General features: G+C 74.1%; 51 protein-coding genes, 1 tRNA gene and 1 riboswitch (2 of these 53 only partly in view). Of the genes, 29 read left to right on the forward strand and 23 right to left on the reverse strand.

Annotated elements, in window-relative coordinates; all coding sequences use genetic code 11:
- Positions 1-33: the start of a hypothetical protein gene (locus tag ACFU5J_RS02030; protein ID WP_430573624.1), read on the reverse strand. 954 nt of this gene lie to the left of the window's left edge; only the first 33 of its 987 coding nucleotides appear in the window; the start codon lies at positions 31-33; its stop codon lies off the left edge, out of view.
- 93 nt (positions 34-126) lie between these two features.
- Between ACFU5J_RS02030 and ACFU5J_RS02035 the strand changes: the two genes are divergently transcribed.
- Both ACFU5J_RS02035 and ACFU5J_RS02040 read left to right on the forward strand, forming a co-directional pair.
- Complete coding sequence (locus ACFU5J_RS02035; RefSeq protein WP_430573625.1) at positions 127-666, forward strand: peptidylprolyl isomerase; 540 nt, start codon at positions 127-129, stop codon at positions 664-666.
- A 261-nt stretch (positions 667-927) separates the two neighbouring features.
- The gene (locus ACFU5J_RS02040) at positions 928-1,716 is read left to right on the forward strand and encodes a rhomboid family intramembrane serine protease (RefSeq protein WP_430573626.1); all 789 of its coding nucleotides are present in this window, start codon (positions 928-930) and stop codon (positions 1,714-1,716) included.
- A gap of 55 nt (positions 1,717-1,771) precedes the next feature.
- On the opposite strand, the gene ACFU5J_RS02045 is transcribed toward ACFU5J_RS02040, so the two are convergent.
- Positions 1,772-2,035: a cell division protein CrgA gene (locus ACFU5J_RS02045; protein WP_430573627.1), complete on the reverse strand. Its 264-nt coding sequence runs from the start codon at positions 2,033-2,035 to the stop codon at positions 1,772-1,774.
- A 135-nt stretch (positions 2,036-2,170) separates the two neighbouring features.
- Between ACFU5J_RS02045 and ACFU5J_RS02050 the strand changes: the two genes are divergently transcribed.
- Positions 2,171-2,902 carry a DUF881 domain-containing protein gene (locus ACFU5J_RS02050; protein WP_430573628.1) on the forward strand — a complete coding sequence of 244 codons (732 nt, stop codon included), beginning with the start codon at positions 2,171-2,173 and terminating at the stop codon, positions 2,900-2,902.
- Positions 2,903-2,930: 28 nt separating this feature from the next.
- Positions 2,931-3,605: an aminodeoxychorismate/anthranilate synthase component II gene (locus ACFU5J_RS02055; RefSeq protein WP_430573629.1), complete on the forward strand. Its 675-nt coding sequence runs from the start codon at positions 2,931-2,933 to the stop codon at positions 3,603-3,605.
- A 73-nt stretch (positions 3,606-3,678) separates the two neighbouring features.
- Here ACFU5J_RS02055 and pknB read toward each other — a convergent pair whose 3' ends face one another.
- From pknB to ACFU5J_RS02090, 7 genes are read right to left on the reverse strand one after another with little or no spacing between them, the layout of a single operon-like run.
- Positions 3,679-5,697 (reverse strand): Stk1 family PASTA domain-containing Ser/Thr kinase, encoded by a 2,019-nt coding sequence (gene pknB, locus ACFU5J_RS02060; RefSeq protein WP_430577640.1) that lies wholly within the window; start codon positions 5,695-5,697, stop codon positions 3,679-3,681.
- Positions 5,698-7,314 carry a protein kinase gene (locus ACFU5J_RS02065; protein WP_430577641.1) on the reverse strand — a complete coding sequence of 539 codons (1,617 nt, stop codon included), beginning with the start codon at positions 7,312-7,314 and terminating at the stop codon, positions 5,698-5,700. It lies immediately after the preceding gene.
- A complete protein-coding gene (locus ACFU5J_RS02070) occupies positions 7,311-8,780 on the reverse strand; it encodes a peptidoglycan D,D-transpeptidase FtsI family protein (RefSeq protein WP_430573632.1) in 1,470 nt (489 codons plus the stop codon). The genes ACFU5J_RS02065 and ACFU5J_RS02070 overlap by 4 nt, the downstream gene beginning before the upstream one ends.
- On the reverse strand, positions 8,777-10,336 hold the full coding sequence (locus tag ACFU5J_RS02075; protein WP_430577642.1) for an FtsW/RodA/SpoVE family cell cycle protein: 1,560 nt from the start codon (positions 10,334-10,336) through the stop codon (positions 8,777-8,779). Before ACFU5J_RS02075 ends, ACFU5J_RS02070 begins: the two co-directional genes overlap by 4 nt.
- Positions 10,333-11,715, reverse strand: a complete 1,383-nt coding sequence (locus ACFU5J_RS02080) for a Stp1/IreP family PP2C-type Ser/Thr phosphatase (protein ID WP_430577643.1) — start codon at positions 11,713-11,715, stop codon at positions 10,333-10,335. Before ACFU5J_RS02080 ends, ACFU5J_RS02075 begins: the two co-directional genes overlap by 4 nt.
- 7 nt (positions 11,716-11,722) lie before the next feature.
- Entirely contained in the window at positions 11,723-12,220 is a 498-nt protein-coding gene (locus tag ACFU5J_RS02085; protein WP_430573635.1) for an FHA domain-containing protein, read from the reverse strand.
- A gap of 10 nt (positions 12,221-12,230) precedes the next feature.
- Positions 12,231-12,950, reverse strand: coding sequence for an FhaA domain-containing protein (locus tag ACFU5J_RS02090; protein WP_430573636.1), 720 nt, complete (start codon positions 12,948-12,950; stop codon positions 12,231-12,233).
- Between the two features lie 251 nt (positions 12,951-13,201).
- Here ACFU5J_RS02090 and ACFU5J_RS02095 point away from each other — a divergent pair.
- Positions 13,202-13,285: transfer RNA gene (locus ACFU5J_RS02095), tRNA-Leu, on the forward strand.
- 210 nt (positions 13,286-13,495) lie between these two features.
- Here the strand turns inward: ACFU5J_RS02095 and ACFU5J_RS02100 are convergent.
- Positions 13,496-13,921, reverse strand: a complete 426-nt coding sequence (locus ACFU5J_RS02100; RefSeq protein WP_430577644.1) for a winged helix-turn-helix transcriptional regulator — start codon at positions 13,919-13,921, stop codon at positions 13,496-13,498.
- 132 nt (positions 13,922-14,053) lie between these two features.
- Here ACFU5J_RS02100 and ACFU5J_RS02105 point away from each other — a divergent pair, with 132 nt between their 5' ends.
- The 3 genes from ACFU5J_RS02105 (at position 14,054) to ACFU5J_RS02115 (ending at position 18,752) form a co-directional block, all read left to right on the forward strand.
- Positions 14,054-14,926 (forward strand): oxidoreductase, encoded by an 873-nt coding sequence (locus ACFU5J_RS02105; protein ID WP_430577645.1) that lies wholly within the window; start codon positions 14,054-14,056, stop codon positions 14,924-14,926.
- 58 nt (positions 14,927-14,984) lie between these two features.
- On the forward strand, positions 14,985-15,854 hold the full coding sequence (locus tag ACFU5J_RS02110; protein WP_430573638.1) for a DUF3800 domain-containing protein: 870 nt from the start codon (positions 14,985-14,987) through the stop codon (positions 15,852-15,854).
- 198 nt (positions 15,855-16,052) lie between these two features.
- Positions 16,053-18,752 (forward strand): polysaccharide lyase family 1 protein, encoded by a 2,700-nt coding sequence (locus ACFU5J_RS02115; protein WP_430577646.1) that lies wholly within the window; start codon positions 16,053-16,055, stop codon positions 18,750-18,752.
- 103 nt (positions 18,753-18,855) lie between these two features.
- Here the strand turns inward: ACFU5J_RS02115 and ACFU5J_RS02120 are convergent, their stop codons facing one another.
- From ACFU5J_RS02120 to ACFU5J_RS02130, 3 genes are all read right to left on the reverse strand, one after another.
- Positions 18,856-19,656: an alpha/beta hydrolase gene (locus ACFU5J_RS02120; RefSeq protein WP_430577647.1), complete on the reverse strand. Its 801-nt coding sequence runs from the start codon at positions 19,654-19,656 to the stop codon at positions 18,856-18,858.
- On the reverse strand, positions 19,653-20,555 hold the full coding sequence (locus tag ACFU5J_RS02125; RefSeq protein ID WP_430577648.1) for a GNAT family N-acetyltransferase: 903 nt from the start codon (positions 20,553-20,555) through the stop codon (positions 19,653-19,655). Before ACFU5J_RS02125 ends, ACFU5J_RS02120 begins: the two co-directional genes overlap by 4 nt.
- Positions 20,556-20,621: 66 nt before the next feature.
- The gene (locus ACFU5J_RS02130) at positions 20,622-24,011 is read right to left on the reverse strand and encodes a DUF5979 domain-containing protein (protein WP_430577649.1); all 3,390 of its coding nucleotides are present in this window, start codon (positions 24,009-24,011) and stop codon (positions 20,622-20,624) included.
- Positions 24,012-24,204: 193 nt separating this feature from the next.
- Here ACFU5J_RS02130 and ACFU5J_RS02135 point away from each other — a divergent pair, with 193 nt between their 5' ends.
- The gene (locus ACFU5J_RS02135; protein ID WP_430573643.1) at positions 24,205-25,164 is read left to right on the forward strand and encodes a diguanylate cyclase domain-containing protein; all 960 of its coding nucleotides are present in this window, start codon (positions 24,205-24,207) and stop codon (positions 25,162-25,164) included.
- Positions 25,165-25,519: 355 nt separating this feature from the next.
- Here the strand turns inward: ACFU5J_RS02135 and ACFU5J_RS02140 are convergent, their stop codons facing one another.
- Positions 25,520-26,443, reverse strand: a complete 924-nt coding sequence (locus tag ACFU5J_RS02140; RefSeq protein WP_430577650.1) for an SDR family oxidoreductase — start codon at positions 26,441-26,443, stop codon at positions 25,520-25,522.
- 102 nt (positions 26,444-26,545) lie between these two features.
- Here ACFU5J_RS02140 and ACFU5J_RS02145 point away from each other — a divergent pair, with 102 nt between their 5' ends.
- Positions 26,546-27,052, forward strand: coding sequence for a low molecular weight protein-tyrosine-phosphatase (locus ACFU5J_RS02145; RefSeq protein WP_430577758.1), 507 nt, complete (start codon positions 26,546-26,548; stop codon positions 27,050-27,052).
- A gap of 79 nt (positions 27,053-27,131) precedes the next feature.
- The gene (locus ACFU5J_RS02150; protein ID WP_430577651.1) at positions 27,132-27,674 is read left to right on the forward strand and encodes a GNAT family N-acetyltransferase; all 543 of its coding nucleotides are present in this window, start codon (positions 27,132-27,134) and stop codon (positions 27,672-27,674) included.
- Here the strand turns inward: ACFU5J_RS02150 and ACFU5J_RS02155 are convergent.
- From ACFU5J_RS02155 to ACFU5J_RS02170, 4 genes are read right to left on the reverse strand one after another with little or no spacing between them, the layout of a single operon-like run.
- A complete protein-coding gene (locus ACFU5J_RS02155) occupies positions 27,628-28,797 on the reverse strand; it encodes an alpha/beta hydrolase (RefSeq protein WP_430577652.1) in 1,170 nt (389 codons plus the stop codon). The two genes, ACFU5J_RS02150 and ACFU5J_RS02155, sit on opposite strands and share 47 nt — an antisense overlap.
- Before the next feature lie 58 nt (positions 28,798-28,855).
- Positions 28,856-30,280, reverse strand: a complete 1,425-nt coding sequence (locus ACFU5J_RS02160; RefSeq protein ID WP_430573647.1) for a gluconate:H+ symporter — start codon at positions 30,278-30,280, stop codon at positions 28,856-28,858.
- 41 nt (positions 30,281-30,321) lie between these two features.
- Positions 30,322-31,938, reverse strand: coding sequence for an amidohydrolase family protein (locus ACFU5J_RS02165; protein WP_430577653.1), 1,617 nt, complete (start codon positions 31,936-31,938; stop codon positions 30,322-30,324).
- A 10-nt stretch (positions 31,939-31,948) separates the two neighbouring features.
- Positions 31,949-33,286, reverse strand: a complete 1,338-nt coding sequence (locus ACFU5J_RS02170; RefSeq protein WP_430577654.1) for an amino acid deaminase — start codon at positions 33,284-33,286, stop codon at positions 31,949-31,951.
- Positions 33,287-33,455: 169 nt separating this feature from the next.
- Between ACFU5J_RS02170 and ACFU5J_RS02175 the strand changes: the two genes are divergently transcribed.
- Together ACFU5J_RS02175 and ACFU5J_RS02180 are read left to right on the forward strand one after the other, a co-directional pair.
- On the forward strand, positions 33,456-34,238 hold the full coding sequence (locus ACFU5J_RS02175; RefSeq protein ID WP_430573650.1) for an IclR family transcriptional regulator: 783 nt from the start codon (positions 33,456-33,458) through the stop codon (positions 34,236-34,238).
- The gene (locus ACFU5J_RS02180; protein ID WP_430573651.1) at positions 34,235-34,642 is read left to right on the forward strand and encodes a RidA family protein; all 408 of its coding nucleotides are present in this window, start codon (positions 34,235-34,237) and stop codon (positions 34,640-34,642) included. Before ACFU5J_RS02175 ends, ACFU5J_RS02180 begins: the two co-directional genes overlap by 4 nt.
- 13 nt (positions 34,643-34,655) lie before the next feature.
- On the opposite strand, the gene ACFU5J_RS02185 is transcribed toward ACFU5J_RS02180, so the two are convergent.
- Genes ACFU5J_RS02185 through ACFU5J_RS02195 form a run of 3 tightly spaced genes read right to left on the reverse strand, consistent with a single transcriptional unit; the run spans position 34,656 to position 36,581 of the window.
- On the reverse strand, positions 34,656-35,453 hold the full coding sequence (locus ACFU5J_RS02185; RefSeq protein ID WP_430577655.1) for an HAD-IIA family hydrolase: 798 nt from the start codon (positions 35,451-35,453) through the stop codon (positions 34,656-34,658).
- The gene (locus ACFU5J_RS02190; protein ID WP_430577656.1) at positions 35,450-36,022 is read right to left on the reverse strand and encodes an AAA family ATPase; all 573 of its coding nucleotides are present in this window, start codon (positions 36,020-36,022) and stop codon (positions 35,450-35,452) included. The genes ACFU5J_RS02185 and ACFU5J_RS02190 overlap by 4 nt, the downstream gene beginning before the upstream one ends.
- A 7-nt stretch (positions 36,023-36,029) precedes the next feature.
- On the reverse strand, positions 36,030-36,581 hold the full coding sequence (locus ACFU5J_RS02195) for a DUF1992 domain-containing protein (RefSeq protein WP_430577657.1): 552 nt from the start codon (positions 36,579-36,581) through the stop codon (positions 36,030-36,032).
- A gap of 83 nt (positions 36,582-36,664) precedes the next feature.
- On the opposite strand from ACFU5J_RS02195, the gene ACFU5J_RS02200 reads away from it, so the two are divergent.
- From ACFU5J_RS02200 to ACFU5J_RS02210, 3 genes are all read left to right on the forward strand, one after another.
- On the forward strand, positions 36,665-37,846 hold the full coding sequence (locus ACFU5J_RS02200) for an aminotransferase class I/II-fold pyridoxal phosphate-dependent enzyme (RefSeq protein WP_430577658.1): 1,182 nt from the start codon (positions 36,665-36,667) through the stop codon (positions 37,844-37,846).
- A 150-nt stretch (positions 37,847-37,996) separates the two neighbouring features.
- On the forward strand, positions 37,997-38,782 hold the full coding sequence (locus ACFU5J_RS02205; protein WP_430577659.1) for an endonuclease/exonuclease/phosphatase family protein: 786 nt from the start codon (positions 37,997-37,999) through the stop codon (positions 38,780-38,782).
- Positions 38,779-39,270 (forward strand): DUF6328 family protein, encoded by a 492-nt coding sequence (locus tag ACFU5J_RS02210; RefSeq protein WP_430573657.1) that lies wholly within the window; start codon positions 38,779-38,781, stop codon positions 39,268-39,270. Before ACFU5J_RS02205 ends, ACFU5J_RS02210 begins: the two co-directional genes overlap by 4 nt.
- 97 nt (positions 39,271-39,367) lie before the next feature.
- On the opposite strand, the gene ACFU5J_RS02215 is transcribed toward ACFU5J_RS02210, so the two are convergent.
- Positions 39,368-39,691: a hypothetical protein gene (locus tag ACFU5J_RS02215; protein WP_430573658.1), complete on the reverse strand. Its 324-nt coding sequence runs from the start codon at positions 39,689-39,691 to the stop codon at positions 39,368-39,370.
- Positions 39,692-39,880: 189 nt separating this feature from the next.
- Between ACFU5J_RS02215 and ACFU5J_RS02220 the strand changes: the two genes are divergently transcribed.
- The 12 genes from ACFU5J_RS02220 (at position 39,881) to ACFU5J_RS02275 (ending at position 53,855) form a co-directional block, all read left to right on the forward strand.
- Positions 39,881-40,789 carry a LysR family transcriptional regulator gene (locus ACFU5J_RS02220; protein ID WP_430577660.1) on the forward strand — a complete coding sequence of 303 codons (909 nt, stop codon included), beginning with the start codon at positions 39,881-39,883 and terminating at the stop codon, positions 40,787-40,789.
- Positions 40,790-40,861: 72 nt separating this feature from the next.
- Positions 40,862-41,521 (forward strand): HdeD family acid-resistance protein, encoded by a 660-nt coding sequence (locus tag ACFU5J_RS02225; RefSeq protein WP_430573660.1) that lies wholly within the window; start codon positions 40,862-40,864, stop codon positions 41,519-41,521.
- Between the two features lie 78 nt (positions 41,522-41,599).
- A riboswitch (glycine riboswitch) is annotated at positions 41,600-41,707 on the forward strand.
- Between the two features lie 317 nt (positions 41,708-42,024).
- Positions 42,025-44,937: an aminomethyl-transferring glycine dehydrogenase gene (gene gcvP, locus ACFU5J_RS02230; protein ID WP_430577759.1), complete on the forward strand. Its 2,913-nt coding sequence runs from the start codon at positions 42,025-42,027 to the stop codon at positions 44,935-44,937.
- Between the two features lie 43 nt (positions 44,938-44,980).
- A complete protein-coding gene (gene gcvT / locus ACFU5J_RS02235; RefSeq protein WP_430573661.1) occupies positions 44,981-46,147 on the forward strand; it encodes a glycine cleavage system aminomethyltransferase GcvT in 1,167 nt (388 codons plus the stop codon).
- A 59-nt stretch (positions 46,148-46,206) separates the two neighbouring features.
- Positions 46,207-46,575, forward strand: a complete 369-nt coding sequence (gcvH, locus tag ACFU5J_RS02240; protein ID WP_430573662.1) for a glycine cleavage system protein GcvH — start codon at positions 46,207-46,209, stop codon at positions 46,573-46,575.
- Between the two features lie 249 nt (positions 46,576-46,824).
- Positions 46,825-47,058: a LuxR C-terminal-related transcriptional regulator gene (locus ACFU5J_RS02245; protein WP_430573663.1), complete on the forward strand. Its 234-nt coding sequence runs from the start codon at positions 46,825-46,827 to the stop codon at positions 47,056-47,058.
- Between the two features lie 89 nt (positions 47,059-47,147).
- Positions 47,148-47,582, forward strand: coding sequence for an NUDIX domain-containing protein (locus ACFU5J_RS02250; RefSeq protein WP_430577661.1), 435 nt, complete (start codon positions 47,148-47,150; stop codon positions 47,580-47,582).
- A gap of 63 nt (positions 47,583-47,645) precedes the next feature.
- A complete protein-coding gene (locus ACFU5J_RS02255; protein ID WP_430577662.1) occupies positions 47,646-48,848 on the forward strand; it encodes a serine hydrolase domain-containing protein in 1,203 nt (400 codons plus the stop codon).
- Positions 48,845-51,766, forward strand: a complete 2,922-nt coding sequence (locus ACFU5J_RS02260; protein ID WP_430577663.1) for an FAD-binding and (Fe-S)-binding domain-containing protein — start codon at positions 48,845-48,847, stop codon at positions 51,764-51,766. The genes ACFU5J_RS02255 and ACFU5J_RS02260 overlap by 4 nt, the downstream gene beginning before the upstream one ends.
- 5 nt (positions 51,767-51,771) lie before the next feature.
- Positions 51,772-52,413, forward strand: coding sequence for an HAD family hydrolase (locus ACFU5J_RS02265; protein WP_430577664.1), 642 nt, complete (start codon positions 51,772-51,774; stop codon positions 52,411-52,413).
- A 115-nt stretch (positions 52,414-52,528) separates the two neighbouring features.
- A complete protein-coding gene (locus ACFU5J_RS02270; protein WP_430577665.1) occupies positions 52,529-53,530 on the forward strand; it encodes a GNAT family N-acetyltransferase in 1,002 nt (333 codons plus the stop codon).
- A 31-nt stretch (positions 53,531-53,561) separates the two neighbouring features.
- Entirely contained in the window at positions 53,562-53,855 is a 294-nt protein-coding gene (locus ACFU5J_RS02275) for a hypothetical protein (RefSeq protein ID WP_430573669.1), read from the forward strand.
- 42 nt (positions 53,856-53,897) lie between these two features.
- Here the strand turns inward: ACFU5J_RS02275 and ggt are convergent, their stop codons facing one another.
- Positions 53,898-55,757, reverse strand: a complete 1,860-nt coding sequence (gene ggt, locus ACFU5J_RS02280; RefSeq protein ID WP_430577666.1) for a gamma-glutamyltransferase — start codon at positions 55,755-55,757, stop codon at positions 53,898-53,900.
- A 151-nt stretch (positions 55,758-55,908) separates the two neighbouring features.
- Between ggt and ACFU5J_RS02285 the strand changes: the two genes are divergently transcribed.
- Positions 55,909-56,240: the beginning of a LacI family DNA-binding transcriptional regulator gene (locus ACFU5J_RS02285; protein WP_430577667.1), read on the forward strand. The gene runs 703 nt beyond the window's last position; 332 of the gene's 1,035 nt are visible here — the first part of the coding sequence; it begins with the start codon at positions 55,909-55,911; its stop codon lies beyond the right edge, outside the window.

Consider the following 56,240-nt stretch of genomic DNA (forward strand, 5'->3'; position numbering starts at 1 on the left):
CTTGACGCTGTCGCCCACGTTCTTTCGCACCATGGACCCACTGTGCCACCAGGTGCCCTGGCCTGCAGCGCTACGCGCGCGCCGCGTCGTGAGAGTCCGGGAGAGGGAGAGTGAGAGGATGAGGGCATGTTCGCAACCCTCCACACCTCCGCCGGTGACATCCGCATCGAGCTGCTGCCGAACCACGCGCCCAAGACCGTCGCGAACTTCGTCGGGCTGGCCAAGGGCACCACGACGTGGACGGACCCGGCCACGGGCGCCGAGCGCAACGACCCCCTGTACGACGGCGTGATCTTCCACCGCGTCATCGACAACTTCATGATCCAGGGCGGTGACCCGCTGGGCACCGGCACCGGTGGCCCCGGCTACACGTTCGAGGACGAGATCCACCCCGAGCTCGTGTTCGACGGCAAGTACATCCTCGCGATGGCGAACGCGGGCAAGCGTCGCAACCCCGTCACGGGCGCCGTCGAGGGCACCAACGGCTCGCAGTTCTTCATCACCACCGGGGCGACGCCCTGGCTCACCGGCAAGCACACCATCTTCGGCAAGGTGGCCGACGACGAGTCGCGCGCCGTCGTCGACGCCATCGGCAGCACCCCGACGCGTCCCGGCGACCGCCCCGTCAACGACATCGTCATCAACAGCGTCACCGTCGAGGACTGAGCAGGCCTCACCGACGCCTGACCGACGCCTGGTCGCCTGGTCACACGGTCGGGGTCGAGAACCTCGTCGCAGTCGCGTTCACGCGCCCCAGGGGCGCTCCACGTCGGGAAAGATACGACTGCGACGAGGTTCTCGACCCCGACCTCTCCCTATCGCCGTTCGGAGGGCCGACCCATCTCCACGACACCCCCCGCCCCGCAGTCCGGGCAGCCCGCCGGGGCGCCGCCTGTGTGCCCGCGGCACCCGGACCGGGTCTCGTACGTGCGCTGCCAGCGCTGCGGCCGGCCCACGTGCCCCGAGTGCCAGCGCCCGGCGGCCGTCGGGATCCAGTGCGTCGACTGCGTCAACCAGGCCGCGCGCGCGGTGCCCAGCACCCGCACGATGTTCGGCGGCACGGTGCGCGGCGGGAAGCCCGTCGTCACGCTCACGATCGTCGGGATCTGCGTGGTGAGCTGGATCCTGCAGCTCGTCACGGGTGGCGAGTGGACCCAGCGGTGGGCGTTCGCCCCGTCGATCGGGCTCTACGAGCCCTGGCGCTTCCTCACGGCCGCGTTCCTGCACTCCACGAGCCCGCTGCACATCCTGTTCAACATGTACGCGCTGTGGCTCGTCGGCCCGTTCCTCGAGCAGGCGTTCGGCCGTGCGCGCTTCGTCACGCTCTACGTGCTGTCCGCGGTCGGTGGATCGGTGGGCTACCTGCTCCTCGCTGCTCCTGTGGAGGGCGGTGGCTGGAACACCGCCGTCGTCGGGGCCTCGGGGGCCGTCTTCGGCCTCTTCGGCGCGATCATCCCCGTGCTGCGTCGCACCGGGCGCAGCGCCGGACAGATCGTCGCCCTCATCGCCATCAACATGGCGATCCCGTTCTTCGTCGGCGGCATCGCGTGGCAGGCCCACCTGGGCGGCCTCGCCGTCGGACTCGCGCTGGGTGCGGGGTTCGCCTTCGCGCCGCGCGAGCGGCAGGCGCTCGTGGCATGGCTGCTCCCCGCCGGCGTGGCCGTCGTCCTCGTCGCCGCGACCCTGTGGAAGTACTCCTCGGTGGGCTGGCTCTAGCGTTCGCCCACAGGGTTATCCACAGGTGTGGAACGAACTACACCCGTGGAAGACGTCAGCGCCAGCGCGTGGTGAGCCCGAAGCCGCCGATGATCAGCACGAAGCCGACCGCGAGGTTCCATCCCTTGAGCGCCGGGATCGGCAGCCCCAGCCCCGGAGCGGTCAGGTAGTACAGGACGATCCACGCGAGGCCGACGATCATCAGGCCGAGCATCGTGGGCACGAGCCAGGGCGGGTTGCCCTGCGCCTTCGCCTTCGCGGGGGTCGCGGCCTGCTCGGCCGGGGCGCTCTTCTTCTTGCGGGACTTCGACTCGGGCACGGGGTGGGCTCCTGTCCGGACGGGCGGGTGCGGCGGTCGGAGGCCGGATGCCTGACACCGCCGGTGATTCTGTCGACTAGCGTAGTCGTCAGCAGGCTCGAGAAGGACAGCCGGGGACTGAAGGTGTGTGCCGCGATGAACCGTCGACTGCGCGCGAGCGCGACCGTCGCGTGCGTCCTTGCCGCGTCCGGGCTCCTCTTCACGGCCAGCGCCCAGCTCGCGGACACCAAGGACGGGCGCGACCCGCAGGACCTGGCCGAGCTCGTCACGACGGAGTCGGACCGGGTCACCGACCTCACGGACCGGATGAACGAGCTCGAGGCGGAGATCGACGACCTCGGGAAGAAGGCGGGCGCCGACCTGCCCACCCGCAGCCTCTCCCTCGTCGCCGACGAGTCCGTGGTGACGGGTGCGCTGCCCGTCTCCGGCTCCGGGGTCCGGGTGTCGCTCGACGACGCGCCGGCCTCCAGCCAGTCCATCGCGGGCGCCAGGCCCGACGACCTCGTGGTGCACCAGCAGGACGTGCAGCACGTCATCAACGCCCTGTGGGCGGGCGGCGCCGAGGCCATGACGCTGCAGGGCGAGCGGGTCACGGCGACGTCGGCGTTCCGCTGCTCCGGCAACATCCTGCTGCTGCACGGCAAGGTGTTCTCGCCGCCGTACGTCATCGAGGCCGTCGGCGACCCGAAGGCGCTCCGGGAGTCCCTCGACAAGGACCCGGGCGTGGCGATCTACCAGCAGTACGTCGACTGGGTCGCCCTCGGGTGGTCGGTCAAGGAGGCCGGCTCGCTGGACCTGCCCGCGTACACCGGCAGCTCCGAGATGAAGTACGCCTCGGTCCCCGAGGGCACGGACGTGTTCTCGTGACCATCCCGACCCGCACGAGGAGCCCCCGTTGAAGAGCACCCCCGCCGCGCCGCGCATCCTCGTGGTCGACAACTACGACTCGTTCGTCTACACGATCGTCGGCTACCTCGACCAGCTCGGGGCGCGCACCGTCGTCGTGCGCAACGACGCCGTCCCCGAGCCCGACGCCGACGGCGTCTTCCACGACGAGGACGGCACGCCGTTCGACGGCGTGCTCGTCTCCCCCGGACCGGGCACCCCCAAGGAGGCCGGGGCGTCGGAGGACGTCATCCGCGCCTGTGCGCGCTCGCGCACCCCGATGCTCGGGGTCTGCCTGGGGCACCAGGCCCTCGCCGAGGTCTACGGCGCCACGGTCGCCCACGCGCCGGAGCTCATGCACGGCAAGACCAGCCTGGTGGAGCACGACGGGGAGGGCGTCCTGGACGGCCTCGCCTCGCCGTTCACGGCCACGCGCTACCACTCGCTCGCGGTGCTGCCCGAGACGGTGCCCGCCGAGCTCGAGGTGACCGGCGCGACCGCGAGCGGCGTCGTCATGGGCCTGCAGCACCGCGACCTGCCGCTGCACGGCGTGCAGTTCCACCCCGAGTCCGTGCTGACCGAGGGCGGCCACCGCCTGCTCGCCAACTGGCTCGCCGTGTGCGGCGACGCCGGCGCGGTCGAGCGCTCCCGCGGCATGGCGCCGCTGGTCCACACCGCCGGCTGACGCGAACGCCGGTCGCGACCCGAAGGTCACGACCGGCGTCCGTCACGGACTGCCGAGCCGGGAGACGGCGAGGTCAGTCGTTCCCGCCCAGGAGGTCGCCCAGACCGCCGTCTTCGCCGTCGGTCGGGGTGTCCGTGGGCGTGGGCTCGTCGGTGCCGCCCGCCTCGGGGCCGGTCGACACGACGATCCCCACGTGGGAGTCGACGTCCAGCTCCGTGCCCGCGGGCTTCTCCTGGGAGATCACGAAGCCGACGGGCACGTCTGCCGACGGGGCGAACGTCGTGTCGGGCTGGAGCTGCGAGTCGCCCATGAGGTTCTGGGCCTCCTCGGCGCTCTTGCCCACGACGTCGGGCACCGTGGTCTTCTCCGGCGCCTTCTCCTTGGCGATCACGATCGCGACCGTGCTGCGCTGCTGGACAGAACCCGGGTTCGGGGTCTGGCTGATGACCGTCCCCGGGGTCTTGTCGCTCTCCTCGGTACTGCTCTGCGAGCTGAGGTTGAGCTTCGAGAGCGCGTCCTTGGCTTCCTTCTCGGTCTTGCCGATGAGGTTCGGCACGTCGACCTGACCCGTGGAGGTCACGATGTCGACGGTGTCGCCCTCGCTGACCGCCTGGCCCTTGCCCGGCTTGGAGCTGATGACGAGGTCCTTCTCCACCGTCGCGCTGTTGCTCTGGCTCACGTCACCGAGCACGAGCTTGAGCTCGGTGAGCTTCGCCTCGGCCTCGGACTCAGTGAGGCCGGCGAGCTCGGGCACGGCCACCGTGTCCGGCCCCGCGGAGAACGTCACCGTGACGACGGTGTCGCGCTCCACCGAGGTGCCGCCATCCGGGTCCTGACCGAGGAAGGTGTTCTCCGGCTCGGTGGACTCGGTGTCCATCTCCTGCGCGTACTTCAGGCCCGCCTGGGTGATCTGCTGCTCCGCCTCGGCCGGCGTGATCGTGTCCGACAGGGGCGGCACGGTGACCATGTCCTTGCCGGCGGAGTTGATGACGATGAGCGTGATGATCGTGGCCAGCGCGATCGCGCCGATCGCGATCAGCGTCCACATGAGCCCCTTGCGGCTCTTCTTCTCCTCCTCGGGGGGCTCGCCGCCCGCCGCGGTCTGCACGGCGGTGGCGCCCCACGGCGTGGACCCGGCCGGGTCCATCACCTGGGTGGCGCCGCCCTGGCCCAGCACCTGCGTGGCGGCGGCCCCGGCGGCGGCCGCGCCGATCAGCGGCGCGGTGACGTCGCCGCCGCGCAGCGCGGTCTCGAGGTCCGAGCGGAACTCCGCGGCCGTCGAGTAGCGGGCGTCGCGGTCCTTGGCCAGGGACTTGAGGACGATGCGGTCCAGCACCTCGGGCACGTCGGACGCGAGCTCGCTGGGGCGCTGCGGCGCCTGCCCGACGTGCTGGTACGCCACGGCCACCGGGGAGTCGCCCATGAACGGCGGGCGGCCGGTGAGCAGCTCGAAGAGGAGGCAGCCCGTGGAGTAGATGTCGCTCCGGGCGTCCACGGTCTCGCCGCGGGCCTGCTCGGGCGACAGGTACTGCGCCGTGCCGATGACGGCGTGGGTCTGCGTCATCGTCGCCGCGGAGTCCGCCATCGCGCGCGCGATGCCGAAGTCCATCACCTTGACCGCGCCCGTGGGCGTGATCATCACGTTGGCGGGCTTGATGTCGCGGTGCACGATCCCGGCCTGGTGCGAGTACTCGAGCGCGCTGAGCACGCCCGCCGTGATCTCGATAGCCTCCTCGATCGGCACGGCTGCGCCGTCCTGGAGGATGTCGCGGACCGTGTGGCCCTCGACGTACTCCATGACGATGAAGGGTATGGGCACCGTGGCACCCTGCGGGTCCGTGAAGGCGTCCTCGCCCGTGTCGTACACGGCCACGATGGCGGGGTGGTTCAGCGCCGCCGCGGACTGCGCCTCGCGGCGGAAACGGGCCAGGAACGACGGGTCGCGCGCGAGATCGGACCGCAGCACCTTGATCGCGACGGTGCGGCCGAGGCGCGTGTCGTGCCCGATGTGCACCTCGGCCATGCCGCCGCGGCCGATGAGCTCACCGACCTCGTACCGGCCCGCGAGTACCCGGGGCGTGTTGTCCACCACTCAGTCGTCCTTTTTGGTCATGGCCGCACGCGCGGCGCGCGGCGTGTCTCGGAGCATCATCCCAGAGTCGGGACGGACGCCCGCGCGAACGGTCGTCGGGCACGGCGACGTGTCGCCGGCGGTGCCCGATGTCGTGCCCGGCGCGTCGCGCAGCGCCGCGCGTCGAGCCTCAGGGCGGGTCGAGAGGGGCGCCGGCCGGCCGCCGGTCAGCGCGAGGGCGGGGCCGAGGAGCACCGCCGCGGCCTGGCCGTCCGCACCCGCCGCCATCGCCTGGACCATGGTGGCGATCAGCAGCACCACCAGCAGACCGAGCAGCGCGAGCAGCGGCCACGACAGCCGCCCGAGCGGGCCGAACCGCTGGCCCGTGGACGTCGACGTGCGGCGCGCCTCCCGCTCCGGCGGGGACGCGGGGCGGGCCGCTCCCGAGCGGCTTCGGGTCGCGGCGGGAGCCGACGGGGTGCTGCGGACCGCGGGGCGGCGTGCGTCGTGCGTCCCGGCGCGCACGTCGCGGCGCGAGGGAAAGGCGCGCACGACGTCGTCCGCGCTCGGGGTCACGGGAGCGGGCTCCGGCCGGTGCTCGGGCGCCGTGGCGCGGTCCGCCGTCGCGTGCGCGTCGTCGGACGGCGTCACCGACGCCCACGAGACGGGCAGGGCGGTGGACGGAGGAGTGGCGGGGGTGCTGGGCCGCGGCGCGGGTGCCGCGTGCGCGGGGACGGACCGGGCGGGTCGCGCCCCCTGGCGGGAGGCCGCGGCGACACGGCGGGCCGACCGGGAACGCGCTCCCAGCGGGTCCTCCGCGATCTCCCGGGCGAGGGCCTCGAGCTCTCCCGCGAGGGCGGCTGCGGACTCCGGCCGGCGCGACGGGTCCTTCTCGAGCATGCGGCCGATGACGTCCGTGAGCCCGGGGTGCACGTGCGTGGGCAGCGCGGGCACGGGCGCGTTGACGTGCGCGACCGCGATGTCGACCGGCGTCGACCCCGTGAAGGGTCGCTTGCCCGCGGTGGCCTCGTACGCGACGACACCGAGGGCGTACAGGTCGGAGGCCGCCGTCGCCGGCTGCCCCACCGCCTGCTCGGGCGACAGGTACTGGGCGGTGCCCATGACCATGCCCGTGGCCGTCATCGGCGCCTGGTTGGCCGCCAGGGACACACCGAAGTCGGTGATCTTCACGCTGCCGCCGTGCTCCAGCAGGATGTTGCCGGGCTTGACGTCGCGGTGCACGACCTTCGCCAGGTGCGCGTGGTGCAGTCCCCGCGCCGTCGCGGCGAGGATCGGCAGCAGCTTGCGGGGCGCGACGACCGGCTCGCGCTCCAGCAGGTCGGCCAGCGGCTCCCCGAGCACGAGCTCCATGACGAGGTAGCCTGCGCCGTCCTGCTCGCCGTAGTCGTACATCTGGGCGATGTTGGGGTGCGACAGGGCGGCGCTGTTACGCGCCTCCGTGCGCAGGCGGCGCAGGAAGTCCTCGTTGCCCGTGTACTCCTCGCGGAGCACCTTCACCGCGACCTCGCGGCCCAGGTAGCCGTCGTCGGCCACCCAGACCTCGCCCATGCCGCCCACGGCGATCTGGCGCGTCAGCCGGTACCGCTCGCCCAGCGCGAGCCCGGTGCTCGGCCTCATCCGTTCAGCACCGCCTCGATGACGGCCTTGGCGATCGGCGCCGCCACACGACCACCGGTGGCCTCCGAGCCCATGGAACCGCCGTTCTCCACGATCACGGCCACCGCGACCTTCGGGTCGTCGGCGGGCGCGAACCCGGTGAACCACGCGTGCGGCTTCGTCTTCGTCGTGTCGCCGTGCTGGGCGGTGCCGGTCTTGCCGGCCACCTTGACGCCGGAGATCTGGGCGGCGGTGCCGGAGCCGCTGTCGACGACGCCCACCATCATGTCCGTGAGCTGGTCGGCGGTGGACTTCGAGACGGACTGCTCCAGCTTGTGCGGCGACGTCTGCTGCACGACCTCGAGCTGCGGGTCGCGGATGGTGTCCACGGAGTACGGCTGCATCATCGTGCCGCCGTTGGCGATCGTGGCAGAGATCATCGCGACCTGCAGCGGCGTGGCCACGTTGCTCCACTGCCCGATGGCGCTGTACGCCTCGAACGGAGGCGCCCAGGCCGGGTCGTCCGGGGCAGGGAAGACGCTCTTCGCGGTGTCGAACGGGATCTCGAACGGCGAGTTGTAGCCGAACTGGTTGGCCTGGTCGTACATCGCCTCGTTGCCCAGCTTGACGCCGAGCTCCGCGAAGGCCGTGTTGCAGGAGATCCGGAGGGCGTCCGCGAGGGACATCTTTCCGGTGGGCGAGCAGGCCTCGCCGCCGTAGTTCGGGATCGCCTTCTCGGTGCCGGGCGGGGTGTAGGTCACCGGCGCGTCGATCTGGGTGTCCTTCGTGTAGTCGCCGGACTCCAGGGCGGTGGCGGCCGTCACCAGCTTGAACGTGGACCCCGGCGGGTACGCCTCGGCCGTGGCGCGGCTCAGCAGCGGCTTGTCCTCGGCGCTGGCGAGCTCCTCGTACGCGTCGTTGGCCTTCTTCGTGTCGTGCGTCGCGAGGTCGTTCGGGTCGAACGACGGCTTGGACACCAGGGCGAGGATCTTGCCCGTGGACGGCTCGACGGCCACCACGGCGCCGCGCTGGTCACCGAGGGCGTCCCATGCGGCCTTCTGAGCCTTCGCGTCGATCGTGAGCTCGACGGACGAGCCCTCGGGGTCGCGGCCGGTGAGCAGGTTCTGCAGCCGGTCCATCCACAGGGCGTCGGCCTGCCCGTTGAGGAAGTCGTTCTCCGTGGACTCGATCTTCGACTTGCCGCTGACCAGGGAGAAGTAGCCCGTCAGAGGGGAGTACAGCGGTCCGTTCGCGTACTTGCGCTGGTAGCCGTACGGGTCGTCGATCGGGGTCGACGAGGCGATGGCGTCGCCGTCGACGACGATCGGGCCGCGCGCGTTGCCGTACTCGGCGTAGATGGCACGCACGTTGCGCGGGTCGTTGTTGAGCTCGTCCGCGTGGAAGAACTGGATCCACGTGGTCGACACCATGAGCGCCAGGAACATGACCATGACGACGCCCGCCAGCCGACGCAGGGTCGTGTTCACTGCTGCTCACCTCCTCGGGTGTCGCGGTACGGATCGATGGTCTGGGTCGCGTCCGCCGGGGTCGACCCGCGCGACGGCGCGTCGGAGGCCGACCGCCGGACCGGGGTGCCCGCGGCGGGGGTGCCGGTGCCGGACCGGGCGTCGTCGAACGCGCCGACGACGATCGGGTCGTGCATCGCGCCGCCCTGCGAGACCGTGCCTCGCATCGGCAGGGCGGACGGGCGCCGGGCGTTGTCGGAGATACGCAGGAGCAGGGCGATGACGATCCAGTTGGCCAGCAGCGACGACCCGCCCTGCGCCATGAACGGCAGCGTCAGGCCGGTCAGCGGGATGATGCGCGTGATGCCGCCGACGACGACGAACAGCTGCAGCGCCATGACGAACGCGAGGCCGCCGGCGAGCAGCTTGCCGAAACCGTCGCGGACGGCGACCGCCGTCCTCAGGCCGCGCTGCACGATGAGCAGGTACGCCATGAGGATCGCGAGCAGGCCCGTGAGGCCCAGCTCCTCGCCCAGGGACGAGTAGATGAAGTCGGAGAACGCGTACGGCACCTTGTAGGGGTACCCCTCGCCCCAACCGGTGCCGAACAGGCCGCCGGCCGCCATCGCGAACGTGCCCTGCACGATCTGGTACGACGACCCCGACGCGTAGAGATCGGCGTCGAACGGGTGCAGCCACACGTCCATGCGGGCCGCGACGTGCGAGAACATGCTCGTCGCGAGCACCGCGCCCGCCGCGAACAGCACGAGGCCGATGAGCACCCAGCTGAAGCGCTCGGTGGCGAGGTACAGCATCGCGACGAACAGGCCGAAGAAGAGCAGGGACGTGCCGAGGTCGCGCTCGAAGACGAGCACGCCGAGCGAGGCCGCCCACACGATGATGATCGGGCCGAGGTCGCGGATGCGCGGCAGCTGGAGCCCGAGCACCTTCTTGCCCGCGAGGGCCAGGGTGTCGCGGTTGGCGACCAGGTAGCCGGCGAAGAAGATGGCGAACGCGATCTTCGCGAACTCGGCGGGCTGCACGGAGAAGCCGATGTTGATCCAGATCCGCGCGCCGTTGATCTCGCGGCCGATGCCCGGGACCAGCGGAAGCACGACCAGCACCAGGCCGACCAGCATGGCCGTGTACGTGAGCCGCCGCATCCAGCGGTGGTCGCGCAGGAACCAGACGATGAGGATCGCGATGACCGCGCCCAGCGCGGTGTACATCATCTGCGCCCAGGCGTTCGCGCCCTTCATGCCCGCGAGCTCGAGGCGCAGGATCATCGCGAGACCCAGCCCGTTGAGCAGCACGACCGCGGGCAGGATCACCTGGTCGGCCCACGGCGCGCGGACGCGCAGGACGACGTGCGCGGCGAGCGCGACGGCGACGAACAGGATGCTGACCGGCCAGAACTCGGTGGGCAGCGAGCCCGTGACGCTGCGGCCGACCATGGCGAACGCCGCGATCCCGGCGGTGAGCGCGAGGATCAGCAGGAACAGCTCGGCCAGGCGTGCCGGCCGTCGCTCCGTGGACTCGACGGTGCGCGCGGAGGATGTGTCGACGGCGGCGCTCACCCCTTCGACCCCCCGTCGGCCTTGGTGTCCTTCGCCTTCGTCGGGGTGGTGCTGGGGGTCGGCGTGCTCTTCGGCGTCGTCGACGGGGTGGGGGTGGGGGTAGGCGTGGGCTCGGGGGCGGCCTCGGCGATGAGCCGGTCCGCACGCTCGCGCGCCTCGGCCTCCGACGACGCCCGGATGGACCCGTCGAGGCGTTCGGCCCAGTAGTCGGGCAGGTCGGAGACCGGCGTGCCGGTGAGCTCCACGGGCGTCGACAGGGTGATGGGGCCGGCGCTGGCCGGGATGCCCTGGAAGACGGCGACCTCGCCGTCGGCCACCCCGACGTAGTACTGCTGCTGCGTCCAGCCGTACGCCCACCACAGGCCGTACCCGACACCGCCGAGGACGACCAGCAGCACGAGGACCGTGATCCAGGGGCGCGGCTTCCGCCGCGGGCGCGCGTCGGCGTCGTCCGCCTCGTCGTCCGGGTCCTCGTCGTCGGGGTCGATCGCGTCCGTGGGGGCAGGGTCCTCCGCGGGGGCCTCCGCCGGGGTCGCGAGGACCTCGGGAAGCTCGCCGGTGGCGGCGGCGCCCACGACTTGCGGCACGGTGCTGGCCGCGGGCGGCGCGGTGGTCGCGCCGGCGGCGCTCTCCTCCGGCTCCGGGGCGGCCTCGTCGTCGACGACGTCCGCGACGATGACGGTGATGTTGTCGGTGCTCCCCGCCGTCATGGACAGCGTGATGAGCAGGTCGGCGGCCTCGTCGGGCGAGGGGGTCTCGGTGAGGACCTCGGCCATCTGGTCGGGCGTGACGAAGCCGGACAGGCCGTCGGAGCAGAGCAGCCACCGGTCGCCGGCGCGCGCCTCACGGACGGACATGTCGGGGGTCAGGTCGACGTCGAAGTCGCCCAGCACCCGCATGACGACGTTGCGCTGCGGGTGGTGCTCCGCCTCCTCCGGCGAGATACGGCCGGTGTCGACGAGGTGCTGCACGAACGTGTGGTCCACAGTGACCTGCGTGAAGCGGCCCTCGCGCAGCAGGTACGCGCGCGAGTCGCCGAGGTGGGCCATGACCAGCGTGGTGCCGGTGTGCAGCAGGGCCGTGACGGTGGTGCCCATGCCGACCAGCTCGGGGTCGGCGTCGCTGGCGCGCACCAGGTCCTGCCGGGCGCGCTCCACGGTGTGCTCGAGGTCGGTGAGCGCCTCCTCGGGGCCGTGCTCGGTGCGGTCGAGCGGAGCGAGCGCGGCGATCGCGAGGCGCGACGCGACGTCGCCGCCCGCGTGGCCGCCCATGCCGTCGGCCACGACCAGCAGGTGCGGCCCGGCGTAGGCGGAGTCCTGGTTGTTGGACCGCACGAGCCCGACGTCGGACCGCGCGGCGTAGCGCAGGGTGAGGGTCACGTAGCGGTCACCCCTGGAGCTCGACGACGGACTGGCCGATCCGGACACCGACACCCGGCGCCAGCGGCTGCGGTCCCGACACCTGGGCGTCCCCGATGAAGGTGCCGTTCGTCGACCCGAGGTCCTCCACGTACCACTGGTCGCCCTGCGGGAAGATGCGGGCGTGCCGCGACGACGAGTAGTCGTCGTCGAGCACGAGGGTGCAGCCCGGCGACCGGCCGATGAGGATCGACGCGGACGTCAGCGGGAGCGTGGTGCCCGTCAGGGGCCCGGTCGTGACGACGAGGCGCGTGGGGCCGGAACGACGGGGAGGGGCTGGGGCCGCGGCGGCGCCGGCCGGCGTGGCGGCGGGCGCCGCGTCGGTCCGGCGGCGCTCCGCCCGCGAGGCCCGGGGGGCGCCACGGGGGGCCAGGTCGCGGCGCAGGACCGCGATCGCGGAGAGCACGAACACCCAGAGCAGCACCAGGTAGCCCAGCCGCAGCAGGGTGATCGTCAGTTCGCTCATCCTGGGGGGATCACCAGCCTTCGGTCTGCTGGCCGGAGGCGCTGCCGGTCCAGAACATGATGCGGGTACGGCCGATCGTCAGGGTGTTGCCGTCCAGCAGGGTGGCCGCGGGCACCTGGTGGCCCTCGACGAACAGGCCGTTCGTGGAGCCGAGGTCGGTCGCGACGACGCCGTCCGGCGTCACGCGGATCTCCAGGTGGCGGCGCGAGACGCCCGGGTCGTCCACGACGATGTCGGCCTCGGCGTCACGGCCGATGACGGTGACCGGTCCGGTGAGGAGGTAGCGCTGCCCGTCGATGTCGATGAGCGGGTGGCGGGTGGACGGCGCCGCCGAGGTCGCCGGCGCGACGTTCCCGCGCACGGTGGCGGAGCGGAGCTCGAAGCGGCCCGCGGGAATGTCCTCGTGCTCCTCGAACGACACGCTGACCGGGCCCACGAAGGCATAGTGCTGCGACGCCGCGTACTCGGTGAGGTTCGTCGCGAGCTCGTCGGCCATCGTCTCGGCACCCCAGGCGTCGATCTGGGAGAAGTCCGCCGTGGACAGCTCGATGGTGAACTCGTTCGGCACGACCGTCCGGTCGCGCCCGACGACGGCGGCGCGGTCGTCCACCTCGCGCCGCAGACGGCTCGCCAGCTCGACCGGCTTGATCTCGCTGTTGCGTCCTACCTTCGCGAAGGCGTTGTTCATCACGCGCTCCACGCTCTTCTCGAAGCGCTCCAGGGCGCCCATGCCACCTCCTCCCGTCGGCCCGACTCGTTCGCGGGCAGACTATCTAGATCGTAGGCAGGGCCGCAGCACCACTCCTCCGCGCGGTGTGGATTTCCTGCGAACGCTCGGCGCAGAAGCGGGACCTTCCGGTCACGACCAGGTGACGGCGGGTGCTCGCGACCTGGGTCGGGACCGGGCCGGTCGGGGTCGCCCGGGGCCGCCAGCAGGCGATTGGGAGGCACCCCCCGCACCGTGTTAATGTTCTGCGGCACGCGCGAGTGGCGGAATAGGCAGACGCGCACGGTTCAGGTCCGTGTGCCCGAAAGGGCGTGGGGGTTCAACTCCCCCCTCGCGCACGTGAGGAGTGATTCGGCTTCAGGGCCGGAACACCTTCGGAAAGTCCCGGTCAGGTTCTCCTGGCCGGGACTTTCGTCGTTCAGGACCGGGCCGCTCGTGGGCGCTGTCCATGCCGCCCCATGAGCGATGCAGCACCGGGTCGTCGAGCTCACGGTCAGCGCCGGTCGATCTCCTCCGGCATCCGACCCTCGGGGCGCTTCGTCGCCGGGTCAGCTCCGGGTGTCGTAGAGGTCGCGGCTGGCTTGGACGCTGTCCATGTGGCCCTCCGCCCATGCCCGGAGCTGACGGGTGGTCCGATAGAGCGAGAGCCCCAGGTCAGTCAGCGCGTATTCGACGGTGACCGGGACGGTCGGGGTGACGGTACGAGTGAGCAGTCCGTCGCGTTCCAGAGAGCGCAGAGTCTGGGTGAGCATCTTCTGGCTGACGCCGGCAACGAGGCGGGAGAGCTCGGAATACCGCATCGATGCCGGCGCGCCCGTGCCACCGGTGCCGTCACCTCCGAGCGCGCACAGGATGAGCACGGCCCACTTGTCGGCGAGCCGGTCCAAAAGCTGGCGACTCGGGCACGTCGCCAGGAACGCGTTATAGGCATCCCGGGCTGCGTCTCGTTCCTCGGCTGCGGTTGTCGTCGCCATCACACCCGACCTTCCGTCCAGGGCGTAACGCACTCTGAAGTGCGTTCTTCCTCCGAGAGAGTTGCTCCCCAATAGTGGTTCGGGACGCCGCGCGACGCCAGCTCTGATCCGAACGAAGGAAGGTACGGCACCATGACCACAGCTCGGACGACCCTCCCTGGCGGTACCTGGAACCTCGGCGACCGGACCGTCACCCGCTTCGGCTACGGGGCCATGCAGCTCGCCGGACCCGGGGCCATGGGGCCCCCGGCCGACCGTGACGGTGCGATCGCCGTGCTGCGTGACGCCCTCGCTCAGGGCATCACGCACATCGACACCAGCGACGCCTACGGTCCGCGCGTCACCAACGAGCTGATTCGCGAGGCACTGCGTCCGTATCCAGGGTCGGCGGTGATCGCGACCAAGGTCGGCGCGAACCGCGACGCCGAAGGCGGGTGGCCCACCGCACGAACCCCTGACGACCTGCGCCAGCAGGTCCACGCCAACCTCGACTCCCTGGGCGTCGAGCGCCTCGACCTGGTCACCATGCGGATGGGAGACGCCACCGGGCCTCGGCCGGGTTCCATCACCGAGGCCATGGAGACTCTCGCGGACCTCAAGCAGGAGGGTTTGATCGCCCAGCTCGGGCTCAGCAACGTCACCGCCGAGCAGGTCGCCGAGGCACGCGCAGTGGCACCGATCGTGTGCGTACAGAACATGTACAACCTCGCCAACCGATGGGACGACCGACTGATCGACGACCTGGCAGCCGACGGCATCGCCTACGTCCCCTTCTTCCCCCTCGGCGGGTTCGCACCCCTTCAGGCCGAGGCGCTCACCAGCGTGGCGACCCGACGGGAGGCGACCCCGATGGCGGTAGCCCTGGCCTGGCTTCTCCAGCGCTCCGAGAACATCCTTCTGATCCCCGGCACCTCGAAGGTCGCGCACCTGCGCGAGAACATCGCCGGCACGGCGCTCACCCTGACCGACCAGGACATCGCGGAGCTCGACAGCATCCACTCCTGACGGGCTCAGAGCGGCAATGTGGTGGTGCCGCGCCCACAGGCCAGCCCAGGATGACCTCATGACCGCGCCCGCCGGAGAGCCTGCCGTCGTGGAGATCGCCTGCGACGAGTCGGGGTTCTCCGGCACGAACCTGCTGGACCCGGGGTCGCCGGTGATCGTGCACGCGGGCGTCGACGTCACGGAGGCGGAGGCGTCGGCGTTGCTCGACACGCTGCGGTCCCGGTTCAACCACCGGCGGGCCGAGGAGCACAAGGCCCACCTGCTGCTGCGGCCCGGGCAGCCGGAGGCGGTGGCGTGGTTCCGCGCCGCGCTCGACGGGCGGTCGACGGTGCACGTCGTGGACAAGCGCGACCACCTCGCCGGCCGGGTGCTGGACCTGCTGGCGGGCACGCCGTCGTACCTCGACGGCACGCCCCTCGGCCGCGACCACGGCGCCGTGGCCGCGACCCTGCGGGAGCGCACCGACCTGCTCGCGGCGTTCGTCGCGATGACGCGGCTCAAGCACCGGCGCCGGGTGGACCGCGCCGCCGTCGACCGCTTCCTCGCGCTGGTCCCGCGCGACCTGCCCGAGCTGGCCGCGCTCACCCGGGACGGCGTCGTCGGGGTGCTCGAGCGCCTGCTCGACGGCGACCCCGCCGTCCCGCCGCCGCTCGAGCCGCTGGTCCCGGCGCTCGCGGGGACGGCGCTGCGGTGGAGCGACGGCCGCCGGTCGGTCGCCGTGGTGCACGACGAGCAGAGCGCCCTCACCCCGCAGCGCACCGCCCTCCTGGCGGCGAGCCTCGCCGCCGCCGTGTCCCCCGCCCCGCCGCCGCTGCTGGGCGTGCGGCAGGTGGACTCGCGGCGCGACCCGCGCGTGCAGGTCGCGGACCTCCTGGCCGGGCTCGCGCGCCGGGACGCCCTGCGCGCGGCCGTCGACCTCGAGCGCTGACGCTCCGCCGGGCGTGCGCCCGCGCCAGATCGTGGACCAGGGGTTGCGTAGCGGGAAACCGGTCTCTACGGTCAGGAAACCGGTTGCTGTGATCTCTTCGTGACCAATGAGGGTCGCGGACGACGGGATCGCCCCCGCGAGGGCGTCCCGCGGCACCGGTGAAAGTCCCGCGTTCGACGACGAAGGTGAGGCAACGAGATGAACCGACAAGCTGCGCGACGACTCCTCGCGGCGGGGGTGACGACATCCCTGGCCGCCGCGATCGGAGTGACCGCCCTGACGCTCCCCGGCGCCCAGGCCGCGACAGGCGGCGTGACCGGGTTCGCCACCCAGAACGGCGGCACGACGGGCGGCGCGGGAGGCGCCGTCGTCAAGGCCACCACCGGCACCCAGATCCACCAGGCGCTCTGCAGCCGCGCCGCCGACGACACGCCGATCACGATCCAGGTCGAGGGCACGATCAACCATGGCAACACCAGCAAGGTCTCCGGGGGCAGCTGCAACACCGCGGACGGCGTCATCGAGCTGAAGCAGATCAGCAACGTCACGCTCGTGGGGGTGGGAGCCGGGGCCACGTTCGACCAGCTCGGCATCCACATCCGCGAGTCGAGCAACATCGTCATCCAGAACGTCACGGTGAAGAACGTCAAGAAGTCCGGCTCCCCCACCTCCAACGGCGGCGACGCGATCGGCATGGAGTCCGGGGTGTCGAACGTGTGGGTGGACCACGTGACGCTCGAGGCGTCCGGCGGCGAGTCCGAGGGCTACGACGGGCTCTTCGACATGAAGGCCGACACGCGGTACGTGACCCTCTCCTACAGCGTCCTGCGCGGCTCCGGCCGCGGCGGGCTCGTCGGGTCGGGCGACGGCGACCTGGAGAACGGGCCGGTCACCTACCACCACAACCTCTACGAGAACATCGACTCGCGCCTCCCCCTGCTGCGCGGGGCGACGGCCCACATCTACAACAACCACTACGTGGACATCCACGAGTCCGGCATCAACGCGCGCGCCGGGGGCAAGGCCAAGGTCGACAACAACTACTTCGAGGACTCGAAGGACGTGCTCGGCACGTTCTACACCGACCTGCCCGGCTACTGGCAGGTCTCCGGGAACACGTTCGACAACGTGACCTGGTCCGCGCCGGGCACCGACACCAACCCGGCCGGCCCGAACCCGACGTCGACGACGACGGTCTCGATCCCCTACGCGTACGCGCTCGACGACGCGAGCTGCGTGCCCGACGTCGTCGCGGCCACCGCCGGCGCGAACACGGGGCTCCAGGTCTCGGACGGCTCGTGCCGGCCCCAGTCGCCCGAGCCGACGCCGGACCCGACGGACGAGCCGACGCCGGACCCGACCGACCCGCCGACCGACCCGCCCACCGGCACCAACCTCAGCCTCGGCGCGGGCGCGGACGGGTCGAGCAAGGGCTCCGGCACCAGCTACGGCAGCGTCGTCGACGGCGACCGGAGCACGTTCTGGTCGCCGTCGGGCGCCACGGGCCGCGTGTCGGTCAAGTGGGCCTCCCCGCAGACGGTGTCGCAGGTGAACGTGGTCGAGGCGGCGGGCTCCGAGGGCACGATCACCGGGTTCCGGATCGTGAACCACGACACCGGGGCCGCGCTCGCCACGGGCGGCCGCGCGGGCGTCGTCGCCCTGCCGACGACCACCCTGAGCAAGCTCGACCTCGAGATCACCGGAGCCTCCGGCACGCCGAAGGTGGCGGAGCTCGAGACCTACGCCGGCCAGGGCTCGACGGATCCGACCGACCCGACGGATCCCACGGACCCGACGGATCCGACCGACCCGACCGACCCGCCGACGGGCGCGCCGACCCCTGGGGCGGGCGCGATCTTCGCCGCCCCGGACGGTTCGGCCGGCGCGGCGGGCACCCAGGCCGACCCGACCACCGTCGCGGCGGCCGTCGCCGCCGTCGAGCCGGGCGGGCAGATCTTCCTGCGCGGCGGTCGCTACGACCTCTCCCAGACGCTGACGATCGAGCCGGGCGACGACGGCACGTCGTCGGCACGCACCGTGCTGGCCGCGTACCCGGGCGAGACGCCGGTGCTCGACTTCTCGGCGCAGGCGGAGGACCCCTCGAACCGCGGCCTCGCCATGGGCGGCGACTACTGGCACGTCTACGGCATCGTCGTGCAGAACGCCGGGGACAACGGCATCCTGCTCGGCGGTGACGACAACGTGGTCGAGCGGGTCGTCACGCGCGGCAACGCGGACACGGGCCTGCAGATCGCCCGCCTGGTCGCGGGGGCACCGAAGGCGGAGTGGCCCGCGGACAACCTGGTGCTGACCTCGGAGTCGTACGACAACGCCGACTCCGACGGCGAGGACGCGGACGGGTTCGCGGCCAAGCTGACCGTCGGGGAGGGCAACGTGTTCCGCGACTGCGTCTCCCACAACAACATCGACGACGGCTGGGACCTGTACGCCAAGACCGACACCGGCGCGATCGGCGTCGTGACGATCGAGCACTCGCTGGCGTACGAGAACGGGACGCTCTCCGACGGCTCCCAGGCCGGCAGCGGCGACCGGAACGGCTTCAAGCTGGGCGGCTCCGGCATCGCGGTCGACCACGTGATCAGGGACTCGATCGCGTACCGCAACGGGCACCACGGGTTCACGTACAACAGCAACCCCGGCTCGATCACGGTCACCGACAACGTGGGCATCGGCAACGAGGAGCGGAACTTCGCGTTCGACGAGGGATCCCACGTGTTCCGCGGCAACGTCTCCTGCGGCGGCGGCTCGAACGACAAGCTGTCCGGCTCGGACGACGGCTCCAACGCCTGGAACGGCACCGGCGACTGCGGCGCCTACGCCGGCGACCTGGACTGGACGTTCGCGTCCGACGGGACCCTGGAGGTGACGTTCGGGTGAGCTGACCCGCCCCACGTCGTCGCCCCGCGCGGCGTCCCCCGGACCCGGCCGGCCCGCCGTCCCCCTGCGACGGGCCGGCCGGCCCGTGCGCGGACGGTCGCGGTCAGCCCAGGCCGAGGAAGGCGCCCGCCGCGGCGAGCACCTCGCCCGCGACGGCGGTGCCGACGAAACCGTGCTCCGCGCCGGGCAGCTCCAGCAGGCGGCACGGCACGCCGTCGCGGCGGCACGCCGCGGCCAGCTGCCGCGCCTCGGGCAGCAGCGAGTCCAGCTCGCCGACGGCGAGGAACGTCGCCGGAAGCCCGCGCGCCGACCGGTGCAGGCGCGGCGCGGACCCCGGGGCGACGCCCGTCCACGCGCGCATCGCGTACTCCGAGAGCTCGCGGCCCGGGCCGCCCGGCAGGGTGTCGTCGTAGGTCTCCAGCGACAGGTCGAGGCTGGGGTTCGTGAGCAGCAGCCCGGCGAGCGGGTGCGGGCTGCGCGCCGCGGCGAGGGTCGCGACGGCGCCGCCGGCGGAGTCGCCGTCCAGGTATAGCCGGTCGAAGCCGTCGCGGGCGAGGAGCTCGACCGCGGCGAGCGCGTCGGCGACCGCGTCGTCCAGCGTCCACCCCGGCGCGAGCCGGTAGTCCACCGACAGCACGACGACGCCCAGGGCCGCCGCCGCGCGGCGGCACCAGCCGTCCTGCAGCTCGAGGTCGCCGAACAGGCCGTACCCGCCGTGCAGGAAGACGACGGCCGCCCCGGTACCCCGGACCTCCGGCGAGTAGCGGCGCAGCGCGACGCCGTCGTGCACCACGTCCTCCACCACGCCCGCGAACGGGAGCCGTGGCCGGGCCAGGGCGCGCTCGCGAGCGGCGCGCCGCAGCCCGGCCACGTCAGGGGCGCCGGGGACGCCGCCCGAGGTCACGACGCGATCCGCAGCTCGCCCATGTCGACCACCGGCTCGAACCCGAGCCGCTGGTAGAGGGCGTTCGACACGGGGTTCTCCAGGTCGGTGAACAGGCAGACGCGGTGCCCGCCGTCCCGCAGCAGCGCCGACACGTGCGTGACCAGGGCGCCCGCGTACCCGCGGCCGCGGTGCGGGGCGGGGGTGAACACCGGGCCGATGCGGGCCACGCCGAGCGCGGGGCCCATGAAGCCGACGAGCGACACGGGCTCGCCGTCGACCTCCCACCACCAGAGCTTCTCGTCCGCCACGCGCCGCTCCACCGTGTCGCGCGGTGGCAGGGCGACCGTCGTGCCCGGCTCGCGCCCGGCCTGCGCGTCCGCGGCGGCGACGAAGCCCCCGAACCAGCCGTGGGCGGCGTCCACCTCGTCCGCCGTGACGGGGCGCGGTCCGCCCGCGGGCGTGCGCGACGGCGGGACCAGCGTGCCCAGCTCGAACAGGCGGGTGGGGCGCGCGAGCCCCACCTCGCCGCCCACCTGCTCGCGGACGCGCTCGAGGAACGCGCGGGCCGGCGCCTGGGCGCCGTTCGCGGCGTGCACCTCCTCCCCCCGGGCCAGGAGCAGGTCCGCCAGCGACGTCGCGAGCCGCGGGTCCATCGGCATGAGGTGGGCCTGGTGGGGCGGCATGGTCGCCGTCCGCATCGCCGCGCCGGCGACCTCGCCGTCCGCGGTCCGGGCGACGGCGAACCAGTGCGGGTGGTCGGGTGCCGGCTCCCCACGGGCGGCCCGGGCAGCCAACCGCTGCGCCGTCGTCGCGACGATCGTCGCCCGCACCGGGTCGGTGGCGAGCACGCCCGCCACGACGTCGAGGAAGGCCTGCGGGTCCTCGGTGAGCTGCCACGCGGCGGTCGGGTGGTCCATGCGCGCACGCTAGCGGGGTGCCGGTGCCCCACGCACCGGGAATCGTCGCCCGGGCGCGCGGGGCCCTCAGCCGCGGACCACGCGGGCCAACCGGCGCACGACGAGCCCGAGGAGCACGAGGCCCGCGGCCAGCAGGGTCAGCGGGCCGCCGCCGAAGCCCGTCTGCGGCAGCTCCGGCGAGACGGGCTGCTCGGGCGTCGGCGTCACCGGTGCGGCCGTGTTGGTGAGCGTGACCGCGTTGAGCCGCTCGTCCTCGGCGTGGATCACGACCCAGCCGTCGTCGTCGGGCTCCAGGGCCTGGCCGCCGATCTCCCACCGTTCGGCGCGCCACGTGACGCCGTCGACGCCGGGCGGGTCGGCCTCGCGGAGCGTCACCGTGGTCCCCAGCGGGACGTCGTCGGCCACGAACGGGTCGCCGAGCACCAGGTCGCCCTGCTGCACCGGACCGTCGTCCACGCGGTACTCGACCGGGAACCGCGTGCCGTCCGGCACGTCGGCTCCGGTGACGACCTTCTCCACCCGCACGGTGGCGACCGGGACGGCGGAGTTGGTCACGATGAGCGCCGTGGTCCCCGTGCCCTCGTCGATCGTGACGCTGCTGCCGGGCGACCAGGTCGGCACGCCCCACGTCCACCCGTCGGGCAGGACGCCGTCGGACGGCGGGTCCTCGGTGACGTGCACGGTGGTGCCGACCGGGAAGTCGCGGTCGGGGGCGGCGGCGGAGCCGTTCGCCGGCACGCGGAGCACGCCGTCGTCGGTGCTGCCGTCGGGTAGCGTCGCCGTCCACGGGACGGCGAACGTGTCGGTGCCGAGGTCGCTCACGTCCGCGCCGAGGATGTCCTTGCTCACCTCGAAGGTGCCGTGCTCCACGGTCGCGGTGTTGGTGACCTCGACGGCCGCCGTCTCCCCGTCGCCCACGGTGATCTCCGACGGCGTGATCGTCGGGGTGCCCCAGTCCCAGCCGGGCAGGTCGGGCAGGTCGGCCTCGTCGAACGTCACGGTGGTGCCCGCCGGGAAGTCGAGCGGGTCGCCGGCCGCGTCGGTCGGGGCGACGGGCTCGCCGTCCGGCGCCAGCGTCGTGGAGCCGGACGCGGTGGTGCCGTCCACGTACGTCGCGGTCCAGCCCACCGTGAACTCGAGGCCGTCCGGGACGTCCTCGGCGTCGGGCCCGTCGAGGGCCTTGGCCAGCGTGAACCCGCCGGTGGCGACGTGCCCGACGTTCGACACCTCGAGCGTGACCTGCGGCCCGCCGTCGAGCTCCAGGGGGTAGTACCCGTCCTCGTCCGGGTCGGTGAGCGGAACGCCGCCCACCGACAGCACCGGGTCCTCCCAGGTGATGCCGTCGTCGAAGATCGGGTCGTGCTCGCGCACCCACACGGTGGTCCCCGCCGGGATGTCGCTGCCGTCCAGCAGCGACAGCACCGTCACCGGGTCGCCGACCGCGATCTCCCGCGTGCGGCCCTCGCGCGGACCCCCCGGCGGGTCGAACGTGTAGTCCACCGAGAACTGCAGGTCCGGGTCCACCGGGCCGTCGACGTCGAGCACCTTCACCACGCTGAACCGTGCGGTGGCGGGCACCGTCTGGTCCTCGGCGAGGATGTTCGTGACGTCGTCCTCGACCACCTGGCCCTCGCGGTCGATCGTGAACGTCGTGCCCGGGCTCCACGACACGCCGGACCAGACGGAGCCCTCGGGCGGGGTGCCGGGGTCGGTCTCGGCCAGGGTGACCTCGGTCCCGACGGGGAACGTCACCGCCTCCCCCGCGTCGTCGACCGGGCCCTGCGGGTCGAACGTGCCGTCGGCGCCCGCGACCAGATCGATGGTGCCGGCGCTCTCGTTGCCGTCCGGGTCCACGGCGGTCCACTCCACGACGACCGTGGTGCCCTCGTCCACCGCGACCGGTTCGTCGGTGGCGGCGTGCACGGACTTCACCACCTCGAAGGTGCCGCGCGTGCGCTCCGCCGTGTTCGTCAGCGCCGCGGTCGCGACGGCGTCGCCGTCGTCGGTGATGGTCAGCGAGGACGGCGACACGGACGCGCCCGTCCACTCCCAGCCCGGGGCGTCCGGGGGCTGCTGCTCCTCGAACGTCACGACCGTGCCGACCGGGAACGTGCTGAGCGTGCCGTCCACGTCCTGGGGGCGCACCGGGCTGCCGTCGGCGGGCAGGTCGAGCGTGCCGGAGCCGAGCACCTCACCGTCGGGCGAGGTGGCCGTCCAGTCGACCGGGAACGTGGTGCCGTCGGGCAGGTCGCCCGCGCTGACGCCGTCGAGCTCCTTGGAGACCTCGAACGTGCCGTGCGGGGACCCGCAGGGCACGGTCCCGGCGAACATGAACGAGTGCACCTCGCCGCCTCGCAGGATGACGTCCCTGCCGATCACCTGGCCGTCGAGGGGCGCCGCGTCCACGGTGACGTCGGCGAACGGCGCGTAGATCGACCCGTCGATGCGCTCGCCCGTGTGCTCGACGGTGACCGCGCCGGTCACGGCCGAGAGGTCCCACAGGATGTACGGCGAGTACTGGCCCTGCGGGTCCACCCGCAGGCCGTGCACGTCGGTGGTGCCGGCGGGCACCCGGATGATCAGCGGGTTGTCCTTGCCCGGCACGGCGCTCCCCGCCGAGAACTGCAGCAGGTCGGCGCCCGCGACGAGCTCGTACGGCACCACGTTGGGCCGGTCCGAGGCGAGCGGCGAGAGGACCTTGCGGTTGCCCGCGTCCTCGGCGACCGTCACGTGGTTCACGTCGTGGCCGTCCGGGTCGCTGATCGTCGCGAGGCACTCGGCGCTGTCCTGCATCGTCGCGTCCTGGGCCGCCTGCACGTACCCGGCGACGACGTCCTGGGTGTCGCCGGTCCGCGCGGTGAAGATCGAGTTGTTGCTGCCCGTGGGCGGCTGCGCGTCCTGCGGGAACGTCTGCGCGGTGGCGTCGATGAGGGGCGGGCTGGAACCCTGCGCGGACTCCCGCACCCAGCCCTCACCCCGGGCCGCCGTCCCGAACGGGCCCAGGTCGCGGTCCACCGTCTTGAGCGCACCGATGTTCTCCGGCGAGGTCGCCCCGCGGCTCGTGATGTTGACCTGGCCGACGTTCCGGGACTCGTCCGGGTCGAAGCGCCCGATGAGCAGTCGCGTGGGGTCGCCGTCCACGGTGGGGATCGTGTAGTCGGCCGTGCCGGCGGCGACGTGGATGACCGCCCACTGCGCCCCGGTCGTGTCCGTGAGGTTCCGCCCGGCCGCGAGCGATCCCTCCAGCTCCTGGTCGGCGACGACGGCGTCACGCTGCGCGTACACGGTGAAGCCGCCGGCCGACGTGAACGGGTTGACGTTCCCCTCCGCCGCCGCAGCGGCCCGCGGTGCGGTCGCGGTCTGCGCCCCCAGGCCCACCAGCCCGCCCAGCGCGAGGGCTGCCGCGAGCAGCCCGCTCGTCGTCCTGCGTCCGGTCGTCGAGCCAGTCCCGCGCATCTACCGCTACCCCCTGCAGCGTCGTGGTGTCCCGCGCCACTCTAGGGACGGTCGGGCGGCACCGCCGGGTGGTTGCGCTCCCACCGTGCGGGGCGCCCAGGGCGGGGCGGTGGTGCTGAACGGCGGACGAACGCTCGGCGAACATCGCGCCCGACCCCCTGACGGCGGACCGGGGCGCGACCATACTTCCGCTGTGCACGACGAGATCGCCCGACTGGCCCGCCACGTCGCCCCGCGCGGTGCGACCCGCGCCGGCACCGTCGCGGAGCTGACGCAGCCCGTGCTCGTGGTGGGCTCCACCATGCCGGTCGGTGAGCTCGAGGTGATGTTCCGGCGGCCCGAGGTGGGCTCCGTCGCGGTGCAGGACGACGCCGACACGTCCCGGACCGGGATCGTCACCCGCGCCGGCCTGGCCGCGGCGCTCACCGGCCGGCTCGGGTACGGGCGCGCCGTCCTGGAGCGCCGCCCCACGGGCGCGGTGGCCGACTGGTCGCCGCTCGTCGTCGGGCCCGGGACGCCGGTCGCGGACGTCGCCGGGCTCGCGATGTCCCGGACCGCGGAGCGCCGCTACGACGACGTCCTCGTCCCGGGCCCGACGTCGTGGGGTGCCGCGAGCACGGCCGACGTGATGCGCGCGGTCGTCGCGGAGCTGGCGGACCGGTCCACGCACGACCCGCTCACGCGCCTGCCCGGCCGGCCCGCCACCTGGTACGCGCTGACCCGCCGCTGCGCGCTGGTACGCGGCGGCGCGACGCGCGTGGTGCTGGTGCTGCTCGACGTGCGCGCCCTCGCGGCGCTCAACGCCGAGCGCGGCCAGGACGCCGGCGACGCGGTGCTCGTCGAGCTGGCGGCGCGCCTCGAGGCGGCTCTTCCCGCCGGGTGCGAGGCCGGGCGGGTGGACGGCGACGGGTTCGCGGTCCTCGCGACGCTGCCGGCGATGGACGACATCCAGGCCGCGGCGTCGGCCGAGGCGCTGCGGCAGCACCTGCTGGCGCACCTGGCGGAGCCGTCGGGCGGCATCGACCCGGTCGCCTGGCCCGCGCTGCACTCGGCGGCCGCGTGGTCGGTGGCCGGGGCCGCCGACGCGGACGAGCTGGTCGCCCAGGCGGAGCGGCGCCTGCTGCGCGAGCGTCGCGCGGCGGTGCTGGTCTGAGGGTCCGGACCGCCGGGTCCCGGGCAACGTTCCGGGCAACAAAGAGCCCGCGGGCTGGAGGTCGAACCTCCTGCCGTGCTGGACGAGGGCACGGCACCCGCGGGATCCGGTGGTCGCGAGGAACTCGCTACCCGTCCCGTGCGCCGTCGGCCTGGACGAGCTGGTCGTCAGGGGGACAGCGCGAAACGCTCAAGGGCGCACGCGACTAGCGCGCGACCACCTCATGGGTCCGAAGAGTCTTCACTACTCCGATCACCTCCTTTCTCATGTGCGGACGACGCTACGCCCGCCCCGGCGGGGAGGCCAAGGGTTTTCCCCAGGGTGAACGCGGGCCGTGCCGCCCGTCGTGCGGCCGTCAGGCGCGGCGGAGGTGCGCCCACTCGCCGGGGTAGTCGTCGAGCCACTGCGCGAGGGAGCGGGCGGGCCGGCCCACGAGGCGGCCGACGTCGCCGGAGACGTGCGCCAGCTCGCCGGCGGCGATCGCCGTGTACGACGTCACCCACCCCTCCACCTCGAACGGCTCGGCGCCGTAGCCGGCGCGAGAGGCGTACGCCTCCTCCTCGGTCTCCGGGTGGTAGGTGATGTCGCGGCCGGCGGCCCGGCCGAGGACGGTCGCGACCTCGTCGAGGGTGAGCGCCTCCGGCCCCGTGACCTCGTAGACCGCGCCGTCGTGCCGCGCGGGCCGCTCGTCGAGGATGACGGCGGTCGCGACGTCGGCGACGTCGTCGTGCGAGACGGCCGCGACGCGACCGTCCGCCGCCGGGCCGCGGATCACGCCGTCGCGCCCCACGAAGGTGCTGAGCGCGTGCAGATAGAGGTTGTCGCGCAGCACGGTCCAGCGCAGACCGGTGCGTGCCGCGACCTCCGCGAGGTGCTGCTCGGTGTGCCAGTGGTCGCGGGCGAACGTGAACACCGCGTCCGGTGCGGCGCCGGCGAACGACGTGTACACGACCCGCTCGACGCCGGCCGCCGCGGCCGCGTCGATCGTCGCCGTGTGCTGCGCGACCCGGTCCGGCGCCTCGCGGGCGCTCACCAGGAAGACGGTGCGCACGCCCTCGAACGCCGCCCGCATCGCGGCGGCGTCCTGGTACCCGTCCGCGACCGCGACCTCCGTGACCGGCAGCGGCCGGCCGTCGCCGAGGCGCGGCGCCCGCGCCCGGTCACGCACGACCAGGCGCTGCCGCGCGCCTTCCGCCGCCAGCCGGAACGCCAGCCGCGACCCCAGGCGACCGCTCGCCCCGGTCACGGCGATCAGCCCGTCCGCCGCCCATCTCGCCATGACCCACGGTAGGCACGACCTCGTCCGCCGGGCCCGTCGAGCGGCGGACCCGGTCGTGACCCGGGCGAGAATGGGCCGGTGACTGCCACCACCTACCGCGTCATGACCGTCTGCACCGGCAACATCTGCCGCAGCCCGATGGCCGAGATCGTGCTCCGCGACCGGCTGGAGGCCGCCGGCCTGGGCGACCGGGTCGAGGTCCGCTCGTCCGGCGTCAGCGACGAGGAGCACGGCCACCCCGTGGACCGGCGCGCCCGCCGCACCCTGGTGGCGCACGGCTACCCCGCCGGCGACGGCCACCGCGCGCGCCAGGTGACCCGCGACGACCTCGCCTCCTTCGACCTGCTCCTGCCCATGACCGCCCAGCACGCTCGCCGCCTGCGGCGGCTGGTGGACGGGGCACCCGCCGAGGGCCTCGCCGAGATCCGGATGTACCGGTCGTTCGACCCCGACGCGCCCGTCGTCGAGCCCGGCGGCGACGAGCAGCGGCTCGACGTCGACGACCCCTGGTACGGGGACGAGGCCGGCTTCGAGGACTGCCTGGCCGAGATCGAGGCCGCCGCCGACGGCGTCGTCGCGCACGTGCGCGCCCGGCTGGACGGGCGCTGACCCGGGGGATGCCCGGGTCGGGGGCGTCGTCGTCGAGACCGCGCGGCGACCGGCACCCTCGGGATGGAAGGATCGCCGCATGACGACCTCCCCGCCCCTCACCGTCCGCCGTGCCCGCGCCGAGGAGTGGCGCGAGACCCGGGCGCTGCGCCTCGCGGCGCTGCTGGACCCGGCGGCACCGGTCGCGTTCCTCGAGACGCACGAGGTGGCCGAGGCCAAGCCGGACGTGTTCTGGGAGCACCGCGCGCGCACGGCCGCCACGAGCGACGCGGTGGCGGCGTTCGTGGCCGTCGACGACGCCGGCCGCTGGGTGGCCACGACCACCGGGCTGGTCGAGGAGCCCGGCGCGACGGAGGTGCTGGGCGGCCCGGTCGAGCAGCGCCAGGTGCACCTGGTGGGCGTGTTCGTGCGGCCGGAGTTCCGCGGCGCCGGCCTGCTCGGGCGGCTGTTCGACGGAGCGCAGGAGTGGGCCCGCGCGCAGGGCGTGGAGCGGGCGCGGCTGTGCGTGCACGTCGACAACCCGCGTGCGCAGGCCGCCTACCGCAAGCTGGGCTTCACGCCGTCGGGCGTGCGGTTCACCCTCGACCAGGGGGAGGAGCTGGAGATGGTGCGGGCGCTGTGACCGCGCCCGGGCCGGGGTCGGCGGAGCCCGCCCGGGCCCGGTCCGCGCGGCCCCGCCGCCGGAACGCCCGCCGCCACCACGACCCCGCCCGCGACGGCTCCTCGGGCTCGGGCTCGGGGCGCGGCGGGACGTAGGCGGCGAACCAGCGGGCGGTCTCGCGCCACACCACGTCCCGCACGTCGGGGGCCGAGAGGGTCACGTCGTGCACGGCGCCGTCGAGGCGCACCAGCGTGACGAGGCTGCCCAGCGCCGGCACGCGCCGGGCGACGCCGCCGACCTCCAGCACCGAGTCGGTGCGCATCATCTCGGGGGTCCACCGCACCGGGGCGGTCGAACGCGCGGACAGCAGCACCAGCACCGGCACGTCGATGCCGAGCCCCCGCGACACCCGGTCCTGCCCCTGGAAGATCGCCGTCAGCCACGCCGGGGTGGTGCGCCAGCCGTTGTCGGGGCGCCAGGCGGGGTCGATCTCCCAGGCCCCGTCGTACCGGTTGGACACGCTGCGCACGTAGTACCCGAGATCGACGTTCACCAGGTGGCTGCGTGGCGCGAGCGCGGCCTGCGCGCGCAGGCCCGGCTCCAGCATCCAGCGGCCCACGCTGCGGGTCTGGAACTCGAGCCACGGGCTGTTGAGCACGAGCGCGACCGCGCGGCCCGGCTTGTACGCCGCCCACAGGCTGAGCACCAGGCCGCCCGTGGAGTGCCCCATGAGCACCAGCCGGCGGTCCGACGACGGCTCCGGCCCGTGCCCGATGGCGGCCAGCGCGGCCTCCACGTCCTCGTCGTACGTCAGCAGCGCCGTCACGAAGCCGGGCGTCTGGTGCTCGCGCAGGCTGCGGCCGTACTTGCGCAGGTCGAGGGCGTAGAACCGGGCGCCCTGGCGCTCCCAGAACGCGGCGAGGTGGGTCTGGAAGAAGTAGTCGGTCCAGCCGTGCACGTACAGCACGTCGATCCCCGCGTCCGGCGCGCCGTCGGCCTCCCCGGGCGCCCGCCGCACCAGCGTGGCGACGACCTCGCCCTCGAAGTCCGGCGCCAGGGGCAGCGTGCGCTGCTCGAAGCCGGGCAGCACGTCGGGCCGCCACCCGTCGGGCTGCGCGGTGCTCTCGGTGCCGGGGTCCTCCACGCCCCGAAGGTAAGGAACCTCGTGCGCGCGCGCGACCGGACCGCGCCGGACCGGACCGCTAGACGACGACCCAGAGGATGCTGGTGAACAGCAGGCCGAGGACGGCGATGAGCGTCTCCATCACCGTCCAGGTCTTCAACGTCTGGCCGACGGTCATGCCGAAGTACTCCTTGACCAGCCAGAACCCGGCGTCGTTGACGTGCGACAGGATGAGCGACCCGGCGCCGACCGCCAGCACCACGAGCGCGAGGTGCGTCGGGGACAGGCCGGCGGCGAGCGGCGCGACGATGCCGGACGCGGTGATGGTCGCGACCGTGGCCGAGCCGGTGGCGATGCGCACCAGGGCGGCGATCATCCAGCCCAGCAGCAGCACGGACAGGCTGAGCGCGACCGCCGCCTTGCCGATCGCGATGCCGGTGCCGCCGTCGACCAGGACCTGCTTGAACCCGCCGCCGGCACCGACGATCATCGTGGCGCTCGCGATGGGCTTGAGGCTGTCGGTCATCTTCGACGCGATGCCCGACAGCGAGAAGCCGACGCTGGTGCCGAAGGTGAGCATGGCGAGCAGGACGGCGATGAGCAGCGCGATCATCGGCTCGCCGATGAACACGAGGAAGCCGTAGTAGCCCGCGGACGGGTCGCCCCACACCTCGACGGCGGCGCGCAGCAGCATGAGGACCACCGGGCTCAGGATCGTGGTGAGCGTGAGCGCGAAGGTGGGGCGCCGGGTGCGGACGGTGCCGGGCTCGCCCGAGCCCTCGTCCTCGGCGACGATGCCGCCGCCGGAGCCCTGGGCGCCGATGGGCACGAGCCGCGCCGCGAACCGGCCCCACACGGGGCCGGCGAGGACGACCACCGGGATCGAGATGAGCAGGCCGAGCGCCATCGTGAGGCCGACGTCGGCGCCCAGGTTGGCGATGGCGGCGAGCGGGCCGGGGTGCGGCGGGATGAAGCCGTGCAGCGCGGACAGGCCGGCGAGGGCGGGCATCGCGAGCAGCATCGCGGGCAGGCCGGAGCGGCGCACCGCGAGCATGATCACCGGGATCAGCAGGACGAGCCCGACCTCGAAGAACATCGGGATGCCGATGATGAACGCGATGAGCGCCATGCGCCACGGCAGGCTGCCCTTCCCGCCGTGCAGGATCTTCGCCACGATCTCGTCGGCTCCCCCGGAGTCGGCGAGGAGCTTGCCGAGCATCGCGCCGAGCACGATGAGGACGCCGACCCCTCCGAGCACGGCGCCCACGCCTTCCTCGATCGTCTTCGCGACGTCGGTGAGCGGGATGCCGGAGCCGACCCCCACGAACACCGACCCGAGGATCAGGGCGAGGAAGCCGTGCATCTTGAACGCGACGATGAGCACCACGACCAGCGCGATGCCGATCGCCGTGACCACCAGCACCTGCGTGTCGTGACCGGTCCACGGCTGGTTGATCAGCTCGAGGGTGTCGTCGTCGCCTGCTGCCTGCAGCAGTGATCGCATCGGAGGGGTCTCCTGTCTGTGTGTCCGCGTCGGTGTGGACGTCAGCGGGTGCCGTTCCCGGTGCGCCGGAGGGCGCGGCCCGGGAGGGCGTCGGTGCGGGCGCCGTCGTCGATGACGGGGGCGCCGTCGACCAGGACCAGGTCGATGCCCGACGCCTGGCGGCGCGGGTCCTCGAACGTCGCGTTGTCCTGGACGGTGTCGGGGTCGAGCAGCACGAGGTCCGCGGCGTAGCCGGGGCGGACCAGGCCGCGGTCGGTCAGCTTCAGCCGGGCCGCGGGGCGGCCCGTGAGGTGGTGCACGCAGTCCTCGAGGGTGAGGACGCCCAGCTCGCGCACGTACCGCGCGAGGTAGCGGGGGAACGTGCCCCAGGCGCGCGGGTGCGGGCGGCCGCCGACGAGGATCGCGTCCGAGCCGCCGCAGTGCACGCGGTGGCGCATGATCGCGCGCACGTTCTCCTCGTGCCCCACGTGCTGCAGGATCGTGGTGCCCAGCCGGTCCGCCAGGAGCTGCTCCACGAACACGTCGCCGGGCGCGCGGCCCTCGGCGCGGGCGATCGCCTCGACCGTGCGGCCCACGCGTCCCTCGAGGGCGGGGTTCTGCACCCCGCTGATCTCGATGGTGTCCCACTCGGCGACGCAGCCGTGGCAGCCGTCGGTGCCGACGTGCTCCACCTCGTGCAGGATCCGGGCGCGGTCCGCCGGGTCGGCGAGCCGCGCCAGCAGCGCGTCCGGGCCGCCGGAGAACGACCAGCTCGGCAGGACGGCGCTGAGCGTCGTGGAGCCCGGCAGGTACGGGTACGTGTCCAGCGTGACGTCCACGCCGTCGTCCAGCGCCCGGTCGACGAGGGCGAGGAAGTCGCCCGCGCGGCCCTTGTTGGGCGCGAAGTTCATGGTGGCGTGCGTGAGGTGCAGCGCGCAGCCCGTGGCCCGCGCGAGGTCGACCATCTCCGCGTACGCCTCGAGCGCGCCCTTGCCGTACGACCGGGTGTGCGGGCTGTAGTAGCCGCCGTGCGCGGCGACGACGCGCAGCAGCGCGGCGAGCTCGGCGTCGTCCGCGTACATGCCGGGCGTGTAGGTGAGCCCGCTGCTCATCCCCAGCGCACCCTCGCGCAGCCCCTGCGCCAGCAGCTCGCCCATCCGCGCCACCTCGGCGTCCGTGGCTGGCCGCTCGTCCGGCCCGACGACGAGGTGACGGAGCGTGCCCTGCGGCACCAGGTAGGCGGCGTGGCACGCGATCCCGCGGTCCAGCCGGTCCAGGTAGCCGGCCACGGACTCCCAGTCCCAGGAGAAGTCCGGCGGGTCGTCGTTCCAGCCCGCGATCTGCGCACGGATCGCCGTGCGGGTGCGCTCGTCCACCGGGGCGAACGACAGGCCGTCCTGACCCAGCACCTCGAGCGTGACGCCCTGGCTCACCTTCGCGGTGTGGTCCGGGTGGGCCAGGATCTGCACGTCCGAGTGCGCGTGCATGTCGATGAAGCCCGGCGTCAGGGCGCGGCCGTCCGCGTCCACCGTGCGGCGCGCGCCGGCGGCACGGGCGTCGGAACGGCCCTCGTCGACGGCGGTGATGCGCGCCGCCTCGACGGAGACGTCGGCGACGACCCCGGGCGCGCCCGTGCCGTCCAGCACGAGGGCGTCCCGGATCAGCAGGTCGGCGGTCATCGGGCCGCCCTCAGAACCACGTGCGCACGAGGTCGACGACGACCGGGTCGGCCGCGTCGGCGTCGTCCACCACCGGCACGAGCGACCACTTGTCCATCGCCGTGCAGGGGTGCGACAGGCCGAGCCGCAGCTCGTCGCCGATGACGACCGGCGCGTCCCCCTCCCAGCGCAGGAAGCCGTGCTGGTCGTTCAGGGCCGTGACCTGCACGCCCGTGACGGGCGCCGGGTCCTCCCCCGCCACGCGGGGGCGGCGGAGCTGCGCCTCGGGCAGCCCCTCGTCGAAGGGCAGGTCGCGCTTGCCGGCGTCGAAGAGCGCGAGGCCGGGCTCGGGCTGCGAGGTGACGCGCACCCAGCCGTGCATGGCGCTGCGGAACCCGGGGCCGCCGGTGCGCGGGTCCTCGCCGAGCGGCGAGATGTGGCGGTAGAAACCGTCGTCGTGCACGACGTACGCGCCGCTGCGCAGGACGACCCGCGCGCCCGTCGAGGTCAGCGGGGACAGGACCTCGTCGACGAGGTCGAAGTAGGCGCTGCCGCCCGCGGACACCACGGGCACGTCGACCTCGTAGCGGCCGGCGTCGGCGAGGCGCTGGTGCACCTCGACCATGTCGTCCAGGTAGGAGCGCACCACGTCGCGGCTGCGGGCGTCCGAGTCGTGGGCGAGCGCGCCCTCGTACCCGGCGACGCCGGCCAGGCGCAGGTGCGGGGAGGCGACGACGCGCTCGGCGACCGCCAGCGCGGTGTCCAGGTCGCGGGCGCCCGTGCGTCCGCCGGCGCCGCCGCGCTCGACGAGCACGTCGATCGGCGGGCGCGACCCGGCGGAGGCGACGTGCGCCGCCAGCGCCTCGTGCATGAGGTCGACCGTGGCCGGCGAGTCCGCCCAGACCAGCACGCGCAGGTCGCGGTCGGCGGCCAGCTCGTCGGCGATCCAGCGCAGCGCGAGCGGCGAGATCACGCTGTTCGCCACCATCACGCGGCCGACGCCGAACTCGAGCGCGACGCCGAGCTGGAACGGGTTGGCGACCGTGATCGCCCACGCGCCGGCGTCGACCTGCTCCGCCCAGAGCTGGGGCGCCATCGTCGTCTTGCCGTGGGGCGCGAGGTCGAGCCCGCGCTGCGCGCACCAGTCGGCCATGACGCGCAGGTTGGTGTCCAGCGCCGCGCGCGAGAGCGTGAGCAGCGGCGTCGGCAGCTCCGACAGGCGGGGCCGGCGCTCGCGGACCTCCGCGACGGTCAGGCCCCAGAGCTCCGGCGGCAGGGCCTTGTGGCGCCAGCCCACCTGCTCGGCGTCGCGCTGCGCGACCTTCTCACGGTCGATCCGACAGGCGTCGTCGGCTCCGGTGCGGTCCATCGGCAGACCCTCCTTGCTCCCCGCTGCGTTGCACATAGCGCAACGTTCGTTGCGCATGATGACGCACCTTGCTAACATCGCGCCGGTCGTGCCGTCAATCCGGCACGAGTCCGAGCATGTGCCCGGCGGCGGGTGACCGCGAGCCGGGCCGCAGGTCAGGGAGGGTCCGTTGAGCCAGAGCGTGGGGCGCGCGCTGCGGATCGTCGGCCTCCTCGGTCAGGGCCCCCGCACCCTCGACGACCTCGCCCAGGAGCTCGGCGTCCACAAGACCACCGTGCTGCGGCTGCTGCGCGCGCTCGAGGACGAGCGCTTCGTACGCCGCGACGACCGGCACCGCTACTCGCTCGGCTCGCGCCTGTTCGAGCTCGGCCGCCAGGCCCTCGAGGGGCACGGCGTGCGCGACGTCGCGCTCCCCCACCTGGAGCGCCTCGGGCGCGACACCGGCGGGCAGGCCGTGCACCTCGCCGTCCTGGAGGGCACGCGGCCCGTGTACGTCGCGAAGGTCGAGAGCACCAGCTCCGTGCGGATGTACTCCGAGCTCGGCCTGCCCGCCCCGCTGCACGCCACCGCCGTCGGGAAGGTGCTCGCCTCCGAGCTCCCCGAGGGCCGGCTCGCCCAGCTGCTCGACGCCACCGACTTCCACGCCTACACGCCCCGCACCCTCACCGACGCCGACGCCTACCGCGCCGAGCTGGCGCGCGTGCGCGAGCAGGGCTGGGCGCAGGACGCCGCCGAGCACGAGCCGTTCGTCAACTGCGTCGGCGCGCCCGTCCGCGACACGTCCGGCACGATCGTGGCGGCGGTGTCCGTCTCCGTGCCCGACGTGATCCTCGACCTGGACGGGGTCCGCGACCTCGTCCCCCTCCTGACGGCGACCGCCGCCGCCGTCGAGGCCGACTGGGCGGGGCACGACGCGCCCCGCACGCCATCCACCGAAAGGACCCCGGCATGACCACCAAGACCGCGATCTCCACCGACCAGGCCCCGGCCCCCGCGCACACGTTCCACCAGGGCGTCCGGGTCGGGAACCTGCTGCAGGTCTCCGGACAGGGCCCCGTCGACCCCGCCACCAACGAGTACCTCTACCCGGGCGACGTCGCCGCGCAGACGACGCGCACGCTGCAGAACGTCGAGGCGATCGTGACGGCCGGCGGCGGCACGATGGCGGACGTCGTCATGCTGCGCGTCTACCTCACCACCCGCGACGACTTCGCCGCGATGAACGACGCCTACGGCGCCTTCCTCACCGAGCGCCTCGGCGCCGACGCCGTGCTGCCGTCGCGCACCACGGTGATGGTCGGGCTGCCGCGCGAGGAGATGCTCGTCGAGATCGACGCGCTGGCCTTCGTCGAGTGAGGTAGCCCCTCGATCAGCCTGCGGCGCCCTCCGCGCCCGCGAGCAGTACCGGCAGCTCCGTGACGTCGGCGACCACGTGCTCCGGGCGCGGCAGGGCGCCGTCGTGCTCCTGCCGCGCGAACTTGCCCGTGCGCACCAGCACCGTGCGGACGCCGGCGGCGCGGCCCATCGCGACGTCCGACGACCGGTCGTCGCCCACGACCCACGTGCGCCCCGGGCCCGGCGCGGGGCTGATCGTGCCCAGCGCGAGCCGCAGGAACTCCGTGCTCGGCTTGCCGAGCGTGCGCGCCGTGATCTCCGCGCCGTGCTCGATCGCCGCCACCACCGACCCCGTGTCCAGGGCGGGGCGCCCGCCGCGCAGGAACCAGCGCCCGTGCTGCAGCGCGAGCAGCTCCGCGCCGTCGAGCACCGCGCGGAACGCCGCGTCGAGGGCCGGGTAGTCGAGCACGTCGTGCACGTCGCCCACCAGCACGTGCGTCGGGTCCTCGTCCGCGCCGACGACGTCGAGCCTCGCGGCGAGCTGGTCGCGCACCGCGCCCGTAGCGAGCACGTGCACGCGCGCGCCCCGCGGCGCGAGGTCGGCGACCGCCGCGTCCACCGGGGTGAACAGCTCCGCCGCGTCCAGGACCAGGCCCATCCCCCGCAGCCTGTCGACGATCGACGGCGAGTCCTGCGAGTCCGTGTTCGTCACGAACCGGACCGCGTGGCCCGCGTCGCGCAGCGCCGCCACCGCGCCGTCCGCGCCGGGCACCAGCCCGTCGCCCTCGTACACCGTGCCCTGCAGGTCCAGCAGCACCGCGTGCCCGGTCATCCCCGCACCTCCCCCTCGACCCGGAGCGCCGGCACCCGCAGCGCGCCCGCGGCCACCTGGTCGTGGATCTCGCGCGCGACCTCCCGCGGCGACGCGTCCGTGGTGCTCCAGACCGCCTGCTCCGGCGCGGCCACCGCCTCGGCCGCGAAGGCGGCGTGCATCGCCCGTGTGGCGGCGGGGTCGTCGAAGCCGTGCCCGGTGCGGGCGGCCACGCGGCGCAGGCAGGCGTCCACCGGCGGGAGCAGGACCGCCCGGTGCACGACGGCGCCGGCGTCACGGGCCGCCAGCGTCGCGAGCTCGCGGGCGTCGTCCGCGTGCAGCACGCCGTCGTAGACCACGAGGGCGCCCGTGCGGGCGAACTCCACGGTCGCGGCGCGCGCGGCGCGGCCCGCCACGGCGGTCTGGGGCGCGGCCTCCGGCAGCCACGGGTCCGTCCCCCCGCGCCGCCAGCGGCCGAAGAACCAGTCGGCCTCCAGGAGCAGCGACCGTCCGGCCAGGTCGGCGAGCTCGGAGGCCACGGAGGACTTGCCCGCGCCCGGCGGCCCGGTCACGACGACGACGTCTCCCACGGCGGGCTCAGTAGATCCCGCGGGCGCGCCGGCGGTCGCGCCACCGCTGCACCTCGCGCTCGACGTCGCGCGTGGGCGTCACGACGGGCGGGCCGCCCATGAGCTGGCGGCGCGCGTCCACGACGCGCGCGTTGAACTCCTCGACGATCGTGCGCACCCGCGCCTCCTCGGGCTCGCGGTCGAGGGTCTCGTCGAGCTCGGCGTCGTCGCGGCGCAGCTGCCCGGCTGGCAGGACGCCGGTGATCTGCTCGCGCTCCACGAGGTTCTTGAGCCACCAGTCCGGGTCGTGCGTGCCGCGCAGGCCGGGGATGGGCTTGCCCTCCAGCGGCAGGTCGTCGAACTCGCCGCGCCGGATCGCCTGGTCGACCACGGTGTCCACCCACAGGGCGCGGTCGTCCATGCGGCGCCGGGTGCGGCCCGTGCCCGCGGCCGCCTCGTCGGGTGCGCCCTCGCCGACCTCCTCCGCGGCCGCGGCCTCGGCGGCCGCCTCCCGGTCCACCTGGTAGTGCGCGGCCCGGCGCGCCGGGTCCGTGTCCTTGTCGCGGCGTCGTCGGAACATCGGCATCCCCCTCGGGTCGGCTGCTCCCAGCCTAGGGGCGGACCGGCCGCCGCCGCGGGGACCGGACCCGGCATGATGGCCGTATGAAGGTCTCGCGCCGCAGCCACGTGCCGCCGTTCGCCGTCATGCAGGTGCTGGCCACCGCCAACGAGCGGCGTGCCGCCGGCAACGACGTGCTGAACCTGTGCGCGGGCGAGCCGTCGACCGGTGCCTCCGACGTCGTCCGCGAGAAGGCCGCCGACCTGCTGCGCCACGCGGACCTCGGGTACACCGAGGCGATGGGCGTGCCCGCCCTGCGCCAGGAGATCGCCGGGCACTACCGGCGCTGGTACGACGTCGAGGTGGACCCGGCGCGGATCGCCGTGACGACGGGCTCGAGCGGCGGGTTCCTGCTCGCCTTCCTCGCGGCGTTCGACGTCGGCGACCGCGTGGCCCTCGCCCGCCCCGGCTACCCGGCGTACAAGAACATCCTCGCGGCGCTCGGGTGCGAGGTGGTGGAGCTCGACTGCGGCCCCGCCACCCGGTACCAGCCCACGGTCTCCCAGCTCATGGAGGCGTACTACGACGGCGGCCTCGACGGCCTGGTCGTGGCGTCCCCCGCGAACCCGACCGGCACGATGCTCCCGCCCGCGGAGCTGGCCGCGCTCGCGCGCTGGTGCGAGGAGCACGACGTCCGCCTGATCAGCGACGAGATCTACCACGGCATCGCCTACTCGCCCGATGTACAGCAGGCCACGGCAGCGATGTACACGGACGCCGGGGCCGTCGTCGTGAACTCGTTCTCCAAGTACTGGGCGATGACGGGCTGGCGCCTGGGCTGGCTCGTGCTGCCCGACGAGCTGGTCGGCCCCGTCGACGCCCTCGCCGGCAACGTCGCCCTCTCTCCGCCGGCGCTGGCGCAGCACGCGGGCGTCGCGGCCTTCTCCCCCGCCGGGTACGCCGCCGCGGCCGACAACGTGGCGCGGTACGCGGCGTCGCGCGAGGCCCTGCTCGACCGGGTCGACGAGCTCGGCTGGCGCCCCGTCGCCCCCGCGGACGGCGCGTTCTACCTGTACGGCAACGTCGCCGGCTTCCGCGACGCCGTCGGCGGCGACTCCGTCACCTACTGCCGGCGGCTGCTCGCCGAGGCCGACGTCGCGATCACCCCCGGCGCCGACTTCGACACCGTGCACGGCGGCGACTGGGTGCGCCTCTCCTTCGCCGCGGCGCCGGACGTCGTGACCCGCGCGGTCGACCGCATCGTCGCCTGGCACCGCACCCTCTGACGCCGAGGTGGTCCGGGCCGGCCCGGTCGTGGGTGCGAGATCGGACGTCGTGCGGGAGGCTCGCACTACCTCGCGGGGTTCCAGCGACCCCGCCGAGACCTGGACTGGCTCGCGGGGTGTCGGACCGCCCCGGCGGACGGAGGCGCGCGGATGATCCGGCTGGTGACGGCGAACGTCCAGCACGGGGTGGTGGACGGGCGCCGGGTGGACGTGGAGCGGCTGGGGGCCGCGCTCGCGGCGCTGGACGCGGACGTCGTGGCGCTGCAGGAGGTGGACCACGGGCAGACCCGGTCCGGCGGCGAGGCGCAGACGTTCCGCCTCGCGGAGGCGCTGGGGATGCGGGAGCACCGGTTCGTCCCCGCGCTCAGCGGGCCGCTGGACGGGCGGCGGCGCCGGGCCCGGGCGGTCGCGCTGGCCGACGACGGCCGCTCCCCCGCGCTCGACGGCTACGGCGTCGCCCTCCTCAGCCGTCACCCCGTGCGCGCGTGGCGCCCGATGCGGCTGCCCGGGCTCAACGTGCCGGGGCTGCCGCCCACCGGCGTGGACGAGCCGCGCGTGGCGGTGGCGGCCGCCGTCGCGACGCCCGAGGGGCTGCTGACCGTCGTCGCGACGCACCTGTCCCGGGCGGACCCGTGGAAGCGGCTGCAGCTCCGCCGGCTGCGGCGCCGGCTGCGGCACGCGCCGCGCCCGCTGGTGCTGCTCGGCGACCTCAACACCCGGGGTGACCTGCCGTCCCGGCGCACGGGCTGGCGCGAGCTGGTGCACGTGCCGACCTACCCGCGCGTGCGACCGCGGCTCCGCATCGACCACGTGCTGGCCGACGGGGCGGTGACCGCCCTCGGCGCCGCCCGCGCGGTCGACCTCGGCGTCAGCGACCACCGCGCCGTCGTCGTCGACGTGACGCTGGACGCCGCCGAGGGCGAGGAGTCGACGTGACCGAGGAGCCGATCGGCACGGCCGGCCGGGCGGACCGGCGTCCGGAGACGCCTGAGCAGCGCTCGGACCGCAACTGGAACGAGCTGCTGCAGGAGCTGCGCGTCATGCAGACGGGCGTGCAGATCCTCACCGGCTTCCTGCTGATCCTGCCGTTCCAGGCGCGGTTCGGTGACCTCGACGACTACCAGCGCGCGGTGTACCTGGTGCTGGTGCTGGTGTGCGTCGCGACGACGGGCCTGCTGGTCGCGCCCGTGGCGCTGCACCGCGCGCTGTTCCGCAAGCACCTCAAGCGCTCGGTGGTCACCGGCGGCGACCTGATGGCGCGCGCCGGGCTGGTGCTGCTCGCGGTCGCGCTGTCCGGGACGGCGCTGCTGATCTTCGACGTCGTCGTGGGCCGGGCGGCCGGGCTCGTGGTGGGCGGCGCCGCGGCCGTCGTGCTCCTCAGCCTGTGGGCCGTGGTGCCCGCCGTCGTACGACGGCGGTCGTGACCGGTGGACCTGGCGGGAGCATCGAGCGTGCTGAACCGATCCTCAAACGGCTCGGACGAGGATCATTCCAGCACGCTCGATGCGGCGGCCCGGAGGTTCAGGCGGCGAGGTCGACCTGGGCGGGCGACTCGACGCGCGCGGCGTCCTGCTCCTCCAGGCGGGCCGCGGCGCGGGCCTTGCGCACGGTCACGAGGGTCTGGGTGCCGATGACGATCCAGGCGACGTTGGCGGCGGCCGACGGCCACACGCCGTTGACGCCCGCGACGACGGTCATGACGACGGCGCCGGCCATGTTCGTGACCTGGAACGCGAAGGAGTTCGCGGTCCACCGGCCCTTGCTCACCATCCCGTAGGCGACGAGCCCGGCGAGGGCGCCTCCCCACCCGAGGGCAGTAATCACGGTCAGCAGGGAGATCGTCATGACGGGCACCTCCGGGTAGGTCGGCGAGGCACACGTGTGCCACGGCAGAAGGAAGATCTGAGGGATGTGGACGCCGGTCCGCCGAGCGGGGCCGGGGCGAGGCACCGGCGTGGCGTCGAAACGATTCTGCGACACGAACCGCGTTCAGCACAATCAAATCCTTCTCCGAGAGGCAGTTAGTATTCCTACATGGCTACCGACCCACGGAGACTTGCCTTCCTCCTTGCCGTGCACCGGGCCGGGGGCGTGCTCGCGGCAGCAGATCTTCTGCATGTCACCCCGTCCGCGGTGTCCCAGCAGATCGCCCGGCTGGAGGCCGAGGAGGGCTTCGCCGTCCTCGACCGCGGGCCGCGCGGCGTCACCCTCACCCCGGCGGGCCGCGTGCTGGCCGAGGCGGGCGAGCGCATCGAGGCCGAGCTGCTGGAGGCCCGGCAGGCCATCGCGGCGCTCGGCGAGGGCGTGAGCGGCCGCGTCGTCCTGGGCGCGTTCCAGACGGCGATCCGCGCCGTCGTCGCGCCCATGCTCCTCGACCTGGCCGAGCGCTACCCCGGCGTCGAGGTCGACGTGCGCGAGCACGAGCCCGCCGAGGCGATCCGCATGCTGCGCGCGGGCGACCTCGACGTGATCCTCCTCGAGCGCGACGCCGACATGGACGCCCCGGCCCCCCGCGGCGTGCACGACGTGCCCCTGCTGGACGAGCCGTGGTGCGTCGTCGTGCCCGCCAGCCAGCCCATGCCGGAGCGCCTCGACGACCTGGCGTCGCTGCAGTGGATCGGCGCCGAGCACGACACGGCGTCGGACCGCGCGCTGCGCCGGCTGGCGCGCACGCTGGGCACGACCGTCAACCAGCGGCACCGGTTCTTCGACTTCGACACGGCGCTCGCGCTCGTCGCCGCGGACCAGGGCGTGGCGATGCTCCCCGCGCTGGCGCTGCAGGGCGGCGACGTGCCGGAGGGGCTCGAGATCGCCCGGCTCGCCGGCCTCGGCACCCGGCGCATCGCCGCGCGGCACCGGGCCACGCGGCACGAGCCGGGCCCTGCCGTGCGCGCGGTCGTCGACGCGATGGTCGAGGTGACGCGCGACCTCGAGCTCGGCTGAGCGGAGGCCCTCGGCGGTGACGCCGCAGGTCCCGGCGCGCGACCTGACGGCAGCGCTCCTAGCATCGCGAGCATGAGCGACACGACGCCGGGGTCGGCCGGAGCGTCGGACGCGGGGGCCGCTCCCCTGTCCGACCGCACGTTCGGCGTCGCGCGACGCCTCTGGGGGCTCGTCTACCTGCGGGCGCTGATGTACCTCGCGGCGGGGATCGTGCTGTTCGCGAACCCGGACCGCGGTCTCGTGTGGGTGCGGTGGCTCGTCGGTGCGCTGATCGTCGTGCAGGGCGTGCTGCTCACCGTCGAGGGGGCGCCGACCAAGCGCTCGGGCCGTCCTCAGGGCGCCGGCGACGAGATCAGCTGGCGCCTCATCGCCGGCGTCGTGAGCCTGCTCGCGGGTGTCCTCATCATCGTGTGGCCGTCGATGACCGGCCCCGTGATGTACCTGGTCGTGGCGGTGTGGGCGTGCGCCGCGGGCGTCGTCGGGGTCATCGGGGCGCTGCGCGGGCGGGCGCTGCGGACGGCGTCGTGGGACTGGCAGCTCGTCAACGCGGTGCTGTGGATCGTGCTCGGCCTCGTCATGCTGCTGCGGCCCGGCGCGGACGTCTCGACCTCGGCGCAGCTGCTGGCGCTGTACCTGGTGCTCGCCGGCGCGGTGCTGGTCGTGGGCGCGTTCGCGACGGGGACCCGGGCGCGCGACGCGCGCAAGGCCCGGCCGGGCGGCGCGGCCGGGTAGGATCGGCGGCGTCACACGGCAGCCCCGGCTGCCACCACAACGCGGCGGCCCTCCGGGCGCTGCCGCCACATAGCCGCTCGAACCGCGACGGGAGAGCTCGCGCCGCGCCCCCGATGGAGGCCGGCCGGCGCCGAAGGAGCAACCCTCCCCGGGAATCTCTCAGGCACCCCGTACCGTCGCGGCGAGGCAACTCTGGAAAGCGGCCCGGCATCGCCCTCGCGGCGGTACGGGCCCACCGACGGTGCAAGTCGGCGCGCCCCGTCGACGTCGCAGGCCACGCCTGCGACGACGCCATGGCGGACCGGCAAAACTCTCAGGTCGACGTGTGCGCGTCGGATGACAGAGCGGGGAGGACCTGCCCGTCCCCCGCCTGCCCCGGCCCGACCTTCGGAGCGTCCGACGTGACCACCACCCCGCACGACTCACCCTCGCAGGGCACCGGCGTCGACCCGGACGTCTTCGCCGACCGGCACATCGGCCCGCGGGGCCGCGAGGTCGCCGCGATGCTGGAGCAGCTCGGCCACGCCGACCTCGACGCGCTCGTCGACGCCGCCGTCCCGAAGTCGATCCGCGCGGACCGCCCGCTCGACCTGCCCGCCGCCCGCTCCGAGGCCGAGGTGCTGGCGCACCTGCGCGACCTCGCGGGCAAGAACCAGGTCAAGCGCCAGATGATCGGCCTCGGCTACTACGGCACCACCACTCCCCCGGTGATCCGCCGCAACGTGCTCGAGGCGCCCGCCTGGTACACGGCGTACACGCCGTACCAGCCGGAGATCTCGCAGGGCCGGCTCGAGGCGCTCCTCAATTTCCAGCAGGCCGTCGAGGACCTCACGGGCCTGGGGATCGCGGGGGCTTCCCTGCTCGACGAGGCGACCGCCGTCGCCGAGGCCGTCGCCCTCATGTGGCGCGCCTCGCGCGCGAAGAGCGGGTACGTGGTGCTCGACGCCGACCTGTTCCCGCAGAGCCTGGCCGTGACCCGCGGGCGCGCGGAGGCCATCGGGCTGCCCGTCGTCGTGGCGGGCCTCGACGGCGGCCTCGCGGCGGGCCTCGACGCGGTCGTCGCGGCGGGCGGCACCCTGCCCGAGGGCGACCTGGTCGGCGTGGTCGTGCAGCAGGCCGGCGCGTCGGGGCGCGTGCTGGACGCGCGCGACCTGGTCGCGGAGGCCAAGGAGCGCGGCGCGCTGGTCACCGTGGCCGCCGACCTGCTGGCCCTGACGCTGCTGACCTCCCCCGGCGAGCTGGGCGCGGACGTCGCGGTCGGCTCGGCGCAGCGCTTCGGCGTCCCCCTCTTCTACGGCGGTCCGCACGCGGCGTTCATGGCCGTCCGCCGGGGCCTCGAGCGGCAGCTCCCGGGCCGCCTGGTCGGCGTCTCGACCGACGCCGACGGCGCCGTGGGCCTGCGCCTCGCGCTGGCCACCCGCGAGCAGCACATCCGCCGCGAGAAGGCGACGAGCAACATCTGCACCGCCCAGGCGCTGCTGGCGATCGTGGCCTCGATGTACGCCGTCTACCACGGCCCCGACGGCCTGCGCGCGATCGCCGAGCGCACCCACGCCCGCGCCGCCGCCGTCGCGGCCGGCCTGCGCGCGGCGGGGACCGCCGTCGAGCACGACGTCTTCTTCGACACCGTCCGCGCCGTCGTCCCGGGCCGCGCGCAGCAGGTGGTCACGGCCGCCGCGGACGCGGGCTACAACCTGTACAAGGCGGACGCCGACCATGTACAGATCGCCTGCGACGAGACGACCACACCGTCCGACGTCGCCGCAGTCCTCGCCGCCGTCACCGGCCAGGGAAGCGAGGCGACGAACGGAGCGGGGAGCTCGGAAACCCCTCGCGCGGACGTAGAACTTCCCGAAGTGGAGGGCGCCCTGGCGCCCGTGAACGCGTCCGCGCGAGGGGTTTCCGAGCTCCCCGCGGCCGTCACCCGAACGACCCAGTACCTCCAGCACCCCATCTTCCACGTCCACCGCAGCGAGACGTCGATGCTCCGCTACCTGCGGGCGCTGAGCGACAAGGACCTGGCGCTGGACCGCACGATGATCCCGCTGGGCTCGTGCACGATGAAGCTCAACGCGACGGCGGAGATGGAGGCCATCAGCTGGCCCGGCTTCGCGGACATCCACCCGTACGTGCCGGCCGACCAGGCGCTGGGCTACGCGGAGCTGGTCTCGACGCTCGAGGCGCAGCTCGCGGAGATCACGGGGTACGCGGCGGTCTCCGTGCAGCCGAACGCGGGGTCGCAGGGCGAGTTCGCCGGCCTGCTCGCGATCAAGGGGTACCACCGGTCGCGCGGCGACGAGCACCGCGACATCGTGCTGATCCCGGCGTCGGCGCACGGCACGAACGCGGCGTCGGCGGCCCTGGCGGGCCTGCGCGTGGTGGTGGTGGCGACGGCGGACGACGGCGAGATCCAGCTCGACGACCTGCGCGCGAAGCTCACGGACCACGGCTCGCAGGTGGCGGGGATCATGATCACGTACCCGTCGACGCACGGCGTCTACGAGGAGCACGTCCGCGAGGTCTGCGATCTTGTACACGGTGCCGGTGGTCAGGTGTACATCGACGGCGCGAACCTCAACGCCCTGGTCGGGCTGGCGCGGCCGGGGGAGTTCGGCGGCGACGTCTCGCACCTGAACCTGCACAAGACGTTCTGCATCCCGCACGGCGGCGGCGGCCCGGGCGTGGGCCCGGTCGCGGTGGCGGAGCACCTGGTGCCGTTCCTCCCGGCGGACCCGACGCCGGGCGCCGGCGCGCAGGAGGGGATCGCGCCGGTGAGCGCCGCGCCGCACGGGTCGGCGGGCATCCTGCCGATCTCGTACGCGTACCTCGCGCTGATGGGCCCGGACGGCCTCACCGAGGCGTCGAAGGCCGCCGTCCTCACCGCGAACTACGTGGCGTCGCGCCTCGACCCGTACTTCCCGGTCCTGTACACCGGCGAGAACGGCCTGGTGGCGCACGAGTGCATCCTCGACCTGCGCCCGCTGACCGCCGAGACGGGCGTGACGGCCGAGGACGTGGCGAAGCGCCTCATCGACTACGGCTTCCACGCCCCGACGATGTCGTTCCCGGTGGCGGGCACGCTCATGGTGGAGCCCACCGAGAGCGAGGACCTCGCCGAGCTGGACCGCTTCGTCGACGCGATGATCGCCATCCGCGCCGAGATCGACCGCGTCGCGGCGGGGGAGTGGACGCCGGACGACTCGCCGCTGCGCCACGCCCCGCACACCGCGGCGAGCCTCATGACCGACGAGTGGGCGCACCCCTACTCCCGCGACCTGGCGGCGTTCCCGCTGCCGAGCCTGCGGGCCGGGAAGTACTGGTCGCCGGTGCGCCGCATCGACGGCGCCAAGGGCGACCGCAACCTCGTGTGCGCCTGCCCGCCGCTGGAGTCGTACGCGGAGCCCGCCGCTCTCTGAGCGCCCACACCACTCGACCCGGGACACACCGAAGGGAGCCTCGATGGCCGAGGACCAGCAGGACACGACGCAGGACAAGACGACGCCCCTGCACGACGAGCACGTCGCGCTGGGCGCGAGCCTCACCGGGTTCGGCGGGTGGCTGATGCCGCTGCGCTACACCTCCGACCTGGCCGAGCACCGCGCGGTGCGCGCGGCCGCGGGGCTGTTCGACCTGTCGCACATGGGGGAGATCCACCTCGAGGGCCCGGAGTCGGGCGCCGCGCTGGACCTCGCCCTCGTGGGCAACGCGAGCGCGATCGGCGTCGGCCGGGCGCGGTACTCGATGATCTGCGCCGAGGACGGTGCCGTCCTCGACGACCTCATCGTGTACCGCCTGGCGGACGAGCACTTCCTCGTCGTCGCGAACGCGGGCAACGCGCCGCGCGTCGCGGCGGAGCTGGTCGCGCGGACCGCCGGGTTCGACACGACCGTCACCGACCGGTCCGCCGAGACGGCCCTGGTCGCGGTGCAGGGCCCGCGCGCGGAGGAGATCGTCGCCTCCCTCACGGCCGCGGACGACGTCGAGACGGTCCGCTCCATGAGGTACTACGCCTCCGCGCCGGCCACGGTGGCCGGGATCGCGGTGCTCCTGGCCCGCACCGGGTACACGGGGGAGGACGGCTTCGAGCTGTTCGTTCCCGCCGGCCAGGCCGTCGAGCTGTGGCGGGCGCTGCTCGCGGCGGGGGAGGGGCGGGGCCTGGTCCCGGCCGGCCTCTCCGCGCGCGACTCCCTGCGCCTCGAGGCGGGCATGCCGCTGTACGGGCACGAGCTGGACGAGTCCACCACGCCGTTCGAGGCGGGGCTGGGGCGGGTCGTGAAGCTCGACAAGACCGGCGCCGACGGCGAGCCGCTGCCGTTCGTGGGCCGTGCCGCCCTGGCCGCGCGCGCCCAGAGCGAGCCGGCGCGCGTCCTCGTGGGTCTGCGCGGCGAGGGCCGCCGCCCCGCCCGCGCCGGGTACGACGTCGTGCAGCGCGGCCTCGACGGTGCCGTGGGCGCCGTCGTCGGCCACGTGACGTCGGGCGCGCCGTCGCCGACCCTCGGCTACCCGGTCGCCATGGCGTACGTGACGCCCGAGGTGTCCGCCGAGGGCACGGAGCTCGCCGTCGACGTCCGCGGCCGCGCCGAGCCGTTCGTCGTCGTCCGGCTGCCGTTCTACAAGAGGGCGTAGGACGATCGTCCTCGTCGCGTCCCGTCCTACCCGCTGAAGATCCCCGAAGGAGCAGTCCCATGGCCGACTTCCCCGAGAACCTCCGGTACTCCGCCGAGCACGAGTGGGTGGACGACGCGTCTCCCGCCACCATCGGCGTCACGTCCGTCGCCGCCGACGCGCTGGGCGACGTCGTCTACCTCGAGCTGCCGGAGGTGGGCGCGACGATCGAGGCGGGCTCCGTCGTCGGCGAGATCGAGTCCACCAAGTCGGTCTCGGAGCTGTACTCGCCCGTGAGCGGCACCGTGGTCGAGGTCAACCAGTCCGCGGTGGACGACCCGGCCGTGGTGAACGCCGACCCGTTCGGCGAGGGGTGGCTCTTCAAGGTCGACGTGACCGCTCGTGGGGCCCTGCTCACGGCCGACGAGTACGCCGCCCAGGCGGGCTGACGCTTTCCCGATTTCCGTGACCGAATCGTGACATTCGGGCCCGAAATGCGTTGATTGCCTGGGATAACCGCGCTGACCTGCGACAACACGGCCGGCCTCGCCTCACCGAGGGGCGGGGCCGGCCGTCGTCGTCGTCCGGCGGCAACAATCCGCAGAAATCTGCGTCATGACCGCCTCGCCTCCTCTTCCTTATCCATGACGGCTTCCCCTGGTCGACCATCGGTCGGCGGCCGTCGAGGAGGAAGAACGATGAGCACCATCGAACTGACCGGTCCCACGACGTCCCGTCTGCTGACACGCCGCGAGCGAGTGGTCCTTTCCAACCTGTCCGAGGACGTCACCCTCGAGCAGATCGCGACCAAGCTGTTCGTCACCCGTAACACCGTGAAGTCGCAGGTTCGCAGCGTGTACCGCAAGATCGGCGTCTCCAGCCGGGCCGAGGCCGTCGCATGGGCGCGACAGGCAGGTCTCGGCATCAGCTGAGGTCGGGTGGTGCGGGCCCCGCCCGACGACAGGGGAGGTCGTCGGTGCGGGGCTCTCGCACGTCCGGGGCCGGATGAAAGACTCTGGCCATGACTGCACGCCGCCTCGTGGTCGCCGCCGCGATCGTCGACGACCTCGACCGCCCCGCCCGCCTGCTCGCGGCCCGGCGGAGCCGTCCGGCGCACCTGGTCGGCCGGTGGGAGTTCCCCGGCGGCAAGGTCGACCCGGGGGAGACGCCGGTCGAGGCGCTGCACCGCGAGCTGCAGGAGGAGCTCGGCGTGAGCGTGGAGCTCGGCGACGAGGTGTCCGGCCCCGACGACGGCGGCTGGGTCATCACCGACCGCCACCTGCTGCGGCTCTGGCTCGCCGTCGTGACCGACGGCGACCCCGCACCCCTCGTGGAGCACGACGAGCTGCGCTGGCTGGGTCACGACGACCTGCTCGACGTCGACTGGCTCGACGGCGACGTGCGCATCGTGCACGCGCTGGCCGGCACGCTCGAGGGCGCCGACGCCACCCGGTAGCCCGGCAGGCTGCCGTCCCGTCCGGACGCCGGCGTCTCGCGGCCGCTGCCGCAGCCTCACGGGATGAAGACTCTTGCCGGTGGCCTAGTACGGTATGAAGAAATCTGCCAGCAGCTGTCGCAACCGGTCGTCGTCGACCTGGACGGAGCCCCCGTGCCGACCTCGCCGCACCTTCCGCCCGACAGGGCGCTCCTCGACGGACGCACGGCCGACGAGGGGTGGTCGTCCGCCGCCGCCCTCCTCACCACGCCGGCGGGCACGGCGCGGGCGGTCGCCGACGGCCCGGCCGGCCCGGGGGAGACGCACGTCGGGAGCCTGTTCGACCTCGCCTCGGTGACGAAGGCCTTCGTCGCGGTCGCGGCCGCCACCGTCGTCGACGACGGGCTGCTCGATCTCGACGCGCCCGTCCGCGAGACGCTGGACGTGCCCTCCGCGGCGGCCGGCGCCACCGCCCGCCACCTGCTGACCCACTGCGCGGGCCTGCGGCCGACGTCGCTCGCGTGGCGTGGCACGGCCGACCCGGACGCCGTTCTCGCCGACGCGCTCGGCGCTCCGGTCGCGCCGCCCGGCGCGGTGCACCGGTACTCCTGCCTGGGCTACGTGACCCTCGGCCGGTTGCTCGAGGAGCTGACGGGGGAACGGCTCGACCGCCTGGTGCTCCGGCGCGTGGGGGAGCCGATCGGCGCCACGGGGCTCCGCTGGTCGCCGGTGGGCGCACGGCCCGGCCGGCCCGGAGAGGTGGACGTCGTGCCCACCGAGCGGGGCACGCCCACCGGCCGGGTGCACGACGAGCTGGCGGCCGCCGCCGGCCGTCCCGTGGGGAACGCCGGTCTGTTCGGCACGCTCGACGACGTGGCCCGCCTGGCGCGGCTGGTCGCGGACCGGGGCGCGGCGGGCGGCAGCCAGGTGGTGAGCGAGGACGGGTGGCGCGGCCTCGTCGAGCCCGACGCCGGCGCGCGACGGGCGGGGGCGCCCTGGGGTCAGGCGCTCGGCCTGCGCCGCGGCGACCCGGCGTTCATGGCTTCCGGTGACCAGGTGGGCCACGCCGGGTTCACGGGGACGTCGTTCGTCGTCGACCTCGCGACGGGCGCGTCGGCGGTGCTCCTGACGAACCGGGTGCACGCGGGAAGGGAGTCGAGCGTCGAGGGACGGCGTCGGAGGCTCGCGACGCTGGCCGCGGACGGGGCGGGGGCGCGGCTCCCGCCCGGCGGACCCGCGGACGGCGAGGCATCGTTGCCAGGGAGGCTCACGGAGGTGCGGGGATGACGGCACGACCCACGACCGGCGGCATGCGGCGCCCACGACCCCGCGAGGAGGGTGCGGGCTACGAGCTGCGCACGGACCTGCTCAGCCGGGTGGCGCACGCCCACGACGCGTCGCACTACCTGCTGCGCCCGGAGGCTGTGGCGCGCGCGGACGGTCTGGACGGCGTGGTCGCGGCGATGCGCGAGGCGAGCCGGCGCGGGCTGCCGGTGACGTTCCGCTCGGGGGGCACGAGCCTGTCGGGGCAGGCGTCGGGCGCGGGCATGCTGATCGACACGCGCACGCGGTTCACGCGCGTGGAGGTGCTGGACGGCGGCGAGCGGGTGCGCTGCCAGCCGGGCGCGACGCTGCGGCTGGTGAACGGGCACCTGGCCCGGCACGGGCGGCGCCTGGGGCCGGACCCGGCGAGCGAGATCGCGTGCACGGTCGGGGGAGTGGTGGCGAACAACTCGTCCGGGATGTCCTCGGGCACCACCCGCACGGCGTACCGCACGGTCGAGTCGATGACGGTGGTGCTGGCCGGCGGCACGGTCGTCGACACGGGCGCCGCGGACGCGGACGAGCGGCTGGCGGCGCTCGAGCCGGACCTGCACCACGGCCTGGCGGCGCTGCGGGACCGCGTGCGGTCGAGCACCGCGATGCGCGCCGAGGTGGAGCGGCAGTTCGCGATGAAGAACACCATGGGCTACTCGGTGAACGCGCTGCTCGACCACGACACCCCGGTGAAGATCCTCGAGCACCTGCTGGTGGGGTCGGAGGGCACGCTCGGCTGGGTCGCGGACGTCACGTTCCGCACCGTGCCGCTGCTGACCAAGGTGGCGACGACGCTGCTGGTCATGGACTCGCTGGAGCGCGCCACGGACGCGCTGGTGCCGCTCGGCGCGACGGGCGCGGAGGCGATCGAGCTCATGGACGCGGCCTCGCTGCGCGTGGCCGCCGCCGACCCGAAGGCCGACCCGTCGATGCGGGCCCTCGGCCAGGGCGCGGGCATCACCGGCCAGACGGCGCTGCTCGTGGAGTACCGCGCCGCCACGGACGAGGGCCTGGCGCCCCTGCAGGACGCCGCCCGCGCGGTCGTCGACGGGCTCGCGCTGGAGCTTCCCGCCACCCTCACGACCGACCCCGCCACCCGCGAGCGCCTGTGGCGGGTGCGCAAGGGCCTGTACACGGCGGTCGCGGGCGCGCGGCCGGCCGGGGCGACGGCGCTGCTGGAGGACGTCGTCGTCCCCGTCCCCGACCTGACCGCCACCGTCCGCGACCTGGGGGGCCTGTTCGCCCGGCACGGGTACGACGGCACCCTCAACGACGAGGCGGTGACCTTCGGGCACGCGAAGGACGGCAACCTGCACTTCATGATCTCGCCGCGCCTGGGCGACGCGGCCGAGCTGGACCGGTACGCGGCGTTCAGCGACGACCTCGTGGACCTCGTGCTCGGCCACGGCGGCTCCCTCAAGGCCGAGCACGGCACGGGCCGCATCATGGCGCCGTTCGTGCACCGCCAGTACGGCGACGACCTGTACGCCGTGATGCGCGAGATCAAGCGCCTGTTCGACCCGCGGAACGTGCTCAACCCGGGCGTCGTCATCACCGACGACCCGACCGAGCACCTGCGCGACCTCAAGGTGGAGGCGTCGGCCGGCGGCGAGGACGCCGCGCTCGTGGACCGCTGCGTGGAGTGCGGCTACTGCGAGCCCGGCTGCCCCTCGCGCACCGTCACGACGACTCCCCGCCAGCGCATCGCCCTCCTCAAGGAGCTGGCCGTGGCGCCGCCGGAGGAGCGGGAGGAGCTGCAGCGCGCGTACGAGTACTGGGGCGTGCAGACCTGCGCGGCGGACTCGATGTGCGTCGAGGCCTGCCCGGTGGGCATCGACACGGGCGTCGTGATGAAGGGGCACCGCGCGCGGTCCAACCCCGCCCTCGTGCAGAAGGGCGGCGAGGCGCTCGCGGGCAGCTGGGGGCCGGTGGTGGACGTGCTGCGCGGCGCGCTGGGCGTCGCGGCGAAGGTGCCGACCCCGGTCGTGCGGGCGGCGTCGGAGGTGGCGCGCGGCCTCGTCGGGACGGACGTCGTGCCCCGCGTGGACGACGACCTGCCCGGGCCCGGGCTCCGGCGCGAGGCCGACGACCTCCCGGCGGCCGACGGTGGCGCGCCCCGGGCCGTGCTGTTCGCGTCGTGCATGGGGGAGCTGTTCGCGCCGGCGCCCCGGGGTGTCCCGGAGGTCGACGGCGGCGCCGTCGGCGCGGAGCACGCCTTCCGCACCCTGTGCGAGCGCGCCGGGATCGGCCTCGCCGTCCCGGAGGGGATCGGCGGGCTCTGCTGCGGCACGCCGTGGGTGAGCAAGGGCCTGCCCGACGGCGCGGCGCGGATGGCGCGGCAGGTGCTGGACGCCCTGTGGACGGCGACGCGCGGCGGCGAGCTGCCGGTGGTGTGCGACGCGTCGAGCTGCACGCACGGCCTGGTCGAGACGCCGCACCACCTCGCTGGCGAGGACGCCGAGCGGTTCGCGCGGCTGCGCATCGTCGACGCCGTGACGTTCGTGCGCACCGACGTGCTGCCGGCCCTCGCGGAGCGCGGGGTCGAGATCGAGTTGCAGGACAGCGTCGTCGTGCACCCCACGTGCGCCACGGTGCACCTCGGCGCCGTGGACGACCTGCGCGCGGTGGCGGCCGCCGTCGCGGACGAGGCGGTCGTGCCCGCCGCGTGGGGGTGCTGCGGCTTCGCCGGCGACCGGGGGATGCTGCACCCGGAGCTCACCGCGGCCGCCACGCACGCCGAGGCGACCGAGGTCCTCGCGGGCGGCCGGGCGGACGCCTACGTGTCGAACAACCGCACCTGCGAGATGGGCATGACGCGCGCCACCGGCCGCGACTACGTCCATGTCCTGGAGCTGCTGGAGGCGGCCACGCGGTCCGCGGCAGGATGACGAGGGTGAAGACGACCATCCTCTTCGACCACGACGGCGTGCTGGTGGACACCGAGCCCTGGTACTTCCGCGCGGGGGAGCGGGCCCTCGCGGACGTCGGCTTCACGCAGGACCGGGACCAGTACCTGCGCGACATGGCCGACGGCAACCCCACCTGGGCCCAGGCTCGGGCGGCGGGCGTCGACGAGGCGACCATCGACCGCCAGCGCGAGGCGCGCGACGCCTACTACCAGGAGTACGTGCGCACCGAGCGCATCGAGATCGACGGCGTCGCCGAGGCCCTCGACGAGCTGTCCCGGCACGTGCGGATGGCCGTCGTGACGACGGCGCGGCGGGCGGACCTCGAGCTGATCCACTCCCACCGCGACATCCTGCGGCACATGGAGTTCGTCCTCGCCCGCGAGGACTACGCGCAGGCCAAGCCGCACCCGGAGCCCTACCTCACCGGCCTGGCGCGCTTCGGCGCCACCCGGGAGGAGACGCTGGTCGTGGAGGACTCGGCCCGCGGCCTGCGGTCCGCCGTCGCCGCCGGCATCGACTGCGCCGTCGTCCACCACGACTTCACGGTCTCGCAGGACTTCTCGGGCGCCCGCCACCGCATCGGCACCCTCGCCGAGCTGACGGACCTGGTCCGCGGCGCGAGCTGAGCCGGCCCCGCCCGCGGGCGGGGGCGTCGGGCGGCGCCCGGGCCTGGCAGGATCGCCCCCGGTCGTGCGGGCAGCGTGTCGGCGACCAGTGCCTCCGCGCCCGAAAGGTGCCCCGATGTCCCCGAGCAGTGCCCTCCCCCGCCTGTCCTCCGTCGCCGGCCCCGGTGCCGGCCCCGGTGCCGAGCTGGACCAGGTCCTGGGGCTGACCTCCTCCGAGCCGGTGTGGAGGCTGCCGGCCGACGCCTACCGGGCCGAGGCCGCCCAGCGGCAGTACCGGCCGGAGTGGACCTGGGCCGCCTGGGGCCCGGACGGCCGGGTCCTGGCCCGCGCCCTCTGGTGGGGGCAGGGCGACAGCGCGCACCCGCTCGCGCTGGACTGCCTCGCCGTGGCCGACGACGTGCCCGCCGTCGACCGCGCGTCGCTCGCGGCCGGGCTCCTCGACGCGGGGCACGCGGCCTTCCTCGAGGCCGGCGCCGACGCCCCGCCCCTGTACAACCTCATGAAGCTGCCCGGCGGGTGGCGGGAGGACCCGGCGCACGTCGCGGCCGTCGCCTGGCGTCAGGAGGCCGCCCGCCGCGCGGGCCTGACCGTGGAGGTCGAGCGGCTGCAGTTCGAGTGGACGCCCGAGGCGCCGCTCCCCGCGGCCCCGGAGCGGCTGGTGTTCTCGCCCGAGCCGGACGACGAGGCGTTCCTCGCGGCGATGCGCCGCGTCGCGGAGGGCACCCTCGACGCGCACACGCTGGAGAGCGAGGCGGCCCACGGGCCGGAGGCCACCGCCCGCGAGAGCCTGGAGTTCTACCTCGACCGGCCCGGGAAGCGGGAGTGGTGGCGCCTCGCGCACACCCCGGACGGCGCGCTCGCCGGCCTCGCGATCCCGTCGGCCACGCCCTACGCCCGCAACGTCGGCTACCTCGGCGTCGTCCCGGAGCTGCGCGGGCGCGGGTACGTGGGGGAGATCCTCGCGGCCATCACCCGCTTCCACGCCGCGGACGGCGCGGAGCGCGTCACCGCCACGACCGACCTCTCCAACCACCCGATGGCGGCGGCGTTCGCCCGCGCCGGGTACACGAGCACCGAGGTCCGCCTCATCTTCTCGGCTCCCGTCCACCCGGGCTGAGCCGGCGCCGCCCGCCCGATACCGTGGGCCCATGCGCACCACGCGACCCGGAACCCTGCTGGCCGTGGGCCTCGGCGTGCTGGTGGTGATCACCGTGCTGCTGTTCACCGTGCCGCTCCACGACGGCGTCGAGATGGTGCTGCAGGTGCTGTGGGTCGCCCTCGTCGTCGTGCTGTCGTGGAGCACGTCGCGGCTCATGCGGCGGCGGCAGCGGGAGGGCGTGGGCCGCGTCAAGGCCGACGGCGCCGGCGAGACGGACGAGCTGCGTCAGCTCGACCGCCGCACGCTCACCGGGCAAGACAAGCAGCCGCCGCACGTGCGGTGACCTGCCCGCCCGGCCCCGCTCGGCCGGTCACCTCTCGGCCGGTCACCTCTCGGCCGGGTGCACCACCATCGCCGCCCCGCCGCCGCGGCGGCGGGGCTCGGAGACGGCGGTGAGCAGCCCGTCGTCGCCGATCTGGATGGCGGTGGCGGCGCCGATCTCGGCGGCGGACGTGAACTGGTCGCCCGACGGCACCAGGGTGTGCCCGTGGGCCTCGAGCGCGGGGCCGTAGGCGGCGATGAACTCCGGCTCGGCCGTCACGGCCGCGGTGTTGCGCTGGGACGCGCGCGGCGCCGCGAGCGCGTCCCCGATGGGCATGCCGCGGTCGAGGTGGTTGGTGAGCGTCTGCAGCACCGTCGTGATGATCGTGGAGCCGCCGGGGGAGCCGAGCGCGAGCACCGGCTCGCCGTCGCGCAGCACGATCGTCGGCGCGATCGACGACCGTGGCCGCTTGCCCGGCTCGATGCGGTTCGGGTCGTCGGGGGCCCACACGGTGGTGAAGTCCGTGAGCTCGTTGTTGAGCAGGAAGCCGCGGCCCGGCACGAGCATCCCGGACCCGCCCGTCTGCTCGATCGTCAGCGTGTACTCGACCACGTCGCCCCAGCGGTCCACGACGGTGAGGTTGGTGGTGGAGACGTTCTCCGTGTCGGAGTCCGCGGGCGCCACGGTCTCGCCGCAGTCCGGGTCGTCGGCGTTCACGTCGCCGGGGGCCACCGGCTTCACGGCGGCCACCTCGGGGTCGAGGAGGCAGGCGCGCTCGGCGGCGAAGTCGTCGGAGAGCAGCGTGTCGAGGGGGACGTCGACGAACGCCGGGTCGCCCACGTAGGCGCCACGGTCGGCGAACGCCAGGGCGCTCGCCTCGAGGTAGTGGTGCAGGTAGGCGGCGTCGTCCATGCCCGCCAGGTCGAACGTCTCCAGGATGTTCAGCGCCTCGCCCACGGTCGAGCCGCCGCTGGACGACGGCGCCATCCCGTACACGTCGAAGTCGCGGTAGTCGGAGACGGCCGGGTCCTGCAGCAGGGCCTCGTAGCCGGCCAGGTCGGCGACGTCCAGGTACCCGGGCGGCACGGGGAGGTCCGTGGCCGGGTCGGTGCGCGGGTGCTGCACGACGTCCGCCATCTCCGCCGCGAGCGGGCCACGGTAGAAGGCGTCGGTGCCGTGCCTGGCGAGCAGGTCGTACGTGTCCGCGAGGTCGCGGTTGCGGAACACGCTGCCGACGGCGGGCGGCGCCCCGCCCGGCAGGTACAGCGCGGCCGTGTCGGGGAACGCGGCGAACCGCTCCGCGTTCGACGCCGTCTGGTCGTGGAACGTCTGGTCGACGACGAACCCGCGCCGCGCCAGCTGCGTCGCCGGCTTGAGCGCCTTCTTCAGCGAGTACGTGCCCCACTCGTCCAAGGCCGTCGCCCACGTGGCGGGCGTGCCCGGCGTGCCGACGGAGACGCCGCTCGTCACCAGGTCCGGCGTGAACGGGTACGGCCGGCCCGTCCCCGGGTCGATGAACGCGTCCGTCGGCATGTCGCCCGGCGCGGTCTCGCGGCCGTCGACCGTGTGCACCTCGCCGCTGCGCGCGTCGTAGTAGACGAGGTACCCGCCGCCGCCGATCCCCGCGCTGTACGGCTCCGTGACCCCGAGCGCCGCGGCCGCCGCCACCGCCGCGTCCACCGCGTTGCCGCCCTTGCGCAGCACGTCCAGCCCCACCCGGCTCGCCTCCGGGTCCACCGTGCTGATCGCACCGCCGTACCCGACGGCGGTGGGCACCTTCACGTCGTCGCGCGGGTCGGCGCTCGCGGTCGTCGTGGCGGCCGTGCTGCCGACGACGGCGGTCGTGGCGACCAGCGCGGCGGCACCGAGGGCGGCCCCGATCCGGGTACGGGCCGGCGAGCGGGTGGAACGACGGTGGTCCATGGCTGACTCCGGTGACGGTCGGTCTCGCGGCTATCGCTCCCCACAGTGGCGGAGAACGGGCGCCGTCGCGCGCCGAGGTCGTCGGGCGGGTGGGACCGGGCGAACCCCCGCGGCACCGGCCACGTCACCGGTCGGCGGATACGATCCACGGGTGCCGACGATCAAGGACGTAGCGCGCCATGCGGGCGTCACACACGCCGTGGTGTCGCGCATCCTCAACGGCGACACATCGCTGCGGGTACGGCCCGAGACGCGTGAGCGCGTGCTGGCCGCGGCGGCCGAGCTCGAGTACATCCCGCACCACGCGGCGAAGGCGCTCCGCGAGTCCCGCGCGGGCGCGATCGGGCTGGCTGTGCACGATCTGAGCAATCCCGTGTACGGCGAGGTGATCAAGGGTGCGCAGGAGGCCCTGAGCGCCCACCACTCCGTCCTCATGCTCGCCGACGCGGCCGAGCTGCACCGTGACGCGGCGGCCTTTCGCCG

The sequence above is a fragment of the Isoptericola sp. NPDC057559 genome, from assembly GCF_042801555.1.
Taxonomy (GTDB): domain Bacteria; phylum Actinomycetota; class Actinomycetes; order Actinomycetales; family Cellulomonadaceae; genus Isoptericola.

Coding starts and splice junctions, on each gene's coding strand:
- ACFU5J_RS02130 (WP_430577649.1), bottom strand. CDS start 24,011: ATGCGCGGGACTGGCTCGACGACCGGACGCAGGACGACGAGCGGGCTG.
- ACFU5J_RS02205 (WP_430577659.1), top strand. CDS start 37,997: ATGATCCGGCTGGTGACGGCGAACGTCCAGCACGGGGTGGTGGACGGG.
- ACFU5J_RS02170 (WP_430577654.1), bottom strand. CDS start 33,286: ATGGACCGCACCGGAGCCGACGACGCCTGTCGGATCGACCGTGAGAAG.
- ACFU5J_RS02220 (WP_430577660.1), top strand. CDS start 39,881: ATGGCTACCGACCCACGGAGACTTGCCTTCCTCCTTGCCGTGCACCGG.
- ACFU5J_RS02180 (WP_430573651.1), top strand. CDS start 34,235: ATGACCACCAAGACCGCGATCTCCACCGACCAGGCCCCGGCCCCCGCG.
- ACFU5J_RS02150 (WP_430577651.1), top strand. CDS start 27,132: ATGACGACCTCCCCGCCCCTCACCGTCCGCCGTGCCCGCGCCGAGGAG.
- ACFU5J_RS02125 (WP_430577648.1), bottom strand. CDS start 20,555: ATGGACCACCCGACCGCCGCGTGGCAGCTCACCGAGGACCCGCAGGCC.
- gcvT (WP_430573661.1), top strand. CDS start 44,981: ATGGCCGAGGACCAGCAGGACACGACGCAGGACAAGACGACGCCCCTG.
- ACFU5J_RS02090 (WP_430573636.1), bottom strand. CDS start 12,950: ATGGGCGCCCTGGAGCGCTTCGAGAAGAGCGTGGAGCGCGTGATGAAC.
- ACFU5J_RS02065 (WP_430577641.1), bottom strand. CDS start 7,314: ATGAGGCCGAGCACCGGGCTCGCGCTGGGCGAGCGGTACCGGCTGACG.
- ACFU5J_RS02275 (WP_430573669.1), top strand. CDS start 53,562: ATGCGCACCACGCGACCCGGAACCCTGCTGGCCGTGGGCCTCGGCGTG.
- ACFU5J_RS02140 (WP_430577650.1), bottom strand. CDS start 26,443: ATGGCGAGATGGGCGGCGGACGGGCTGATCGCCGTGACCGGGGCGAGC.
- ACFU5J_RS02145 (WP_430577758.1), top strand. CDS start 26,546: ATGACCGTCTGCACCGGCAACATCTGCCGCAGCCCGATGGCCGAGATC.
- gcvH (WP_430573662.1), top strand. CDS start 46,207: ATGGCCGACTTCCCCGAGAACCTCCGGTACTCCGCCGAGCACGAGTGG.
- ACFU5J_RS02100 (WP_430577644.1), bottom strand. CDS start 13,921: ATGGCGACGACAACCGCAGCCGAGGAACGAGACGCAGCCCGGGATGCC.
- ACFU5J_RS02185 (WP_430577655.1), bottom strand. CDS start 35,453: ATGACCGGGCACGCGGTGCTGCTGGACCTGCAGGGCACGGTGTACGAG.
- ACFU5J_RS02035 (WP_430573625.1), top strand. CDS start 127: ATGTTCGCAACCCTCCACACCTCCGCCGGTGACATCCGCATCGAGCTG.
- ACFU5J_RS02085 (WP_430573635.1), bottom strand. CDS start 12,220: ATGAGCGAACTGACGATCACCCTGCTGCGGCTGGGCTACCTGGTGCTG.
- ACFU5J_RS02165 (WP_430577653.1), bottom strand. CDS start 31,938: ATGACCGCCGACCTGCTGATCCGGGACGCCCTCGTGCTGGACGGCACG.
- ACFU5J_RS02200 (WP_430577658.1), top strand. CDS start 36,665: ATGAAGGTCTCGCGCCGCAGCCACGTGCCGCCGTTCGCCGTCATGCAG.
- ACFU5J_RS02270 (WP_430577665.1), top strand. CDS start 52,529: ATGTCCCCGAGCAGTGCCCTCCCCCGCCTGTCCTCCGTCGCCGGCCCC.
- ACFU5J_RS02245 (WP_430573663.1), top strand. CDS start 46,825: ATGAGCACCATCGAACTGACCGGTCCCACGACGTCCCGTCTGCTGACA.
- ACFU5J_RS02260 (WP_430577663.1), top strand. CDS start 48,845: ATGACGGCACGACCCACGACCGGCGGCATGCGGCGCCCACGACCCCGC.
- gcvP (WP_430577759.1), top strand. CDS start 42,025: ATGCTGGAGCAGCTCGGCCACGCCGACCTCGACGCGCTCGTCGACGCC.
- ACFU5J_RS02110 (WP_430573638.1), top strand. CDS start 14,985: ATGACCGCGCCCGCCGGAGAGCCTGCCGTCGTGGAGATCGCCTGCGAC.
- ACFU5J_RS02115 (WP_430577646.1), top strand. CDS start 16,053: ATGAACCGACAAGCTGCGCGACGACTCCTCGCGGCGGGGGTGACGACA.
- ACFU5J_RS02160 (WP_430573647.1), bottom strand. CDS start 30,280: ATGCGATCACTGCTGCAGGCAGCAGGCGACGACGACACCCTCGAGCTG.
- ACFU5J_RS02195 (WP_430577657.1), bottom strand. CDS start 36,581: ATGTTCCGACGACGCCGCGACAAGGACACGGACCCGGCGCGCCGGGCC.
- ACFU5J_RS02255 (WP_430577662.1), top strand. CDS start 47,646: ATGAAGACTCTTGCCGGTGGCCTAGTACGGTATGAAGAAATCTGCCAG.
- ACFU5J_RS02050 (WP_430573628.1), top strand. CDS start 2,171: ATGAACCGTCGACTGCGCGCGAGCGCGACCGTCGCGTGCGTCCTTGCC.
- ACFU5J_RS02250 (WP_430577661.1), top strand. CDS start 47,148: ATGACTGCACGCCGCCTCGTGGTCGCCGCCGCGATCGTCGACGACCTC.
- ggt (WP_430577666.1), bottom strand. CDS start 55,757: ATGGACCACCGTCGTTCCACCCGCTCGCCGGCCCGTACCCGGATCGGG.
- ACFU5J_RS02225 (WP_430573660.1), top strand. CDS start 40,862: ATGAGCGACACGACGCCGGGGTCGGCCGGAGCGTCGGACGCGGGGGCC.
- ACFU5J_RS02215 (WP_430573658.1), bottom strand. CDS start 39,691: ATGACGATCTCCCTGCTGACCGTGATTACTGCCCTCGGGTGGGGAGGC.
- ACFU5J_RS02105 (WP_430577645.1), top strand. CDS start 14,054: ATGACCACAGCTCGGACGACCCTCCCTGGCGGTACCTGGAACCTCGGC.